The sequence below is a fragment of the Actinoplanes sichuanensis genome, from assembly GCF_033097365.1.
In the GTDB taxonomy this organism is placed as follows: domain Bacteria; phylum Actinomycetota; class Actinomycetes; order Mycobacteriales; family Micromonosporaceae; genus Actinoplanes; species Actinoplanes sichuanensis.
This window is the reverse complement of sequence record NZ_AP028461.1, coordinates 4,157,355-4,215,025: the sequence shown is the minus strand read 5'-3', so window position 1 is coordinate 4,215,025 and position 57,671 is coordinate 4,157,355. Positions and strand designations below refer to the sequence as shown.

The 57,671-nt window shown below is 68.9% G+C and carries 58 protein-coding genes (2 of these 58 cut by a window edge); 38 read left to right on the top strand and 20 right to left on the bottom strand.

Annotated features, from left to right (window positions below; all coding sequences use genetic code 11):
- The 12 genes from Q0Z83_RS19450 to Q0Z83_RS55805 form a co-directional block, all read left to right on the top strand.
- Nucleotides 1-308, top strand: the 3' end of a protein-coding gene (locus tag Q0Z83_RS19450; protein WP_317795372.1) for a hypothetical protein. Its footprint begins 817 nt before the window's first position; only the last 308 of its 1,125 coding nucleotides appear in the window; the start codon falls outside the window, past its left edge; its stop codon occupies nt 306-308.
- Nucleotides 309-1,022: 714 nt separating this feature from the next.
- Complete coding sequence (locus Q0Z83_RS19445; RefSeq protein ID WP_317795371.1) at nt 1,023-1,562, top strand: P-loop NTPase family protein; 540 nt, start codon at nt 1,023-1,025, stop codon at nt 1,560-1,562.
- 243 nt (nt 1,563-1,805) lie between these two features.
- On the top strand, nt 1,806-2,231 hold the full coding sequence (locus Q0Z83_RS19440; RefSeq protein ID WP_317795370.1) for an NUDIX hydrolase: 426 nt from the start codon (nt 1,806-1,808) through the stop codon (nt 2,229-2,231).
- A 262-nt stretch (nt 2,232-2,493) separates the two neighbouring features.
- On the top strand, nt 2,494-3,432 hold the full coding sequence (locus tag Q0Z83_RS19435; protein WP_317795369.1) for a hypothetical protein: 939 nt from the start codon (nt 2,494-2,496) through the stop codon (nt 3,430-3,432).
- Nucleotides 3,433-3,672: 240 nt separating this feature from the next.
- A complete protein-coding gene (locus tag Q0Z83_RS19430; protein ID WP_317795368.1) occupies nt 3,673-4,776 on the top strand; it encodes a protein-L-isoaspartate O-methyltransferase family protein in 1,104 nt (367 codons plus the stop codon).
- A 194-nt stretch (nt 4,777-4,970) separates the two neighbouring features.
- Entirely contained in the window at nt 4,971-5,612 is a 642-nt protein-coding gene (locus tag Q0Z83_RS19425) for a hypothetical protein (protein WP_317795367.1), read from the top strand.
- Nucleotides 5,613-5,723: 111 nt separating this feature from the next.
- Entirely contained in the window at nt 5,724-6,959 is a 1,236-nt protein-coding gene (fxlM, locus tag Q0Z83_RS19420; protein WP_317795366.1) for a methyltransferase, FxLD system, read from the top strand.
- Nucleotides 6,956-7,588 (top strand): AAA family ATPase, encoded by a 633-nt coding sequence (locus tag Q0Z83_RS19415; protein WP_317795365.1) that lies wholly within the window; start codon nt 6,956-6,958, stop codon nt 7,586-7,588. The genes fxlM and Q0Z83_RS19415 overlap by 4 nt, the downstream gene beginning before the upstream one ends.
- A gap of 37 nt (nt 7,589-7,625) precedes the next feature.
- A complete protein-coding gene (locus tag Q0Z83_RS19410; RefSeq protein WP_317795364.1) occupies nt 7,626-7,829 on the top strand; it encodes a GNAT family N-acetyltransferase in 204 nt (67 codons plus the stop codon).
- Between the two features lie 114 nt (nt 7,830-7,943).
- Nucleotides 7,944-9,155: an ISAs1 family transposase gene (locus Q0Z83_RS19405; RefSeq protein ID WP_317789516.1), complete on the top strand. Its 1,212-nt coding sequence runs from the start codon at nt 7,944-7,946 to the stop codon at nt 9,153-9,155.
- Nucleotides 9,152-9,514, top strand: coding sequence for a GNAT family N-acetyltransferase (locus tag Q0Z83_RS19400; RefSeq protein WP_317795363.1), 363 nt, complete (start codon nt 9,152-9,154; stop codon nt 9,512-9,514). Before Q0Z83_RS19405 ends, Q0Z83_RS19400 begins: the two co-directional genes overlap by 4 nt.
- 148 nt (nt 9,515-9,662) lie before the next feature.
- On the top strand, nt 9,663-10,052 hold the full coding sequence (locus Q0Z83_RS55805; protein ID WP_378079279.1) for an NUDIX domain-containing protein: 390 nt from the start codon (nt 9,663-9,665) through the stop codon (nt 10,050-10,052).
- An 18-nt stretch (nt 10,053-10,070) separates the two neighbouring features.
- Here Q0Z83_RS55805 and Q0Z83_RS19395 read toward each other — a convergent pair.
- Nucleotides 10,071-10,948, bottom strand: a protein-coding gene (locus tag Q0Z83_RS19395; RefSeq protein ID WP_378079276.1) for an IS5 family transposase whose coding sequence is annotated in 2 segments (ribosomal slippage) — nt 10,071-10,552 and nt 10,552-10,948 — 879 coding nt in all. Because the reading frame shifts where the segments join, the coding sequence is not laid out codon by codon here.
- 455 nt (nt 10,949-11,403) lie between these two features.
- On the opposite strand from Q0Z83_RS19395, the gene Q0Z83_RS55800 reads away from it, so the two are divergent.
- The 6 genes from Q0Z83_RS55800 (at nt 11,404) to Q0Z83_RS19365 (ending at nt 17,372) form a co-directional block, all read left to right on the top strand.
- Entirely contained in the window at nt 11,404-11,856 is a 453-nt protein-coding gene (locus Q0Z83_RS55800; RefSeq protein ID WP_378079278.1) for a YdcF family protein, read from the top strand.
- Between the two features lie 176 nt (nt 11,857-12,032).
- Nucleotides 12,033-12,707 (top strand): hypothetical protein, encoded by a 675-nt coding sequence (locus Q0Z83_RS19390; protein WP_317795362.1) that lies wholly within the window; start codon nt 12,033-12,035, stop codon nt 12,705-12,707.
- A gap of 13 nt (nt 12,708-12,720) precedes the next feature.
- Nucleotides 12,721-13,548 carry a metallophosphoesterase family protein gene (locus tag Q0Z83_RS19385; protein WP_317795361.1) on the top strand — a complete coding sequence of 276 codons (828 nt, stop codon included), beginning with the start codon at nt 12,721-12,723 and terminating at the stop codon, nt 13,546-13,548.
- Nucleotides 13,549-13,833: 285 nt separating this feature from the next.
- Nucleotides 13,834-15,126: a GNAT family N-acetyltransferase gene (locus tag Q0Z83_RS19375; RefSeq protein ID WP_317795360.1), complete on the top strand. Its 1,293-nt coding sequence runs from the start codon at nt 13,834-13,836 to the stop codon at nt 15,124-15,126.
- A gap of 188 nt (nt 15,127-15,314) precedes the next feature.
- Nucleotides 15,315-16,820, top strand: a complete 1,506-nt coding sequence (locus Q0Z83_RS19370) for an ISL3 family transposase (RefSeq protein WP_317795359.1) — start codon at nt 15,315-15,317, stop codon at nt 16,818-16,820.
- A 90-nt stretch (nt 16,821-16,910) separates the two neighbouring features.
- The gene (locus Q0Z83_RS19365) at nt 16,911-17,372 is read left to right on the top strand and encodes a hypothetical protein (RefSeq protein ID WP_317795358.1); all 462 of its coding nucleotides are present in this window, start codon (nt 16,911-16,913) and stop codon (nt 17,370-17,372) included.
- A gap of 160 nt (nt 17,373-17,532) precedes the next feature.
- Here the strand turns inward: Q0Z83_RS19365 and Q0Z83_RS19360 are convergent, their stop codons facing one another.
- From Q0Z83_RS19360 to Q0Z83_RS19300, 13 genes are all read right to left on the bottom strand, one after another.
- A complete protein-coding gene (locus Q0Z83_RS19360; RefSeq protein ID WP_449701866.1) occupies nt 17,533-18,471 on the bottom strand; it encodes a hypothetical protein in 939 nt (312 codons plus the stop codon).
- A 107-nt stretch (nt 18,472-18,578) separates the two neighbouring features.
- Nucleotides 18,579-19,469, bottom strand: a complete 891-nt coding sequence (locus tag Q0Z83_RS19355) for a DNA-processing protein DprA (RefSeq protein WP_317795356.1) — start codon at nt 19,467-19,469, stop codon at nt 18,579-18,581.
- A gap of 269 nt (nt 19,470-19,738) precedes the next feature.
- Nucleotides 19,739-20,467, bottom strand: a complete 729-nt coding sequence (locus Q0Z83_RS19350) for a hypothetical protein (protein WP_317795355.1) — start codon at nt 20,465-20,467, stop codon at nt 19,739-19,741.
- 85 nt (nt 20,468-20,552) lie between these two features.
- Nucleotides 20,553-21,257, bottom strand: coding sequence for a hypothetical protein (locus Q0Z83_RS19345; RefSeq protein ID WP_317795354.1), 705 nt, complete (start codon nt 21,255-21,257; stop codon nt 20,553-20,555).
- A gap of 191 nt (nt 21,258-21,448) precedes the next feature.
- On the bottom strand, nt 21,449-22,339 hold the full coding sequence (locus Q0Z83_RS19340) for a replication-relaxation family protein (RefSeq protein ID WP_317795353.1): 891 nt from the start codon (nt 22,337-22,339) through the stop codon (nt 21,449-21,451).
- A gap of 184 nt (nt 22,340-22,523) precedes the next feature.
- Complete coding sequence (locus Q0Z83_RS19335) at nt 22,524-24,935, bottom strand: type IV secretory system conjugative DNA transfer family protein (RefSeq protein ID WP_317795352.1); 2,412 nt, start codon at nt 24,933-24,935, stop codon at nt 22,524-22,526.
- Nucleotides 24,932-26,647, bottom strand: a complete 1,716-nt coding sequence (locus Q0Z83_RS19330) for a VirB4 family type IV secretion system protein (RefSeq protein WP_317795351.1) — start codon at nt 26,645-26,647, stop codon at nt 24,932-24,934. Before Q0Z83_RS19330 ends, Q0Z83_RS19335 begins: the two co-directional genes overlap by 4 nt.
- Nucleotides 26,644-27,522, bottom strand: coding sequence for a PrgI family protein (locus Q0Z83_RS19325; protein ID WP_317795350.1), 879 nt, complete (start codon nt 27,520-27,522; stop codon nt 26,644-26,646). Before Q0Z83_RS19325 ends, Q0Z83_RS19330 begins: the two co-directional genes overlap by 4 nt.
- A gap of 34 nt (nt 27,523-27,556) precedes the next feature.
- Nucleotides 27,557-28,459: a hypothetical protein gene (locus Q0Z83_RS19320; RefSeq protein ID WP_317795349.1), complete on the bottom strand. Its 903-nt coding sequence runs from the start codon at nt 28,457-28,459 to the stop codon at nt 27,557-27,559.
- A 1-nt stretch (nt 28,460) separates the two neighbouring features.
- The gene (locus tag Q0Z83_RS19315; RefSeq protein WP_317795348.1) at nt 28,461-28,745 is read right to left on the bottom strand and encodes a pilin; all 285 of its coding nucleotides are present in this window, start codon (nt 28,743-28,745) and stop codon (nt 28,461-28,463) included.
- Between the two features lie 269 nt (nt 28,746-29,014).
- Complete coding sequence (locus Q0Z83_RS19310) at nt 29,015-29,461, bottom strand: GNAT family N-acetyltransferase (RefSeq protein WP_317797099.1); 447 nt, start codon at nt 29,459-29,461, stop codon at nt 29,015-29,017.
- Between the two features lie 62 nt (nt 29,462-29,523).
- Nucleotides 29,524-30,030, bottom strand: a complete 507-nt coding sequence (locus tag Q0Z83_RS19305; RefSeq protein ID WP_317795347.1) for an NUDIX hydrolase — start codon at nt 30,028-30,030, stop codon at nt 29,524-29,526.
- 37 nt (nt 30,031-30,067) lie between these two features.
- Nucleotides 30,068-30,421, bottom strand: coding sequence for a hypothetical protein (locus Q0Z83_RS19300; protein ID WP_317795346.1), 354 nt, complete (start codon nt 30,419-30,421; stop codon nt 30,068-30,070).
- Nucleotides 30,422-30,777: 356 nt separating this feature from the next.
- On the opposite strand from Q0Z83_RS19300, the gene Q0Z83_RS19295 reads away from it, so the two are divergent.
- The gene (locus Q0Z83_RS19295) at nt 30,778-31,101 is read left to right on the top strand and encodes a hypothetical protein (protein WP_317795345.1); all 324 of its coding nucleotides are present in this window, start codon (nt 30,778-30,780) and stop codon (nt 31,099-31,101) included.
- On the opposite strand, the gene Q0Z83_RS19290 is transcribed toward Q0Z83_RS19295, so the two are convergent.
- Nucleotides 31,076-31,813 (bottom strand): hypothetical protein, encoded by a 738-nt coding sequence (locus Q0Z83_RS19290; RefSeq protein WP_317795344.1) that lies wholly within the window; start codon nt 31,811-31,813, stop codon nt 31,076-31,078. The genes Q0Z83_RS19295 and Q0Z83_RS19290 overlap by 26 nt on opposite strands.
- Nucleotides 31,814-31,960: 147 nt before the next feature.
- Here Q0Z83_RS19290 and Q0Z83_RS19285 point away from each other — a divergent pair, with 147 nt between their 5' ends.
- The 11 genes from Q0Z83_RS19285 to Q0Z83_RS19235 all read left to right on the top strand — a co-directional run bounded on the left by Q0Z83_RS19285 (nt 31,961) and on the right by Q0Z83_RS19235 (nt 42,350).
- A complete protein-coding gene (locus Q0Z83_RS19285) occupies nt 31,961-32,299 on the top strand; it encodes a hypothetical protein (RefSeq protein ID WP_317795343.1) in 339 nt (112 codons plus the stop codon).
- A 109-nt stretch (nt 32,300-32,408) separates the two neighbouring features.
- Complete coding sequence (locus tag Q0Z83_RS19280; RefSeq protein ID WP_317795342.1) at nt 32,409-32,882, top strand: hypothetical protein; 474 nt, start codon at nt 32,409-32,411, stop codon at nt 32,880-32,882.
- Between the two features lie 281 nt (nt 32,883-33,163).
- Nucleotides 33,164-33,613, top strand: coding sequence for a hypothetical protein (locus Q0Z83_RS19275; RefSeq protein WP_317795341.1), 450 nt, complete (start codon nt 33,164-33,166; stop codon nt 33,611-33,613).
- A gap of 71 nt (nt 33,614-33,684) precedes the next feature.
- Nucleotides 33,685-34,359: a GGDEF domain-containing protein gene (locus Q0Z83_RS19270; RefSeq protein WP_317795340.1), complete on the top strand. Its 675-nt coding sequence runs from the start codon at nt 33,685-33,687 to the stop codon at nt 34,357-34,359.
- Nucleotides 34,356-35,621, top strand: coding sequence for a hypothetical protein (locus Q0Z83_RS19265; protein ID WP_317795339.1), 1,266 nt, complete (start codon nt 34,356-34,358; stop codon nt 35,619-35,621). The genes Q0Z83_RS19270 and Q0Z83_RS19265 overlap by 4 nt, the downstream gene beginning before the upstream one ends.
- Before the next feature lie 98 nt (nt 35,622-35,719).
- Complete coding sequence (locus tag Q0Z83_RS19260) at nt 35,720-36,676, top strand: DUF4192 domain-containing protein (RefSeq protein ID WP_317795338.1); 957 nt, start codon at nt 35,720-35,722, stop codon at nt 36,674-36,676.
- Between the two features lie 71 nt (nt 36,677-36,747).
- Nucleotides 36,748-37,584 carry a hypothetical protein gene (locus Q0Z83_RS19255; protein ID WP_317795337.1) on the top strand — a complete coding sequence of 279 codons (837 nt, stop codon included), beginning with the start codon at nt 36,748-36,750 and terminating at the stop codon, nt 37,582-37,584.
- Between the two features lie 178 nt (nt 37,585-37,762).
- Complete coding sequence (locus Q0Z83_RS19250) at nt 37,763-38,122, top strand: hypothetical protein (RefSeq protein WP_317795336.1); 360 nt, start codon at nt 37,763-37,765, stop codon at nt 38,120-38,122.
- A 46-nt stretch (nt 38,123-38,168) separates the two neighbouring features.
- Nucleotides 38,169-40,466 carry a WD40 repeat domain-containing protein gene (locus tag Q0Z83_RS19245; RefSeq protein ID WP_317795335.1) on the top strand — a complete coding sequence of 766 codons (2,298 nt, stop codon included), beginning with the start codon at nt 38,169-38,171 and terminating at the stop codon, nt 40,464-40,466.
- Between the two features lie 22 nt (nt 40,467-40,488).
- Nucleotides 40,489-41,733 (top strand): ankyrin repeat domain-containing protein, encoded by a 1,245-nt coding sequence (locus tag Q0Z83_RS19240; protein WP_317795334.1) that lies wholly within the window; start codon nt 40,489-40,491, stop codon nt 41,731-41,733.
- A 185-nt stretch (nt 41,734-41,918) separates the two neighbouring features.
- Entirely contained in the window at nt 41,919-42,350 is a 432-nt protein-coding gene (locus Q0Z83_RS19235; RefSeq protein WP_317795333.1) for a DUF4259 domain-containing protein, read from the top strand.
- Nucleotides 42,351-42,475: 125 nt separating this feature from the next.
- On the opposite strand, the gene Q0Z83_RS19230 is transcribed toward Q0Z83_RS19235, so the two are convergent.
- Together Q0Z83_RS19230 and Q0Z83_RS19225 are read right to left on the bottom strand one after the other, a co-directional pair.
- On the bottom strand, nt 42,476-43,138 hold the full coding sequence (locus tag Q0Z83_RS19230) for a hypothetical protein (RefSeq protein ID WP_317795332.1): 663 nt from the start codon (nt 43,136-43,138) through the stop codon (nt 42,476-42,478).
- A gap of 33 nt (nt 43,139-43,171) precedes the next feature.
- Nucleotides 43,172-44,176 (bottom strand): MerR family transcriptional regulator, encoded by a 1,005-nt coding sequence (locus tag Q0Z83_RS19225; RefSeq protein ID WP_317795331.1) that lies wholly within the window; start codon nt 44,174-44,176, stop codon nt 43,172-43,174.
- A gap of 306 nt (nt 44,177-44,482) precedes the next feature.
- On the opposite strand from Q0Z83_RS19225, the gene Q0Z83_RS19220 reads away from it, so the two are divergent.
- Together Q0Z83_RS19220 and Q0Z83_RS19215 are read left to right on the top strand one after the other, a co-directional pair.
- On the top strand, nt 44,483-47,893 hold the full coding sequence (locus tag Q0Z83_RS19220) for an RCC1 domain-containing protein (protein ID WP_317795330.1): 3,411 nt from the start codon (nt 44,483-44,485) through the stop codon (nt 47,891-47,893).
- Nucleotides 47,894-48,117: 224 nt separating this feature from the next.
- On the top strand, nt 48,118-49,155 hold the full coding sequence (locus Q0Z83_RS19215) for an NAD-dependent epimerase/dehydratase family protein (RefSeq protein WP_317797098.1): 1,038 nt from the start codon (nt 48,118-48,120) through the stop codon (nt 49,153-49,155).
- Here Q0Z83_RS19215 and Q0Z83_RS19210 read toward each other — a convergent pair.
- Nucleotides 49,152-50,429 (bottom strand): hypothetical protein, encoded by a 1,278-nt coding sequence (locus tag Q0Z83_RS19210; protein ID WP_317795329.1) that lies wholly within the window; start codon nt 50,427-50,429, stop codon nt 49,152-49,154. The two genes, Q0Z83_RS19215 and Q0Z83_RS19210, sit on opposite strands and share 4 nt — an antisense overlap.
- An 885-nt stretch (nt 50,430-51,314) precedes the next feature.
- Between Q0Z83_RS19210 and Q0Z83_RS19205 the strand changes: the two genes are divergently transcribed.
- The 4 genes from Q0Z83_RS19205 (at nt 51,315) to Q0Z83_RS19190 (ending at nt 53,355) form a co-directional block, all read left to right on the top strand.
- Nucleotides 51,315-51,518, top strand: coding sequence for a hypothetical protein (locus tag Q0Z83_RS19205; protein WP_317795328.1), 204 nt, complete (start codon nt 51,315-51,317; stop codon nt 51,516-51,518).
- Nucleotides 51,519-51,698: 180 nt separating this feature from the next.
- On the top strand, nt 51,699-51,932 hold the full coding sequence (locus Q0Z83_RS19200; RefSeq protein ID WP_317795327.1) for a DUF397 domain-containing protein: 234 nt from the start codon (nt 51,699-51,701) through the stop codon (nt 51,930-51,932).
- 72 nt (nt 51,933-52,004) lie between these two features.
- A complete protein-coding gene (locus Q0Z83_RS19195; RefSeq protein WP_317795326.1) occupies nt 52,005-52,424 on the top strand; it encodes a hypothetical protein in 420 nt (139 codons plus the stop codon).
- Nucleotides 52,425-52,446: 22 nt separating this feature from the next.
- Nucleotides 52,447-53,355, top strand: coding sequence for a JmjC domain-containing protein (locus Q0Z83_RS19190; protein WP_317795325.1), 909 nt, complete (start codon nt 52,447-52,449; stop codon nt 53,353-53,355).
- Nucleotides 53,356-53,510: 155 nt separating this feature from the next.
- On the opposite strand, the gene Q0Z83_RS19185 is transcribed toward Q0Z83_RS19190, so the two are convergent.
- Nucleotides 53,511-54,302 (bottom strand): class I SAM-dependent methyltransferase, encoded by a 792-nt coding sequence (locus Q0Z83_RS19185; RefSeq protein WP_317795324.1) that lies wholly within the window; start codon nt 54,300-54,302, stop codon nt 53,511-53,513.
- 35 nt (nt 54,303-54,337) lie between these two features.
- On the bottom strand, nt 54,338-55,618 hold the full coding sequence (locus tag Q0Z83_RS19180; RefSeq protein WP_396349889.1) for an IS701 family transposase: 1,281 nt from the start codon (nt 55,616-55,618) through the stop codon (nt 54,338-54,340).
- Nucleotides 55,619-55,792: 174 nt separating this feature from the next.
- Between Q0Z83_RS19180 and Q0Z83_RS19175 the strand changes: the two genes are divergently transcribed.
- Together Q0Z83_RS19175 and Q0Z83_RS19170 are read left to right on the top strand one after the other, a co-directional pair.
- Nucleotides 55,793-56,700, top strand: a protein-coding gene (locus Q0Z83_RS19175) for an IS5 family transposase (RefSeq protein ID WP_396349885.1) whose coding sequence is annotated in 2 segments (ribosomal slippage) — nt 55,793-56,164 and nt 56,167-56,700 — 906 coding nt in all. Because the reading frame shifts where the segments join, the coding sequence is not laid out codon by codon here.
- A 253-nt stretch (nt 56,701-56,953) separates the two neighbouring features.
- Nucleotides 56,954-57,671, top strand: partial view of an NACHT domain-containing protein gene (locus Q0Z83_RS19170; RefSeq protein WP_317795323.1) — the 5' portion only. The gene runs 2,501 nt beyond the window's last position; 718 of the gene's 3,219 nt are visible here — the first part of the coding sequence; the start codon lies at nt 56,954-56,956; the stop codon falls past the right edge of the window.

Genomic DNA, 57,671 nt, shown 5'->3' with positions numbered 1-57,671 from the left:
TGCACCTCGAGCGCACCACTCTGCACGTCGGTGAAACACTCGCCTTCAGCACGGAACTGATTTCAACAGCCGTTGCCGACCTGCACGTGACATACGTGATCGCCCCGATCCCGACGGGACCAGCGCGCCGCGAAAAGGTGTACTTCCTCAGCCGCGCAACGATCCAACCCGGCGTACCGCTCACACTTACCAAAAAACACTTACTGCGCCTTACTGGAAATGCAACGGTAAAGCCCGGAGTGTTCATCCTTGAAATCCAGGTGAATGGGCGCCGATTTGCTGGAACACAATTTCGTGTCGTCGATTAAGCTCCTAACCGAGTTGAGTCAGCCGAGATGTTCAGGCGCCGTTAAAGGATTGCAGCGACATTTAGGGCGATGAGCGATCCGAGTGGCATCGCGGAGGTCTGCGGCCACGGCGAGGTCGATCGAGGGGATGTTTTCGCGGACTTGAATCTTGGAAACTGCGTTATCGGAAAACAAAATAATGTGATGGTGAATAAATTTCGTTTGGAACCGAGCATTTGTCAATACTGCATCCCAGAGGGTGCAGTTTGAGTCGATGGCATCAGGAGTCGTTCACGCGAGAGGTCATGGGAGCGGTTCCATCACGGCGACGGGTAGCGAGACGGCAGCTCCGGAGTCGAGAGCATCACCACCTCCAGCCCGTGCTGATTCTGGGCTGGCGCTCCTGCGGTCGGGCACCGACCGCACCTGTCGGCATGGTGAATCGCGAGGCGGTTCGAAGCGACACGCTCAGGTAGTTCATTCGAACGAATGTGCTACCTGATGTGCGGAATTCGTCGGCTGGCTGACACCGCTGATGTCGGCCGCTCCGGTATTCGTATTGACATGACCGCCCGCTGGCCGCTGGCCGCTGGCTTCATTGCTTGATCACCAGGCAGGAATTAGCCGATGCCCCGGGTGGGCAGAAGGGCGGATCAGGTGAGCGCAGCCCTCAACGATGGACGTCGTGGTGCCACCGTGCCAGCGCAGACATGCTCGGCCGCCCGCCCTCACCCGATGAAGGAGACCGCACCGGTACAGCGCATCGCCATCGTCGGCAACGGCGGAGCCGGGAAAACCGTCCTGGCCAACCGGCTCGGCCCGTTGCTGGGCATCCCGGTGACCTATCTGGACGCGTTGCGCTACACCGACACCTGGGCGGTGGTCCCCGAAGATGTGTACGCCGTCCGGCAGCGCGAGGTCGTCGCCCGCGACCGGTGGATCATCGACGGCAACTCGTTGCTGTCGATGCCGGTGAGGATGGCAGCGGCTGACACGGTCATCATCGTCGATCCGCCGCCGCTGGTGTGCCTGTGGGGGATCCTGCGGCGGCGGTGGCGTTACCGGGGCGGACGGCACCCCGACGGCGTGCATGACCGCATCACCGTCGACTTCCTTTGGTACGTGGCCCACCGGTTCCGGCGCACTCACCTGCCACGTGTCCGGGCCTGTATCAACGAACACTTCCGGGGCGATCAGATCGTGCATCTGACCAGCCGTGCGCAGGCCGATCGCTACGTCGACCGGCTCACCCGCAGCACCGGCGGCCCACTGTGAGCGATCTGTCCTGTGGGCCGGCCTGCCGCCACGGCCATCCACGTTCGCCGATCACAGAGTGGGCGGGTACACCGCCAGGTGTTCCTTCGTACCCGCCGAGATCGCCGGAACCACGTTCAGTAGGCCATCGCGTCGTTACGACACTAGCCCGTGATCACCCCGGGTGCCCCGATTGATGGAGGAGAGAGCACGTTGACCGTTCCACACCGTTCTGAGCCCGCCGGCTTGCCGCCGCAGCATCCGGTGGATGTTTTCCTGGTGTTCACCGACGGCGACCGGATTCTGCTGGCGCTGCGCGACGGCACCGGACACCGCGACGGCTGGTGGAACGTGCCGTCCGGCAAGCTGGAATACGGCGAGGACGGGCTCACCGGGATCCGGCGGGAGGCCTTCGAGGAAATCGGGGTACGGCTCGCAGGTGACGAACCCCGCTTCGCCGGCGTCGTGCACCACCGCAACCCGGAGGGACAGGGCCGGATCGCGCTGATCTTCGCGGCCGAGTTCGATGCGAGCCGCCACGGCGAACCGGTCAACCGCGAGCCGCACAAGTGCGCGGAGATCCGCTGGTGGCCGCTCACCGAGCTGCCATCGAACACGGTGCCGTACACCGCCGCCGGCATCGAGGTCTGGCGCAACGGCGGGGGACTGCAGATCAGCGGATGGCAGTAGCAGACAGATCGTGCTCTGCCGCGACCAGATCGTGACATCACCACGACCGCCCTTGACCGCGATGAGCCGAAGACCGGAGACACGGCGATGACGAACGACCGCACACGAGCGACCCCGGGCCGGGCACGATGATCAGCAACGCGGGACCTGCCCGGCCCGGCCGCGATGGTCCCGTCCCGCTGGACGACGTTATGCCGCCGCATCAACTTCATGTCGGTGGGATCGCGCGGGGCGGACACGGCTGGCACCGGAAGCCCGGCCGATGACAGCGGTGTTCACGACCCGTCCCTCGTGGCAGACGGTGCCCGCCGGGTTGGCTCGAGCGGTCGAAGAGTGCGTCGGCAGCCCGATCGTCGCCGTCCGCGATGTGCACGGCGGCATGACCCCCGGTCCGGCTGCCGTGGTGACGTTCGGCAACGACGATGCGGTCTTCGTGAAAGCGATCAGCAGGCCGGTCAACGCCCGCTCACACGAGCTCTACCAGCAGGAAGCCGCCGTCTTTTCGGTCCTGCCCGCCACCGTTCTCGCCGCCCGTCTCCGCGGGGTCATCAACATCGGCGACTGGATAGCGCTGGTCACGGATCCGGTTCCAGGGTCGGTCGTCGGGCCGCCCTGGACGACGACGTCGGTGGCTGCGGTGGCGAGGGCCTGCGCCGCCGTGGCGCGGGTGCCTGCCCCGGCCGGTGTGCCGCCGGTACTCGATCGGCTGCCCGATCTTGACGGCTGGACCGTGCCGGCCGTGGAGCCGGACGCGCTGATCAGCTGGGAGGCCCGTCACGTCGAGCGACTTGCCGCTGCGACGGCGGGGTGGCGGGAGTGGACGGCCGGGCAGTGGCTGACGCACCAGGGCATCCGCGCCGACAACGCGATCATCGACCCCACGCACGGCGCCGCCGTGCTCGTTGACTGGGGTTCCGGCGCCGCGGGTGCGCCGTGGCTCGATCACGCGTTGCTGGCCGCCGACGTAGTGGCGGCAGGCCATGCCGAGGGACCCGACACCGTCCGGCGGCAGGCACGGGGTCTACTGGCCGGCCAGCTCGCCGAGGCCGCCCGATTCGTGGTCGCGCAGGCCGGCATGTGGCGCCGGAACTCGACGCTGGCCGCTCACCCTGGCATGCCCACCCACCGGCGGTGGCAACGGGCCCGCGCGGACGCGTTGCAGCCGCTCATCGAGGACCTCCTGACCATGGTCGAACAATGACGCGCCCGGCGACCGAGCCGACACGCTCCCTGCCCGGCCAGGCATACCGAGCAGGGCATCCTCTTCTTCCTCCGTCTGATCGCGGTCGCACCGGTCCATTTCGGGAGACCGCGTTACCGGGCCGTGCGGACCGGCAACGGGTCGGCTCTAGGCCGCATCACCGATATCGGCGGCAGCGCCGTCCTCTGCCGCTGACCAGGCACATCAACCACTATCGCGACGCCTGTGGATGGAGGGGCCATGACAGACTTCGATGAAGCCTTCGACGCCGAACCGGCCGAGGCATTCCACCGTCACGAGCGCTGGGGCGAGACCGTGCACCGTTCGGCGCCGGAGTCGATCCGTCGTGAACTGGCCGCTCTGCAGGTGCAGCCGGGCGATCGGGTGTTGGAGGTGGGGACCGGCTCCGGCTACAGCGCCGCCCTGCTGGCCCGGTTGTGCGCGCCGGGTGGCCGGGTGACCAGTGTCGACATCAGCGATGAACTCATCCGGCGAGCCAGGGCTATCCACGCCGAGCGGGGCATCATCGGCGTCGACTTCCGGGTCGGCGACGGGCTGGCCGGTGTTCCCGCCGATGGGCCTGTCGATCGCGTGGTGGCGTGGTGTGCCCCGCCGAGGCTCTGCCGGTCGTGGACCGCGCAGGTCGTGGACGGTGGGCGGCTCGTCGCGTGCCTGCCGATCGCGGCGTTGCCATCGATCACGCTGATCGCCACCATCACCGTCACAGCCGGGCGACCTCGTATCGAGGCCGTCACCGGCGGCGGCTACGCCCAGAGCACCCCCACTGCGGTCGACGACGCCCAGACCGTCCCCGGCCGCTTCGTCGACTACTGCGACGATCAACCCGATCCGTCCTGGATCGGTATCTGCTGGCGTGCTGCTGACACCCCGCAGCACACCGGTGCCGGCAAGGCCCTCCACCAACTGCTGCACCCCGGATACACCGCCACGTACCGGCAGATGGAGCAGGACTGGCGTTCCTGGTACACCTGGACCGCCGCGCTCAGCGACCCGCAGCTGAGCGCCGTGTCGCTGCGCAACGAGATCCGCGGGCTCGGGCACACGACGCCACGCTCCGCCGCAATGATCTTGACCGATGGGGCTATCGTCGCCGATCGGGAGGACTCGCCGTCGCTGTTCGCCTTGCGGGCCTGGCTGGCGGGGTGGGAGCAGGACGGCCGCCCGGTGCCCGAGTCGTTTCCCTGCACCCTCGTGCCATACGGCGGCCCCGGCCTGCCGGGCTGGAACTTGCAGGTCAGCCAGGGCGCTGTGACGTCCCGACCGGGAAACGCCGCGGAGCAAGGATTCCCCGCGGGCCCCGGTCCCGGGCAGCCAAATCATTGAGGCGGAAGGACGCTGCCGTGACCAGTCGGTACCGCGCCATCGGCGTCGTTCACGTCGTCCTGCTGGACACATCCGGGGCACCCGCGGCGACCTCGATGATCCGTGCCGGCCAGCCCCTGCACCTGGCCGCCACGGTGCCGCGACCGCTTCTCTTCCTACCGGGTGTTCATTTTCGTGGACGGAGGGCCTTCCCCATGGCACCTGCAGTCTTCGAACCCGGTTCGACCGTCGTCCGACGCGACGTCCGCGACGGCAAGGTCTGGACCGCCGCCCCACACCGCGTCCTCGCCGACGACGGCCACCAGCTGATCCTCGTGACCTGGCCCGGCACTGCCGGCTACACCCTGGCCAACTGGATCAAGTCCTCGACCGGCGCCGGTGAACAGGCCCGCCGGCAGGCGGTCACCGAGTTGATTGACGGCGACTGGGAGCTCGGCCGCTGGGTCTGGCGCGACACCATCGTCGTCACCTGGATCGGCCTCGACCCCGATTTCAGCCTTCAGCACTACCAGCCCGTCGACGGCAGCCCCGGCCACTGGAAGATCAATTTCGAGCGGCCGGTGACCCGACGGCCAGCCTTCGTGGATACGTGCGATCTCCTGCTCGACCTGATCACCGGCCTGGGCGGCAACACCTGGCGGTGGAAGGACGAAGCCGAGTACGAGCAGATCCGCCGGGTCGGCCTCGTCCCCGACGACGAACACGAGCGGGTGCAGGCGGTCCGACAGCGGGCCTCGCCTTCGCCGAAGCCGGACGTGGACTCCTCGCCAAGGACTGGACGACCTGGCGGGTGCCCGCCGACTGGCCCCTGCCGATCTTGCCCGACGGCGTCCTGACCACCCACCCCTGACGCCGCGCCAGGCACGGCACCCACCCTCGCCCAGCAATCCAGCACCAGACGGTGCCCCATGACAACCACCGAACGTCCCCGGAAAGGACGACCAGTAGTGGACACCACGGTCGAGAGCACCCCACCAGACCGGCTGCGCGCCGACCTGGCAGCACACCTGACGGCGAAGGGCTGGACCCGCACCCCGGCAGTCGAGCGCGCCTTCCGCAGCGTGTCGCGGCACCTGTTCGTACCGGACACGGTCAGCATGGAACAGGCGTACGCGGACGAGATCGTCGCGACCAAACGCGGACTGGACGGTAAGACGACGAGTTCGGTGTCCGCTCCATGGGTGCAGGCCTTCATGCTCGCTGAGGCCGGGCTCAAGCCCGGCGCCCGGGTCCTTGAGGTCGGCTCCGGCGGTTACCAGGCGGCCCTGATCGCCGAGCTGGTCGGCCCGGACGGACTCGTCGTCACCGTTGACATCGACGCCGATATCACCAGACTCGCCCGCACCTACCTCGACCGGGCCGGCTACCCGCACGTACAGGTGGTACACGGTGACGGCGACCTCGGGCACCGACCCGGCGCCCCCTACGACGCGATCATCATCACCATGGAAGCCGGCGACGTCTCGCCGTTCTGGGTCGCACAACTCGCCCCCGACGGGCGGATCGTCCTGCCGCTGCGGATGCGGACGCTGACCCGCTGCCTCACCCTGCACCGCCGCTACGATCACCTCGCCGCGAGCAGGGCACTTCAATGTGGTTTCGTCCCCATGCAAGGTGAGCGCAGCCAGCTCGCCCGCCGGATCCCCCTGCGCGGCAACGACATCGTCCTGCTTCTCGATGACCCTGTCGATGTGGACGCCGACGCGCTCGCCAGCGCTCTCGATGGGCCGCGGCTGGAGGTGTGGTCGCCTGTCACCATCACCGGGGACGAGCCCGGCGCCTTCGAGAGCCTGCACCTCTGGCTGTCCAGCCAGCCTCGGCCGTTCGGTGCCCTTGCCGTCGACCGGCAACGCACCGAGGGCTTGGTCGACCCGCAGGACCGGTTCACCTGCCCTACCCTGCTCGGCGACGGCTTCGCCTACCTGACCATGCGCAAGATCGGCGATAACCTGTGGCAGTTCGGCGCTCACGGCTTCGGATCCGACGCGCACACGCTCACCACCGACCTGCTCGACCTCACCACCGCCTGGGACCGCGACTATCGACACGCCGTCACGCCGGAGATCACCGTCCATCCCGACGGCAACACCCCACCGGCGGCGACCGGGCAGCCGCAACTTGTTGTGGCCCGCCGGCACACCACCATCGCCGTGACCTGGCCGGCGCCGAGAGCACACCGATGACCGCCGCGCCTTGCGTCGAATGCAATTCCGCGGGGTCGGCGCTGCTGCTGGTGATCCGCGGCAACAGCGGCAGCGGAAAGACCACCACCGCCCGCGAGGTACGCCGCCGATACGGGGCTCGCGGCCTGGCCCTCGTGGAGCAGGACATGGTCAGGCGTGTCATCCTGCGCGAGCACGGCGGCGGCGGAGGAAGCGATCGGGTCGCTCCCGGTCTCATCGCCACGATGGTGCAGACCGCGCTCGACGGCGGCTACCACGTGATCTTGGAAGGGATCCTGCACACCGGCCAGTACGGCGATCCCCTCCGAGAATTGATCGCCAAGCATCCCGGCCGGACCGCCTGCTACTTCATGGACGTGTCGTTCGAGGAAACGGTGCGCCGGCACCGGCGCCGCGCTGAACCGATCCCCGTCGAGCCGGAGACGATGCGCAGCTGGTACGCGGGACAGGATCTGCTCGGCGTGCCGGGGGAACAGGTGATCCCCGAAGACATGGGCTTCGCGGACGTCGTGATGACGATCCTGCACGCCAGCGGCCTCGCTCAGGCCGCCCCGCTGGCGCCCTGCCCGACCAGATGCGCCCGGTGCACGGAAAAGGCCGCCGCCACCACCGTGCCGACAGAATCATGAGCACCTTGACGCTGCGATGGAAACCCAGGGGTGGGCGGTGACCGAATGGCTGTGGCCGCCGCTGGAAGGCGAACGGGTGCGGCTGCGCCCGCCCGCCCCCGGCGACGAGCCGGCACTGATCGAGATGGCCACCGATACGCGGGTACGCCGCTACCTCGGCGGACCTGCCGACGAGGCGACCGCAGCGGCGCGGGCCGCCCGCAAGGCAGGGCGATTGCGTAGTCTGATGGTAAGGCATTGAGCTGCGGATTCGCGGTGTGAGTGGCCTCTGTAGAGGCATAAGAAGCGGGTGAGGCCGCATCGGTGATCATGGAGTTGCGACGCTTCACGACTCCGAGGAAGACCCCACCCGCCGATGGCATCATCTCTCATCACGGCACTGACCGTCACGACACCCCACACCACCGCCGCACCGGTCCCGGTCACCGCCGGTGAACGCAACGGCCTGCTGGAAGCGTTGGCGAAGATTCCGGACCCGCGTGACCCGCGCGGAATCCGTTACCCGCTGTCCGCAGTCCTGGCTGTCGCGGTCTGCGCGGTCATGGCCGGTGCGTCCTCGTTCGCGGCGATCACCGACTGGCTCCATGACCTCGAAGGACATGCCCGGACCAGTCTCGGTTTCGGTGACGCCGTGCCGGTCGGCACGACGATGTGGCGATTGTTGATCCGTCTCGATCCGACCCTGCTGGCCACCGTTCTCGCCGGCTGGCTGCATACCCGCGCCCAGCGGCCGGGATCGCCGTCGCGCAGGTATCGCCGGGTGATCGCCCTGGACGGCAAGACGCTGCGCGGCGCCCGTCTGGGCGACGGCCGCCAGGTGCATCTGTTATCTGCTCTGGATACCTCCACCGGGCTGGTGATTGCCCAGGTCACGGTGGACACGAAGTCGAACGAGATCACGTCTTTCGTGCCGCTGCTCGACGCCGTCGAGACCGTGCTCGGCACCCTGGCCGGGGTGCTGTTCATCGCCGATGCCCTGCACACCCAGACCGGACACGCTGACGAGGTCACCGCCCGCAACGCACACCTGCTCGTCCAGGTGAAGGGCAACCAGCCGACCCTGTTCAAACAGCTCAAACGGCTTCCCTGGGCGCAGATACCGGTCGGTGACCGAACCCGCGACCGTGGTCACGGCCGCCGTGAGACCCGCACCGTCAAAGCCGTCACCGTCGCCACACCCGGCGGCATCGCCTTTCCACACGCGCAGCAGGCCGTCCGGATCACCCGAACCCGCATCATCGCAGGCCGGACCAGCCGCGAGACCGCCTACCTGACGGTATCGCTGCCCGCCGGCCACGCCACGGCCCGCGATCTGCAGACCTGGATCCGCCGGCACTGGCACATCGAAAACAAGATCCATCATGTCCGCGACGTCACGTTCCGTGAAGATCTGCACCAGGCCCGGACCGGCACCGGACCGGCTGTCATCGCGACCCTGCGTAACACCGCGATCGGCTGGCACCGGATCACCGGCGCCACCAACATCGCCCGCGCCACCCGCCAAGCAAACCGCCGATCACACGACCTAATTATCGCTGTGACCAGCAGCTACCCGAGAACGCAATGACCCTGGCCCGCAAGGTGACCGCACCAGCGTGGGGGGAGTTCGTGATCGTCGACGTTGTCACGGGTCAGGTGGTCGGAAGCGGATCCCTGGCACGCAAACGCGGCCCCTGGGAAGTCAGCTTCCAACTGCGCTGGCAGTGCTGCGGCAACGGCTTCGCGTTGGAGGCGGTGCAGTTGATCCGCGATTGGTTCTTCCGGCACACCAACGAGGACCTCCTGATTGCCACGACCCAGCAGGCCAACGCCACCTGCCGGCGGTTGCTGGTACGGGCCGGAGCGGTACTCGCCGGAACGTTCGAGCAGTACCAGGTAGTCCAAGAGCGGTACGAATTCCAACGGCCGTGCGTTCGCGTGATCTGAAGCGTCGCCGATGTGATGATCGGCGCGACACTGCAATGGAGATTGGCGGGAACTCTTGAGAGGCATTCCACGTTTCGCCGTCGCCCTCTTCAGCAAGGCCCTGCAAACGTACTGGAGAGTCGTCCGGCCCAGGACTTTCGGCGTCAAGGTGTTGATCCTGCATCCGTCCGAACCAGGGCTATGCGTGATGATCAGGCACTCCTACACCGACCAGCAGCGCTGGGGACTGCCTGGCGGCGGATACCACCCTCGCAGGGAGTCAGCCGAGAGCGCTGTTCGCCGGGAGTGCAGGGAAGAGCTGGGGATCGAATTCATCGGAGCAGTCGAGGTACTCGATGAACATTTCACGGAACTGGAGGGAAAGCGGGATTCTCTGAGAATTTTCAGAGGGGTTGCGTTGTCGCCTAAATTGAAGCCGAATCGAGAAATAGCGGAGGCCTGCTGGACGCCACTTGACTACTCCGGACTGCCCGACGGAAGACTGATTTCCCGGTGGGCGGAGAAGGCGATTGCTGCCCACCGGGGGACCTCATCCTAGGACCTGTATCAAAGTCGGTTAGAGCCATTCGTTGATCGCGGCGATGGTCACGGTGGCTTCGTAGCGGACGGCCAGCTTGTCGCAGCGGGTGGCGACTGCCCGGTTGCGTTTGAGTCGGCTGATCCCGCACTCGACAGCGTGCCGCTGCTTGTACAGCTGCGGGTCGAAGGCCGGTGGCCGACCGCCCTTCGACCCGAGTTTGCGCCGGTTGGCGTCCTGGTCGGCCTTCGACGGGATGGTCGCCTTGATCCCGCGGCGGCGCAGGTAACGGCGGGTGCCCTTACTCGTGTACGCATTGTCGGCCAGGACCCGGTCCGGACGGGTCCTCGGCCGGCCGCCACCGAGCCGGGGCACCCGGATCCCCTCGATCACCGCTATGAACTGCGGATTGTCCCCGCGCTGCCCAGCGGTCAACACGATCGACAGCGGCTTCTGCCCCTGCTCACACCCCAGATGCACCTTCGTGGTCAGCCCACCCCTCGACCGCCCCAACGCATGATCGGCCGGCTCGACACCCGTCCCGCCCGGCGGCTCGGCCTGCAGATCCCCTTTTTACGCGCACCAGCGGCATGCTGATGCGCCCGGGCAACGGTGGAGTCCACCGACACGTCCCACACGATCCTTCCGGCCGCGTCCGCCACGGCCTGCAACGCGGTCAGGATCCGAGCCCACGTCCCGTCACGCTGCCAGCGCCGGAAAACCGCATACACCGCCGACCACGACCCGTACGCCGGCGGCACGTCCCGCCACGGGGCACCCACCCGGATCCGCCACCGGATCCCATCGATGAGCTGCCGTTTCGTCCACTGCGACGGTCGGCCCGGCCTACGACCGCAGGGCAGCAGCGGCTCCAGCGCCGCCCACTGCACCTCGGTCAGGTCGAACCGCCGCGTCACCGTTAAGGTGTCCACAAGGTCTCCGGTGGTCTCCGGTTCTGCTTGGTCGCTAAACCGTCTACCGGAGACCTCGCCGTCTATCGATCAACGACGCGCGTGATCCTCTCCACCCATCACCACCGACTTCGATACACGGCCTAGGCCGGCCATTTGAAGGTCAGTCGACGGCCCGCTATACAGCCATGATGGGCGCGCTGTGCCGGTCGTATTACCACTGGCTGCTGCGATCCCGGCGACGCCGGTCCATAGCCCCCAGGTGGCGCTGGGTGGGCCGCCTTCCGACCGCGCTATCGAACAGACGCCGCGCTCCATCTTCTCCGGTGCGGCATCTGCCAGGCGGACCGAAATCCACCGCTAACTCCAGTAGCGGCCGAATAGCAAGGAGTCGACGTGTCAGTCGCTGATGACCGGGTGGCGGACTTTGTCGACGCCTCAACTCCGGGGCTAAGGCCGACCTGATCTTTGTATTCGGATCAACCCTGCCCGAAGCTGTCTCGCCAGCCGCCGAGGCCTTTCGGGCGGGGCTCGCGCCGTTGATTGTTCTCACGGGAGGCCCCAACCGCCGCAGACCTGCTCATGTTGAAAGTGAGGTGCACGCGCATCTGCTCCATGCGCAGGGGATCGAGCCGGAGCTACTGCTTGTCGAACGACGTTCGCGCACCTCGGTGGAGAACGTCCTTCTTTCACGCCCTCTCATCGAGGAACGGCTCAGATCGATACGAACGGTGATCGCTGTAGTCTTCCCTGTCAAGTGTTTCTGTTCAAGATCTCTTGTCAGCGTAGAAGTCGCTGTGGCGGTGCCGAGCCAAGTACGCAGACGAGTAAACAGCGGCCATCAACATCCGCGAGCTCCGCAGCGAGCTGGCGGATGGGCCGACGCCAGTAAACAGAGACCATCGGCTACATAAAGTGATGTTCTTCGATCGCTAGCGGCGTCCGGATCTGGCCGAGATGAGTGCATGTGATCATCGGGCAAGCTCTGATTGCTGCTTACCCTCCTTCACTCAGCCACTCGATAATATGGTCCCCACCGACGGATCGGTCACGAGAGCCGAATGTTGTACCTGCCGCGTATCGTGCCGCCATGTTCACCAACCCTGGCTACCTATACGTCATCGCTTTCGACAACGGCATTTTCAAAGGTGGCTGCACCGACGACATCATGCGCCGCTACGGCGAGCACCGCCGCGACGCCGGTCGGTTCGGCTTGACCATCGCCAACTGGTGGTTCTCCGAGTTCGTCGGTGAGCTGCAGTTCCGCGAGAACCAACTGCTGCGGATCCTGAACCGGATGGGCCGGCGCTCGGCCGCAGGCAGGGAGTATTTTCACGACATCCCGTTTTCGGCCGGGCGCGCTGCCGCCCAGCGTGCAGCATCCGAGCCCTGTCACTGCGAGTATTGGACCTCGTGCGAGACCTCGCTTCACCTGGTCGGCGTTGCCGTAGCCAAGCCCTGGTGGGATAAGTTTCCGTCCGGCTTGGACGTGGCCTACGCCAACTTCAGGCTCGGATGTGGTGGTGAGATAGTCGGCGAACTGAACGACGACCTCGTTCCCACCGGGCCCCTTCCGATCCAGATCGGCGTGCCGGCCCGGATCGACGTAGACTGGCTGACCTATCGGGGAACCTGGACCGTATACAGCGCCGATTACGACGACGGGATCCAGATCGCAGGATGGCCGACAGAAACCACGGTTACCGACTCGATTGAGATGCCGGCCACGCATGCTCTAGGGGTACGACGACCCGCGCCGCACTGACTAGCCTGATCGAATGCCCGCACCGACGTTGTTCGCGATCAGTGACCTGCACGTCGCCTACCAGGAGAATCGTGAGGTCGTCGAGAGTCTGCACCCGGAGGACGACGGTGACTGGCTGATCGTCGCCGGTGACGTGGGGGAGATGTTCGCCGACGTGGTGTGGGCGCTGCGGCTGCTCGCCGGCCGGTTCGCGAAGGTGATCTGGGCGCCCGGCAACCACGAGCTGTGGACGCCGCGGGAGGATCCGGTGCAGGAGCGCGGCGAGGCCCGTTACCGGAAGCTGGTGCAGGCGTGCCGGGAGCTCGGGGTGGTGACCCCGGAGGACGAGTATCCGGTGTGGCCCGGCGCCGACGGGCCGGCCGTGGTGGCGCCGCTGTTCCTGCTCTACGACTATTCGTTCCGGATGCCCGGGCACACCACCAAGGAGCAGGCGCTGGCGTACGCGTACGAGACCGGCGTGGTGTGCACCGACGAGATCCTGTTGCACCCGGATCCGCATCCGAGCCGGGAACAGTGGTGCTGGGACCGGGTCGCGCAGACCGGCGAACGGCTCGCGGAGATCCCCGGTGACCGGCCGACGGTGCTGATCAACCACTGGCCGATGGTCCGGGAGCCGACGCGGATCCTGCGGTTCCCGGAGTTCGCCCAGTGGTGCGGCACCGAGCTGACCGCCGACTGGCACGTCCGGTTCCGGGCGGCGGTCTCGGTCTACGGGCATCTGCACATCCCGCGGACCACGTACTACGACGGGGTGCGTTTCGAGGAGGTCTCGGTCGGCTATCCGCGGGAGTGGCGCCTTCGCGGCACCCCGCCGGGGCGCCTGCGCCGGATCCTCGGCTGAGCCGTCTATACCGGGTCCCCCGATCAGAGCGCCGAACCTGACCAGCAGGTCGGCTCGCCGGGTGACGTCGAGTTTGCGGTAGACCTTGGTCAGATGCAGCTCGGCGGTGCTGACCGTGACGTACGACTTGGTGGCGATCTGCCGGTTGGTGCTGCCCTGCGCGGCCAGGAGCGTTCGAGGTGGCGAACGGGGATGCCGTGCCAGGTGGGGTCGTCACAGAGATGTTCGGTGACAGGGGCTGAATCTTCGTTGCCGTCGCGTCGAGGGCGCTGAAGGATACCCAGAGTGAAGATCGAGATCCGCCCTGTTGAACGCTCTGAGGCAGTCGAGTACCTGAAGGTGCTGCCTTACGCGAACGGCCTGCCGAACTGGGAGCCGGCACCCGCATCGTGGCACGGCGGCCCGGAAGCGTGGCCACCGCCGAGAACGCCGGCCACCGAGCAGCAGCTGGAAGCTTGGGCCGATGAGGTGATGGCCGACGGCTTCCATCCGCAGGCCGCCTTCGTGGACGGAAAGCTGGTGGGCGGCTCGGCGATGCTTTCACTGGCCATCACCGTGCCGGGCCCGCGTGCCGTTCCCTTCGGTGGTGTCACGGCGACGGGCGTGATCGCGACCCACCGCCGGCGCGGCCTGCTGCGCGGCATGATGCAGGCGATGTTCGACGAGGCTCTGGAGCGCGGCGAGCCGTTGGCTGCTCTGAGCGCCAGTGAGGGCGGCATCTACGGACGCTTCGGTTTCTCCCCGGCGACGATGCGCGCCCGTTGGGAGTTGGACCGCAACGACGCCAGGTTCATCAACTGTGAGCCCTCGGTGGGGTCGCTGGAGTTGGTGGGCGCTGCGGTGGCACGGCAGGCATGGCCGCTGATCCATCAGCAGATCCGGCAACGCCAGATCGGCGAACTCGCGCCCGATCCGGATCGGTGGGATGGCCTGTCCGATGAGGCCGCGGGCACTGACGGGCCGATGCGGTACCTGGTGCACCGTGACGCGGACGGCAACCTTGACGGCGTCGCGAACTTCCGGCTTCCATGGTCGCCACTGCCAGAACACACCGGAGCCCTCGTCGTCGAAGGACTCCTAGCCTTGACGCAGGATGCTTACCGCGCGATGTGGATGCTTCTGACTGACTTCGACCTCACCCGGAAGATCGTTGCGCCGAATCGGCCGATAGACGAACCGCTGCGCTGGATGTTGCGGAATCCACGCGCCATGCGGATCACCCGGCAGTCCGACAACCTCTGGCTGCGCATCCTCGACCTGCCGGCCGCCTTGACCGCACGCGCCTACGACACCACCGCTGAGCTGACCTTCGCCATCGAGGACGACAGCATGTGCCCGCACAATGTCGGCGCATGGCGCTTGGCGGTATCACCGAAGGAGGCGACCTGCACTCGCATGGACGTGCGACCGGACCTGACGATGGACATCCAGTCGTTGAGTTCCCTGTATCTGGGCGGTATGTCCGCTGCCGTGCTGGCCGGAGCAGGACGCATCCGACCTCACCGGCTCGGTGCGGTGAAAGATACCGCCCGTGTCTTCCGCGTTGATCCTGAACCGTTCAACACTTTTGGCTTTTGACCTTATTCTTTGCCTGATCTGCTGCTTTCGATGAGAGAGCGCTGCCAGCGATTGCAGCAATGGTTTGTTCGCGAGTTTGGGGCTCTGGCGCAAACTGTGTGATTGATCTTGGGCGATGAGTCGTTGTTCCGCTGGGTGATGCTGTCGAGCAGCTTCTTCCTCATCTGGTCGGCATCGAGATCGAAGAGGTGCACGCCGACGCTGAACTGGTCCTCGTCGCCGCCGTGCGTCGGAACGAGGGAGTGTGTTCCGCCTGCTCGAGGACGTCGTCGCGAGTCCATTCGCGGTATCAGCGGACGTTGGCCGATACGCCGGTAGCGGGGCGGGTGGTACGGATCTTGCTGAGGGTTCGGCGGTTCTTCTGCGACAACCTGGAGTGCCGGAGCAAGACCTTCGTCGAACAGGTCGACGGGCTGACTCGTCGCTGGTCACGTATGAGTGAAGGGCTACGGCGGATGTTCACGGCGATCGGACTCGCGTTGGCGGGGCGGGCGGGTGCCCGGCTGGCTTCAACGTTGGGCATGCCGACCGGCCGAGATCGGCTGCTTCGGCTGGTCCGTGCTCTACCCGATCCACCCGTCGGTGACATCACGGTGCTCGGCGTGGACGACTTCGCGATCAAACGCGGCCACCATTACGGCACCGTGCTGATCGACTGTGAGACCCGCAAGGTCGTGGACGTGCTGGTCGGACGGGATGCCGAACCGGTGACGGCCTGGCTGCAGGAACACGCGAAGCCGGCGGTGATCTGCCGGGACCGGGCTACCGCATACGCCGAAGCGGCCCGGACCGCGGCACCGGAAGCGGTGCAGGTCGCGGACCGATTCCACCTCTGGCAGAACTTGGCCACAGCCGTTGAGAAATGCGTCGCCCGGCACAAGAACTGCCTGGCCGAGCCCGTCGACACAGTGCTCGATGAATCTGGCGAAGTGGAGGCTGCCGAGCCGACCGGGGCGATGGCCGACCGTCGCCGCGCCCATCACGCCCTGGTCCACGACCTGCTGAAGCAAGACGCCGGATTCCGGCAGATCGCCCGGCATCTCGGCTGGTCGCATCGGACGGTATCGAAGTACGCCCACGCCGCCACCTGGCAGGAACTGGTGGTCGGGCAGAAACCGCGTCCGAGCCTGGTAGACCCGTTCAAGCCCTACCTGGCCCGGCGCATCGGCGAAGGCTGCCTCAATGCCAGCGCCCTCTACCGGGAAATAGCCGCGAAGGGATTCACCGGCAGCTACCCGATCGTCCGCAAATTCGTCGAGCAGTACCGCAGCAGACCCGATCTGACCCGAGCGCCCCGGCCGCCATCGGTCCGGCAGGTGACCGGATGGATCTGCCGGCACCCGGACAACCTCGTCAGCCGCGACACCGAACAGCTCCGGAATATCCTCGGCCGCTGTCCGGAGCTGCGATCCGCTGTCGATCTTGTCCGCTCGTTCGCCGACATGATGGCGCACCTGCACGGCGAACGTCTCACCGCGTGGATCACTGCGGCCGAACAGGCCGAGCTGCCCGGAATCAGCCGGTTCGCCACCGGACTGAACGCCGACCTCGCCGCAGTCACCGCCGGGCTGAGCCTGCCCTTCAGCTCCGGGGCAGTCGAAGGTAACGTCAACCGCATCAAGATGATCAAACGCCAGATGTACGGACGCGCGAACTTCGATCTACTCCGAAAGCGGATCCTTCTGGCGCCTTGACCAGTCCAAGCGTCGCCAGTAACCCCGTTTGGAGAGGTCGGATCAGCGTCTCAAGATCGTGGAGCTGCCGACCTGCGGTACACATTGTCGGTGAGTATCGAACAGCTCGACCTGCACTGGGCACTGGGCGACACAGGCTGGGCATGGCTGACCTGGACCGCCGACGACGACGTCGTGGAGATTCGTACGTCCTATCTCGACCATGGGCTGCTAAGCCTCATGCGGGCGGCAGTCGACCTGAAGCGTGGATCGAGCGCCACCATCGCACAGCTCTCCGGTGAACCCTCCGCTCACTTCTTCCTGTTCAGGACCGCTGTCGAGCAGGTTTCCGTCGATGTTGTTTACGTGCCCGACCTATACGCCGCGGATCGGTGGACAGGAGCAGAACTCCGCTGGACAGGCGAAACACATGTGGACGTGGTGACCCAGGCGGTGTTGAGCATGGCTCAAGCCGTATGGGATGAGCATGGCGCAGCCGGCTACCAGCGACTGTGGGACGGCAAGGCGTTCCCGGAGGAAGAACTCCGCGTCCTGAGTGGCGAACACCCCTAACACGCCGACTTCCGACACCGGCGGTCATCTTCGCTGGAGTCCCGCCACCTCGGCGTTGGCGAACTTCACCATTCCAGCGCCAGAGCCCCAAAGTCGCGAACGAAGCCACAGCAACGTTGGTACCGTGCGTCAGCAGCGTCAGATGGAACTTTCAACGGTTTTACTGCACGCTGATGTGGACGTGGTTGGTGTGCCATCCGGACGGGTCGTCGCCGCCCCACGGGTTGTTGTAGGTGTGCCAGCCTTCCGATGGGGTCCAGATCCGGCGGAACCAGATGACGTATCGGATGGCGAGGCGGTCGGCGTTGGTGACCGCCCATGCGGCCATCGCGTCGCCGAGTGCCTTGCGGGTTCCGGAGGCTTCGCCGCCGGAGGTCATCATCCAGTCGCAGGCGCGGCCTTTCGGGTGTTCGCCGTGGTCGTCGACCCGGTAACAGTCCGGCTCCGGGAAGCCGACGGCGGTCGCCTGCTGGACGAGGTGCAGCAGGCGGGGTGTCACGCAGCCGGTGTTCGTGGTCGGGTCGGGACGGATCGAGCAGCTTTCTTCGGGCCAGGAGCCGTCGGCGTTGCGGGGCGCCGGTTGCGCGGTACCCGGTGCCACGGGACAGCCGAGCCCGGCGTCGCCGTCCGGCGTGGTCTGCTGCTGTACGAGTGAGGTCGCGTCGCCTTCCCATTTCGCGTAGGCGTCGGGGTAGGCGGAGCGTTGGACGGCTTGGGCGGCGTCGGTGAGTGGCATGCGCTGCCAGTCGGCGACGGTGATCAGTCGGGTGTAGAACCGGTCGGCCTGGTGGGCGGGGTCGGTGAGTTGTGCCGGTGTGCCCCAGCCCTGGCTGGGGCGTTGCTGGAACAGGCCGATGGAGTCGCGGTCGCCGCCGGGCAGGTTGCGCAGCCCGGACTCCTGGAGGGCGGTGGCGACCGCGATCACCCAGCCTCGGGCGGGGATCTGTCGGTCGCGGCCGACCCGGACGATGATCCGCGCGTTGGTGACCTGTTCGGCACTCCACTGCCCGCCTTGTTCCGGCGTGGTGGGGCCGCAGGTGGAGTACCGGCCGGTGAGGGCGGTCACGGCGATGGTGGGGATCGCCGCCAGCGCGGCCACGACGACGATGACCAGTTTGCGGACCACGACGGGGTTCCTTTCCGGTGCCGTAAACGAAAAAAGGGCCTACCGGCCACCCGGAAGGGGTGGTCGGTAGAACCCCGGGGCTATCGCTGGTTCAGGTGGGTGAGAACGTCGTCGGCGTCGGTGACCAGGTGCACACGCGGGTCGCGGAGCATCTGGTGGCAGCCGGCGGATTGGGCGGAGGTGACGGGGCCGGGGACGGCCATGGCGGTTCGGCCGAGGGCGGTGGCGACGGTGACGGCGGTGAACGGGTCGGTGGTACGGGCGGCGGCCTCGACCAGGACGGTGCCGGCGGTCAGTGCGGGCAGCAGACGCTGGCGGGCCGGGAACCGGCGGCGGACGACGTCGGTGCCGGGCGGGGCTTCGCTGATCAGCAGGCCGGTGCTGCGGATGTAGCCGAACAGATGCTGATGACCGGCGGGGTGGGGCCGGTCGAGACCTGCGGGCAGCACCACGACGGTGGGGTGGTCGGCGGCGAGGGCGGCGCGGTGGGCGGCGGCGTCGATGCCGAAGTTGCCGGCGGCCACGACGGTCCAGCCCGCTCGGGCGCAGCCGGCGGCGATGTCACCGGCGACGTGGAGGCCGTAGGCGGTGGCGGCACGGGAGCCGGTGATCGTGACCGCGTTCGTCAACACGGTGGTCGGGTCGGCGGCGCCGCTGACCCACAGGGCGAGCGGCGGGGCGTAGCCGCTGATCGCGGTATCGGGTGTGGGCTCGATGTCGGCGAGCCGGTCGAGGCCGGTGGGCCAGTCGGCCTCGCCGGGCACGAGCAGCCGCCACCGGGCGGTGCGCAGTGCGGCGACGGCGCGGCGGACGTGGGCGGTGCGCTGCCAGCCGGCACCGGTCTGCACCAGGTGTCGGTAGACGGCGACGGGGCCGTCGGCGGTGACCTGGGCGTGGATGTGCGGGTCGCCGGGGCTGGTGAGGTAGGTGATGGCGATGCGGGCCAGCCGGTCGTGATCGTCGGATGCCACGGGAACTCCTCAAGGGAAGGGACGGTTCCCGGGCACGGCTGGTCGGCCGTGCCCGGGAGTTGCGCGTGGGTGCGCGGGGTCGGCCGGGCAACGGCCTGTGGATCGCGGAGAGATTCAGTGAGTGGGCCGGTAGCGTTCGGCGGCGCGGGTGGCGGCCAGCCGGCGGAGTACGACCAGGAAGGTCGCAGGCCGGTGCACGCCGAGACGGGCGAGCGCAGCCGCCGCGGGTGAGGCTCCGGCAGGTGCGGCGTGGAGTCAGGTCATCGGGTTCAGGCGATGAGCGCGGCCCGCTGGTCGGGGGTCAGGTCGGCCGGTGTGCGGCCGGCGCCGTTGGGGGTCTGCTGGAAGGCCCACCAGCGCAGCAGGGCGCGGCAGGCGGCGTGTTCGTCGGCGGCGGGCGGCAGCTGATGGGCCTGGGGGGTGTTGCGGTGGGTCGGGTCGGTGAACGCGGTGGCCTGCCAGCCGTCGCGGCTGGACCAGATGCTGCCGATCACACCGCCGAGGGTGGTCAGCCCGTACGCGGCGGTGGCGGTGGGGTCGGCGACGACGAACCAGGCGAGGCCGGTTTCGTCGGTGGCGAGGGTGACCATGCCGTGGTCGGGGTCGTAGGGCTGCACGAGCAGGTGGTGGCGGCGCAGGTCGCGGCTGGTCGGCCGGTGGCGGCGCCACAGCCCGTACAGGGTGAGCAGGGTTTCGCGGTGGTGATCGAACCGTTCGATCAGCTGGTTGAGGCCGGTGGCGTCGGAGCGCAGGGTGCCGGGGTAGACGGTGGCGTGGCCGGTGACGGTGACCAGGTTGCGTCGGCAGAGGTCGGCGACCTGGGTCAGAGCGCGGGTGAGCATGTCGGCGGCGGTGATGAACTCGGAGGCGGCGCGGGTCAGGCCGGCGGCGATGTCGGTGACGGGGTCGCCGTCGGTGGTGTCGTAGTTCCAGACGTGTTCGGTCAGGGCTTCGTTGGTGGCCGTGGCGATGGCGGCCAGGACGGGGTCGTACGGCATCGTCGGTTGCTCCTGTCGGTGAGGGGAGACGGCGAGCAGCCGGCCGCGGAGGTTCGCGACCGGCTGCTCGTACCCGGGGAAGGGTTCAGGGGTTGGTGATCCGGACGGCCAGCAATCTGCCGCGGGCCGGGAACCGGTGCAGGTAGGCGGAGGCCTCCCGCAGGTAGTGCAGTCGGTCGGCGACCGTCGGGGACGTCGGCTGCAGCAGCCGTCCGTCGGCGGTGACGAGCATGTCGCCGGTGATGGCCCGCTGCCAGTGCAGGACCGTGTAGGTGTCCTCACCGGCCTGGTAGGCGTCGAGCTCGTTCGGGTCGAGGGTGATCGGCCGGGCCGGGTGGGCGTTGTAGGCGAGCATGGCCAGGACTCGGGGTTGGGCCTCGAACCGGGCGACCGCCTCGTCGTAGGACACCTCGTCGGGGTCGGTGCGGTGCTGCTCGAGGAAGTGGGTCCACGGCCGGGCGGCCGGGGTGCCTTTGACGGCCCGATGCCACTGCCGCCACCGGATGAGGGCGGCGCGATGGGCCTGGCGGGCGGCCAGGTGCAGGTCGAGGCGGTTCCTACGGCCGCCGGCGGTCCGGGTGACCGCGCCGTTGCGGCGGACGGCGGCGATCAGGTGGTGCGCCGACCAGCGGCTGAACCAGCCGATGAGCCGGCGTCGGCGGACGGGGTAGTGGGGGCACGGGGTGCCGGACGGCAGGTCGTGGGCGTCCATGAGTTCCGACGCGGTGAACCAGTCGAGCGGTCGATCGGCGGCCGCGCAGACGACGACGGTGAAAGCAGGGGTGGACAAGGCGGAGTGCTCCCTTCGCAGGAACGCGGATCGGGAAACCGCACCGAAGGCCGGCGACCGCCACCGGGGCCATGGCCGACCGACAAGGGTGGGCCACGGGGGGTGAAGCGGGTCGCAGCGGGCGACGAACGAGGCGGTGAGAAACAGAAAGAGGTGCCCCGGACGATAGCGTCGCCACCTGACAGCGCCCGCTAGTCGAGATCGCTGTGACCTGCGGTGTCAGGTTCTGACAGGTCCCACTGGCCGTCGATCCAGTTGGGATTTCCGGCCACCGGCCGCCCGTGGTCGCTGGACAGGTCCGCCAGCGGTGTCCGGCGTCGGCCGTCGACGCTCAGCCACACCGGTCCGGCCGGGTCGGTGTCATGGGTGGCCGTGGCGACCGGCACCGGCGGCGAGTGGCGGCGCAGCAGCCGGTGGAGGTTCGCTTCGCGGATGTCGCCGGGCAGCCAGAACAGCACGGGGTAGGCGGGACCGTCGGAGCGGGCGAGGTTCTCGTAGGCGGCGAGTTTCGCGACCAGCCGCGGCAGTGACTCGGTGCCCATGTCGCATTCGAGGAACCAGCCCACCAGCCGTCCGGAGACCTCCCACAGGCCGTGGGCGTCGGGATGGACACCGCGGAACCGCGCCGTCGCGGTGCGTTCCGACCACCACCGCACCATCCGTATCTGCGGGTCGGCGCGGGCCCGCTGCGCTAGGCGTACGCCGAATTCGTTGGCCTCCCGGAGATGGCGCAGGTTGACGTGGTTGCTGAGCCGCAGCAGTTGTTCGCGGTGGGCGCGTTCGGTGGGGATCGGCCGGTCGTGGGTGCCGGCCATGAACCGGGCTCCGTAGATGCCCAGTGTCCAGTGCCAGGGGTCGCCGCCGCCTCCGGTGCGGGCGTAGCGGAATCGTTCGAGCAGGCCGAGGTGCTGCAGTTGGCGTAGTCGGTCCTGGCAGGTGCGGGTGGCGGTGAAGTGTAAGCGGGTGATCTGGTCGGTGGTCAGGACCCGGTGTTCGTCAAGTAGGGCGAGGATGTTGAGGTCGCGTTCGGTCAGGTGGGAGTAGAAGGCCAGCATCTGCTGGATCCACGTGATGGCAGGCACGGCTGCCCCCTCTCAGAGAAAAGAGCACTCCCGGTATGGGAGTCCGGATTGTCAGCACCCACCGATGAAGGTCATAACGGCAGGTCACCGACACATTGAGGGTGCGTTCGGGTAGGCGTTTCGCCGTCGGGCGGGGCGCGGGGCCAAGCGCGGGGCCGAACGCGGACCCGAACGCACTCGTGGTTCAGGTGTTCTTGCGGCGACGCATGGCCTGCCGGGCGACCTGCTGCATCGGCGTGTCGCCGCCGGCACGGGCGTGCAGCTGCGCGTGCCGTTCCCGGATCTGTGCGGTGTGCCCGAGCGGTGGGCTGGGTCGGTTGGTGGTGAACGTGAACGCCGGTAGTTCCCGGTTGCCGACCAGCAGGCGGCCGGCGGCCGTGTAGACGTCCAGGTGCGCGAGGTCGTGGGCGGCCAACTCGGGCTCGGTGTGCTTGCCCAGTTCGCGCGCGTCGGCGGGGTCGACGTTGAACACGATCTTGGTGCGGGCGTTCGCCGACACGGCGTCGGCGGTCTCCCGCGGTAGTTGCGCCAGGTTCTGATGGGCCAGGACCAGGCCGAGCCGGAAGCCACGGGCCTCGGCCAGCATGTCCTCCACCGACCCCGGCAAATTCAGGAAGTTGTGCGCCTCGTCGATGTACAGCGTCGCGTCGCGGCGCTGCTGTTCCGGTTGGGCGGCGCGGCCGATGGCGGCCTGCCAGGTCCGGGCGACGATCAGCGACCCGAGGATCCGGGTGGTCTCCTCACCGAGCATGCCCTTCGGTAGCCGGCACAGCAGGATGCCGCCGTCGAGGATCTGCGGCATCCGCAGCGAGGTGTGGGCCGTACCGATGACGTCTTTGACGAAGTCGCGCAGCAGGAACTGCCGCAACCGGGCCAGCACCGGGCCGATCACGACCGAGCGTTGGGCCTCGTTCATGGAGTCATACCAGCTCCAGAACCCGCCGAGACCCTCCGGATCCGACAGGTCGTGGGTGAACCGGCCCCGCCACGTCCGGTCGTTGAGCAGCGGCGGCACCAGCGCCAACGTGGGTTGCGGGTGACGCATCAGGGTCAGGCACGACACCCGCAACGTGTCGTCCATCCGCGGTCCCCAGTGCCGTTGGAAGATCTTGGCGAACACGCCGACGAGGTTGTCGACGGCCAGGTGCGGGTCACCGTCGTGATCGAGGGGGTTGAAGTGCGCCGGGTTCGGCTGGTCCGGGTCGATGATCGCCACCCGATCGGCGCAACTGACGGGTAGCCGGTCGAGGACGTCGAGGACCAGGTCGCCGCGCGGGTCGATGACCACGACCCCGCGACCGGCGTGCACGTCCGACATGATCATGTTCAGCAGTAGCGTCGACTTGCCCACCCCGGTCTTACCGATCAGGTGCACGTGCTGGCGGGAGTCGACCACCGGCAGCCCGACCGCATGCCCGCCGAGTTGGGCGCGGCCGAGGACCTTCACGCTGCGGCCGCCGGCCGGCACCGACGCCGGTGCCGGCATCGCCTTGGCCCGTGCCCGGTCCAGCCCGGGGACCGCCAGATCCTGGGGGAGCCCGGCGAGCACACCGAGTTCCTCCACGGTGGCCAGGAACCCGCGCCGCAACCGCCGCCCGGCGAGCACCGCCACCGGACGCCGGACCCGAACATGATGCAGCCGGTTCGGGCGCGTGTAGGTCGCCGCCGCTGCCGCGAACCCGTGCGCCAGCCCGACCAGCCGCGCCTGCGTCCTCTCCCCGGGGTGGGTGCTCGCGACGGCGTAGCGGACGGCGATCTCGAAGTGCGGCACCCGCACCGCCTTCTCGACCACGTGGCGCTGCCGAGCGTCGGCCACCGGATCCCGCACCACCGGCCGCGCCGACGACACCTTCCGGGGCGGTCCCGGAACCAGCACCTCCACCAGCCACAACAACGGTTCGATCAGAACCCGCACCACTCCGCCGACCAGCCGATCGGACTGCCCGTTCGGTGCCGCGGCGAGCCGGCGCGCCCGGCGGATGCGTCGCGCCGTGGCCGGGCGGGCCAGGACCTGCACACACGCGCACTCGCGGTGCCGGATCCCCGACCCGGCTGCCAGCAGCGCCCGCAGCGGATCGGCGTCGTGGTCGGTGCGCAGCGGCAGCGCTTCCGGATGCTGCAGCCACAGCCCGCCACCGGCTTGCGCCACCACGTCGTTCGGGATCGGCGGCCCCGGCTCCGGGGCGACGGTGATGGTGCATGACGGCCACGCCGCCCGGACCGCGTTCTCCACCACACCGTCGGGCACGGTGCCGGACACCCACAGCCGGATCGTCAACGTCCGACCCACCCACAGGTACTCCCACACCACATGCCCGACCCCGTACACCAGCCGCCGCCAACCGCCCGACGCGAGGACACCGGCCATCGACGTCCACAACGCGGCCGCACCGCTCGGCTCCACTTCCGGCGGCGCCGCGATGATCACCCACCGCGCCCCGACCTGCAGGCGGCGATGCCGCCACAACCGCAGACGAGCGACCCCGATCTGGTACGCCGTGAGCACGCCGACGGCGACTGCGGCCAGCCACGGCCGGTCCACCACCCACGCCAGGAACCGTGGGATGCCGTCGAACTGCCACCCCACGCTGTTCACTGGTCCGCCCCGATCCCCGTCACGGCCAGCCGATGCTCACTCGGCGACGCCAACGACCGGAACGGCACCCGGGATCGGCCCGCGACCAGCAGCCCTTCCCCGCGTGGGGCGGACAGCAGGAGGCGGGCTTCGCCGTCGGTGAGCGCGAACGCGTCCTGTACCGCGTCGATGGCCTGCGACGACTGGCGCATCAACACCTGCGTCGCCGCGTTACCGACCACCGCCAGGCCGAGTTCGGAGTTCAGCACGTCGGCGGCATCCTGGGTGACCACGGTCAGTCCGGCCCGGCGTTTGCGGGCGGCTTTCGCCATCCGGGCCAGGAACCGGGCGCCCACACCGTCGCGCATGATCAGCCACGCCTCGTCCACCACGACGAGTCGCCGTGTCCCGTCGTCGGTGGTGGGCTGGTCGATGTCACCCCAGATGCGGTTCAGAGCGAGCATCGTGGCGATCGTGCGCAACTCGTCCGGCAGATGCCGCAGACTCCACACCACCAGGTGCCCGGCCGGGACGGTGCTGGTCGGCCCGTCGAACAGATCCTTGTAGGCACCCGTCACCCAGGGCTGCAACCGCGCCACCAGCTGCTGCGCCACCGGGTCCTTGTCTGTTCGCAAGACACCGGCCAGGTCCGTGAGCAGCGGTGCCGACCGGTCCCAGGTGGACGGGTCATGGGAGATCCCGGCCGCGGTGTAGGCGCCGGCGATCGCCCGGTCCAGGGCGGCCCGCTCAGCCGCCGACAGGCCGCCGAGCATCACCTGCACCACGGTGTGCACGGTCAGCTGGTGGTCGCGCAGCGCGGTCTGCGGCCGGTGGGCGGGCAGGTCGAACGGATTGAGCCGCACACCCGGGGCGCCGAGCCGGATGGTCGCGCCGCCGACGTGCTCGGCCAGCACGGCGTACTCGTCCTCAGGGTCGATGACCGCGACCTCGACACCCTGGTAGAGGTTGCGCAGGATTTCGAGTTTGACGAGGTAGGACTTGCCGGCGCCGGAGCGGGCCAGGACGACCTGGTTGTGGTTGTCCTGTTCCCACCGGTTCCACATCAGCACCCCCGACGTGCTCGGGTTCACCCCGTACAGCACCCCGTCCGCGGTCGCGACCGTGCCCGGCGGTGGGGCGGGCAGGTCGCCGGAACCGATCGGGAACGCCGCCGCCAGCGACCGGGTGTCGAACATCCGGCGCATGCCGAGCCCGTCGACACCCAACGGCAGCGTGCTCGTATACCCGAGGTGGTGCCGGAACGTCGCCGGTTGCAGGTCCAGCAGCATCGACGCCGCCGCGGCCCGGACCCCGGCCGCGGTCTGGTGGAGTTCGTCGAGGGTGCGGCCGTGCACGGTGATGTAGAAGCCGGCCTCGTGCAACTTCGACGCACCCCGCGCCACCTGCTCCGCCAGGCCCGACACGTCCGCGGCCGCCGCCTCCACCAGGGGGTCGGTGATCCGGCCGCGGACGGCGTCGATCCGGCGTGTCGACTCCAACCGGGCCCGTTGGCGGGCCAGCATCGGCGCCGCCACCTGCGCGGGCACCGGCCGGGTGTGCACGGCGACCGTGACCCGGCCGGGGTAGGACAGCAGCGGGTTGAGCCACGCGGCACCGACCTCGGCCGGGAACCCCACGACGCAATAGGTCGCGCTGTAGCCGTCGTCGACCCGTACCCAATGAGGGTTGATCTGCAATGCGGCCGCCGAAGGCGCCGATCTGCGTGCTTTCATGTCGTCTCCTTGAAGGTGATCGGGACGTCGGGGACCGCCCGCGGCCCCGGCGCGGGAGGGTGGAACGGGTCGACCGCACCGGCGAGGGCCGCGGTGACCTGGCCGCCGTCCAGTGGTGTCGCGGTGACGCCGAGGGCACCGAACGCGCGCACGGTGGCGTCGCCGGTCGGGCCGTGGGCGACGACGGCCAGGACCTGACGGCGCAGCGGATCCCGGTCGGCGTCCAGATCGAGCAGGAAACCGGCATGCTCGTCGGCGGCCTTTCGCAGGGCCGGGTGCGGGAGCCGGTCCAGGCCGTCGCGCAGGTTCTCGGCGCACGGGGTCAGGTCGTGCCGGTGTGCGGCGACCACGATCTGCGCCGGGCCGGTCAGCGCGTTGAGCCACCCGCCGAAACCGTCCAAGAGCGCCTGCTGTTCGGTGCCGGTGCGCAGCGCGATGTCGGTGGTGCCGCACGCGATCATCTGCCGGGCGGTGCCGTCGACCGTGAGTGTCCCGTCGGCGCCGATCGTCGTCGTCGGGCTGCGCAGTGGTGCCGGTGGTCTCGGCGCGCCCGTCAGTAGGACAGTGGGGTCGGGGGTGCCGGGGACCTGGCGCCGTGGGGTGCGGGCCATGGTCAGTCCGTGGCGTAGCCACACGTCCAGGGGCAGGCCGTCACGGCGGCCCAACACGACGACCACCGTCACACCGGCTGTCGGCACCAGCAGCGACAGCCACACCATCCCGGGCAGAAGCGACCCGAACCGGCTGTAGGCCAGCCAACCGACCCCGGCGACGGTACCGAGGATGGACAGTTGGCGGAACGTCAGGCCCCAGGCGATGGTGTCCGGAGCACCGACGTCGGCGGGCACCTGCGCCCGCGGAAGATCATCATCCATCACAGAACCCGTTTCTTTACGCAATAGGAAAGATTCATTTGCCGAGCAGCTTCAGCCGCCGGGTCAGGGTCTGCAGCAGCACCGCCCGCACCAACACCCCGGCCGAGTTCGGCGGCCTCTGGGTGATGTACCGGCCGACCAGTTTCGGGATCTTGACGGCGACGATCAGCACGCACAGCGCCACCAGCAGGTTCGCGACCTGCATCCCGGAGCCGTCGGCAAAGCCCAGCAACTGCGGGATCACCGGCGCCGGACCGGTCAACAGGCCCGCGCCGACGGTCAGGAAGACGGCCTGCAACCCCGGCACCGTCAGGCACCCGGCCAGGCTGCGCCACCACAACACCGCCGCCGGCTGGGTCTGCGGCAGGCCGTGACAGGCCAAAGCCAGCGGCGCCAGACCGGCCAGCACCACCAGCACCGCGATCCGGACCAGCCAGCCGACCAGCAGCTGGACGAACAGGATCACCACCAACAGGCCGATCACCGCGACCAGCAGCAACGCCGCCTCCTGGCCCTCCGCAGGTGCCATCTGATCGCGGGCGTGTTCGACCACCTGTCTCCCGGCGGCCGCCTCACCGGCCAGCGAGGCGGTGACGGCGTTGGCCAGCTCGATCAGCAGCCGGCACACCTCGACACCGACGTTCGCCGCCACGAACCCGAACGCCAGGCGCGGCAGCAGATCCTTGACCTGATACCGCGCCTCGACACCGCCGGCGGTGAACTGCATGACCCCGGCCGCGGTGATCGCCAGGACGTAGACCGCGTCGACGACCGCCAGCGACCAACCGGACAACTGCTGCACCTGCGGCAACACCGTCACGTCCGGCGAGACGAAGAACCTGGCGGTCATCAACGCCAACAACTCGCCGAACATCGCCAGGATCCTCTCGACCAGCCACTGCAGGAACCAGTCGTACAACCAACCCGGATCCGGCACCTCAGCCGCCGACGATGCCCTGCAACACCTGCAGGATCACCGGCGCCAACACGGCCAGGGCATACCCGACCAACGCCGACCGGAAGTTCGCCTTCGCCTGCTCCACCTGCGCCGGATCACCACCGGCCGCGGTGTAGCGCAGCCCGGCGATCACCAGGAACAGCGTCGCCACCGCCACCAGCAGGCCCATGATCCACAGCCGGATCCCGTCGATGACCTCTTTGATCGGCTTCGCCGCCAACACCTCCGCCGGCAGGGCAGCCAACACCTCGTACACGTCGTGCATGAGCGATCTCCACAAATGTGTGTCGAGACCGCCCCGACAGCACACAAGGACCGGCCGGACCGGGGGCGTTCCTCCCTACAGGAATCGAAGGTTGGTAGTCAGTACGCCCGAACCCGAAGAACCCGACCGACCCCCACGACACGCTGTCGGGGCGGACACACCCACACCGGGCATGCACCACCCAGAACCGCCCTGTCAGCTCCCACGAACCCACACCCGACCTGACACGACCTGACAACGGCCCCGCCGTGGGTTCATCGTGCTTGCTGCTACATCGGCCGGCGCTGGAGGAGCTGTCGGGAGGACTCGAAGCCCAGCCGCTCGTAAATCGGAACCGCCCTGCGACCGGAACAGACCGTCACTCGCTGGGATCCCAGGAGCATCGCGTGATCCGAGGCGGCCTCCACCAGTGCCGATCCGATTCCCTGGCCCCGGTGCTCCGGTCTGACGAAGACACTCTGGATGTCGGCTGACAGACGGCTGGTCGCTCCAGGTCTCGGGACCCGAGCAACGAGCGCGACCCACGCCATGCCGACGATCTTCGCATCGACTCGAGCGACGAATGCCAGATGCGAATCCTGATGAGCGACCCACCACTGCGCGAGTGTCGCCTCGAATGCGTCAGCGGACTCCTGCGCCGGCTCGTCACCGTGGGTGTCGAGCCACAACAGCCGGGCCACGTCTGCGACATCCCGCGCGTCTGCCAGGCTGATCATCACCCGCTCAGTCTTCCACGACCCTCGTCGGGATCGCCCTGGCCGGTCGGGGCAACCTGCCCTTAAAGGCCGAGTCGCACCGGCCGGTCCGGAACCCCCACTGTGAGCAGCGATGTCAGGGGATTGACGAGGTCGCGGGGCGAGAACAGCTCGGGTCCCGTGTGGTCGGCGATCTCCGAGAGCCGCCACCAGCGGAACGCACCGAGATTCTCCTCGGTGGCGAGTTGCTCGTCTGTCAGTTCGCCGTGGGGCTGGAAGTTGTTCACGCGGACGAGGTAGTAGTCGTTGATGATGCCGCCGGCGGCCCGCGGATGTTCGGCGGCCGAGATCTCCTGGTGCCAGATGTGCGGCGGATCGGCGGTGATCACCAGACCGGTCTCCTCACGCAGTTCGCGACGCAGAGCCGTCAGAGGGTCCTCGCCGGGTTCGATGCCGCCGCCCGGCGCCGCCCAGACGGCCCGCGCTGTCCCGGGTACCGCCGGGTGAGGAAAGTCGAACCGGCAGAGCAGGACGCGGTCGTGCTCATCGAGGATGATCGCGCGGACGGCGCGGCGAAGTCTCGGCGTCATGGCGCATCGAATGCGGTAGCGCGGCAGCAGCCGACCATCACGAAGCCGGCGGTGACGGATGGCGGTGAACGACGGCGGCGTCGGGAACGCGACCGGCGGTCAGCAGAGCGTCCAGTTCGCCGAACAGCACCTCGAGGTCGGCCCGCCCGGCCAGGTCGTAGTGCTTACTGACCGCGTGATCATCGCAGACACGGACGGCGTCGAGCTCCGCCTCGCCGCTGATCCAGATCAGCAGGCCGCCCAGCCAGACCGCCGACTCGAACTCACCGACGACCACCGGCTTGCCATGGTTCGGCGCGACCGGGCCGATCCGCCATTCGAGCCCCAGCCGTTCCCAGGTCTCGGCCCGAGCCGACACGGCGGACCCGAGCTCGTCCAGAGGGAAGTTCACGATCGGCACTATCGCACGGGCGTGCACTGCCCGACGGCATCGCATCGGTCGAACCAGTGGAACAACCGATCTTTCGAGCCGAGACGGCCATGAGCCCGACACGGGCCGCTGCGACAACAGTCGTTGTCGCACCCGATGATCTTCCCGCGCGCGCAGATCGGCCGGACAACGACTGTTGTCGCACGCAAAACGGCCCGACAACGACTGTTGTCGCACGCAGATCGGCCCGACAACGACTGTTGTCGCACGCAGATCGGCCCGACAACGACTGTTGTCGCACGGAAATCCGGCTGACAACGACTGTTGTCACGGCCGATACTCATCGACAACTGTCGTTGTCACGATGTGGGGGTCCGATGACCGAGACGACACCACCGTTGAACCCGGCCGAGCGAAGCCGCATCACCGACGCCGTCGACGAGCTGACCGTGCAGATCGCCCGCCGGCTGTGCGCCGACAACCCGCACGCCGGCGAACGCGAGGTACGCCTGGCCGTGCTGACCGCAGCCCGGCTGCTCAGTGCCGAACTCGACACCCACCTCGACCGGGCCGCTCGCGGAGCGGCCCGGGCCGGCGCCGACTACGTCGAGATCGGCGCCGCCGTCGGGATGAGCCGCCAAGGTGCCCGACGCCGCTGGCCGGGACTGGCCGACCTCAGCCGGGATGCCCGACAGCCCTGACCGTGGGCAGCGCCAGGTCACCGCGGCGCAGCGCGGCCACCAGTTTGAGTTCGGCCCGGCGCCGGCGCATCCGTACCACCGACCCGGTCTCGCCGCCCGCGACGGCGATCTGCTCCACCAGCACGTCACCGAGCCGCGTCGCGCCGATCAGATCCGCCTGTTCGGCGGTGAGGACACCGGCGTGCACGGCCCGGCCGAGCACGATGTCCGGATGCCCGTACGGCCGGTGCGGCGACCGCGACCCGACCGGCACGTCGGGCGGCAGTTCCAGCAGGTCATCGGTCGTGCGGGCCCGTTTCCCGGCCCGCCAGGCCGCCCAGCACAGCCGCAACCACACCCGCGGCGGCTGCAGATCCGCGCCCCGCAACGCGGTCAGGAACCCGGCCAGCAACTCCGCGTCGATGTCGTCGGCCAGGCCGGGAACCCCCGCGCTCAGGCGCCCGGCCATCCGGGTCAGGCCGGGCAGGGCGACACCGACCGCACCGACCACCCACCCCGGACCGTCGTTTCGGGCGCGTCCGGCCAGGTGCCGCCATACCGCATCGGACACCTCCGCCGGGGTGCCGGCGACCAGCAGGGTACCCAGTTCGTCCAACGGCAACAGTCGATCGGGCAGCCCGGGGACCGGACGGCCGTCGAACACCAACGGGCCGGGTTCACCGACGAGCAACCGGAAGGCGTCCTCGGCGACGTGCAGAGCGGTACGCGACATGGCTCGTACTCCAGGAATCGAAGGAGATCAGCGCGCCCATTGCGGCACACCCGCCTGTCGAGACCTGACCGCAGCAGGCCTGACCGGTGCTGTCAGCCAGAATGAGGACGGCTGTCAGAAGCGAACCCGAGAGGCGCGAGTGGTCGTATGAGCGTGGTCATGCGCCGGATCGACAGGTTCGGGTTCGGCGAGTTCGACGACATGGACCTGTTGGCGCAGACCGCCGACACCACGGAGATCGAGCGGATCCTGCGGGCCCTCGTCCGAGCGATCCTGCACGACGAACAGGTGCGGGACTCCCTGTCCGATGAGGCCCAGGCGGACCTGCTGGTGCCCCTCGGCATGGCCACCCGGGTGCTCGACGCCGGGAACCGCTCGGCCGTCGAGCTGGTGTCGGCCGCCTGCACGGTGCGGTACTGCGCGCAACCACACCGCGCCGAACTTCCCGCCGACATCGCAGAGCTGCTGGCTCGGCTGCCACGCTGACAGGCCGCTGTCAGTTCGTGTCAGGAGCGGGCATCGTGCGTACGAGCTGACCGGACGGTACTGGGAGACGTCAGTACGTCCACCCACCGTCCGGGGGCCCATCCGGCCCATGACCGATACCCCTGAACTCGCCCAGGTGCCGATCACCGTGTGGCACCTGCCTCCGGCCCGGCCGGGGGAGACCCTGTCCCTACCGGTCGCGCAGCGGCTGATCGTCGGCTACACCCGCGGCCACCGGCTGATCCTCGACCTGACCATCGGCGAACAACTCGCCCGCTGCGCCCAGGCGTTGCACCGCACCCACGCACGCCATTCGACGGTGAAAGGCCCGCGCCGGGCGGCGCTGATCGTCATCGCCTGGCCCCTGGCCGACACCCGTCCAGGCCCGGTGATGGCCGGCTGTCACGCCCGGCTGGCGTCCGGCAGCTGCCTGGCCGTGATCCAGGACGGCGTGGACTACGGCGTCAACCGGACACTCATCGGCGCCGCCCACGACGCGGGTCTCGTCTACCGGGAACACATCGTCGGCGTCCACACGGATCTGTCCGTACACACCGACATCCTGGTCTTCGCCAAGCCCTGACCAGGTCTGTCAGGTCGGCACGCTACCGTCGGCCCACATTTTTCCGCACCATCCCCGTTTCTGCTGAGCTCCGGCAGCCGCGGGCGTCGTACCCGCCCACCCGATCCGGTCGGCACCTCGACGCCCCCACGCCGGACGCCGGTAACCCACACCGTCTGCGAGGACGGCCACCCGAGGTGGCCGTCCTCATCGGCATGCCCACGAAAGGAGCACCACCCAGTGGCGCATCAGATCGAACAGTTCACCGACGCGACCACGATCGACCGACGGGGGAGATGACCATGGATCCGGTACGCGCGATCCTGCTCGCCCTGGCCCGCCGAGCGAACGACACCCACCTGTACTGGCAGGCCGGGCTCGCCGCCGTCCGTGCCCGTCGACAGGTCCCGCAGCGGGGTGAGGCGTTCGCCCACGCGATACAGGCCGAACTGTGCCTGGCCGACGCCTTGCGCGCCGCCGACCTGCCGGCCGGGTTCCGCATCGACGGGATCACCCTGCGCCCCGATCCGGTGGACGCGATGAGGCAGCTGCGCGCCCACGTGCCCCGCTTGAACCCGAGCGGGCCGATCGAAGCCGAACACGAGCAGGCCCGCCAGACCTACCAGCAGCTCGCCGTCGATCCATTGACCGATCAGGAGCAGGCGTTCGCCGTACAACTCGCTGATCTGCCTGTGGCCCGCCGCGACAAGGTCGTCGACGCCGCCGAACGCATCGCCTGCCACTTGCCGTAACCGCATGCCCCGCGACGGCCCGCCCTGTTTGGGCGGGCCGTCGCTGTTTCCCGACTCCGAAGGAGCACTTCGTGTTGTTCATCGCTGTCCTGTTGGCCGGCATCCTGCTCGGCCACCTGACCGTCCGGCCCCGGCTGCGCACTCTGAACGCCTTGCGGACCGCGCTCGCCGACGCCCGGCGGCTGGCCGACCACGACCGGCTCACCGGCCTGTTGAATCGGTGGGCCGCCGCCCGGCTCGTCTTTCACACCGTTGAAGTCGGCCGCCGGCCGACCACCTTCGCCCTGGTCGATCTGGACCACTTCAAGACCATCAACGACGGGTACGGCTACCAGGCCGGCGATCAGTTGCTGCGGATCACGGCCGCCCGCCTCACCCGGGCCGTGCTGCCGCGTCAGGGGTTCGCGGCGCGGCTCGGTGGTGACGAGTTTCTGATCGTGTTGCCCGGTACCGACGGCGATCCCATCGGTGACGTGCTCGCCCGGCTGGCGGTGCCGGCGGTGCTGCACACCGGCGACGGCCCGATCAGTGTCGTCCCGGGCGGCAGTGCCGGTGTCACCGTCTACACCGGCGCCGAGCCGACCACGTTCGTCGACCTGCTGCACGAGGCCGACATCGCCCTGCACCACGCCAAACACGACCGCGGCGGCCACCGCCTCTACGCGCCGGGGATGGGCATGCCCCGCAACGCCGGCCGCCACGGACCCCGCCGCCGCGACCGGCACCCCGGAGGTGGTCGGGCGTGATCGACCACGACATGGCCTGCGGCGCCTGCGGCTACGCCCTGGTCGCCATCCACCGCGACGGCGGTGTCGTCTACGAGCATCCGGTCACTCCGGCCGCCGACCATCCGACCGTCCCGGTCCCCGCCGACCGGTTCGACAGCGTGTTCCGGCGGTGCCATCTGTGCAGCGTCCACCAGCCGTGGTGGGAATACCGCACCGAGGCCGCGACCGTCGAAACCATCGACGACCCCGTGACGATCATCGAGCGGTACAGCAGCCGCTGGCACGTCTGCGGCGAATGCGCCCACCTGATCGACACCGACGACCGACCGGCCCTGACCCGCCGCTGCACCGACGTCATGAACTGGGCTCCCGACAGCCCCGCCGCCCTCCTGCTCGCCGGACTGCACGAGGCGATCATCCTCAGCCGCGAACCCGGCCGCACCCTGATCACCACCGGCACCTGGCCGGCCCTTCCCCTGAAACCACCCGCACTGCCACGCATCCGCGACCGGCTCGCCGCCCTGCTGCGCGGACCCACCGGGCTGCCACACCCGCTGGCCGACCCCGCCGTCCGCCACGAGATCGCCGACGGCCTCGACCAGGGACAGTTCACCTGGATCGACGGCGAGTTCACCGACCTGATCGAGCAGGTCCACACCGACCTACCCGCCACCCCGGTCACCGAACGGATCGTGCCCAGCCGGGTCAGCCTGCTCACCTGGGCGAACCCGGTCGGCCCGCACCGGCTCGCCGCCGCCTCCTGGACCCGCCACCAGCACGGCTGGCGGATCGTCGCCTACCGCACCATCCACGCCGACCTGCCCGAACACGTCCTCACCGCCCTACGCCACGAGGTCGGCAGGCTCATCCCCGTCCACGTCCGCGACATCCCCGACGACCACACCGTCACCGCCGACGATCCGCTCGCCCCGCTCGCCGCGACGTGGCTGGTGATCGCCCAACAGTTGACCCGCGACGAACCCACCCCACCCGAACCCGGGCTCGGCCGCTCCTACCGCCGCGCCCGGCGCCCGCCGCCGGACATCCGCATCGTGCGGATCAAACCCGCCGCTCGCCGCACCACCACCGTCAACACGGCCGGCGGCCGTCGACCGCCGGAGCACCGGTTCTGGGTCAGCGGCCACACCCGCCACCAGCCCTACGGGCCCGGCCGCACCCTACGCCGCGACATCCCCATCGATCCCTACCTGAAGGGACCGGACGGCGCACCCATCAAAGCGAGCACCACCGTGCGCATTCTCGGCGACCACCACCACTGACCCATCCGCTCGTGCCCGGGGCTCCAGCACCACCGCCCCCGGCACCAGCCGAGGGGAACCACCGCGCGCCCCGGGCCTTTCCAAGGAAGGCCACCGCCGTGACCGTCAACGACCCCATCAACCTGACCGACCCCGCCGACGCCGCCGCACTCGTGCCCTACCTACTCGGCTACCACCCGTACGACCGGCTCGTGATCCTCGCCCTCCGACAGTGTCGGATCCACTTCATCGCCGCCGCACCCCTGACCCGCGACCTCGCCTCCAGTTGCGCCCTGATCGCCGACAAGGGCCCCGACCAGATCCTGCTGCTCGGCTACGGCGACGACCAGCCCGTCACCACCGCCGTCGACCACACCACCGCCGCGTTCACCGACTTCGGGATCCCGGTGCTCGCCGCGTTCCGCGTCCACGCCGACCGGATCTGGCATCTGCACTGCGGCGAACCCGACTGCCACCACGACGGCACGCCGTTCCAGCCCGACAGTACGGTCGCCGCCGCCTACGCCACCTACCACGGCCTCACCGCCGCCACCGACGTCGACGCGCTGGCCGCCCGACTCGACCCGGTCACCGGCCCCGAACGCGCCGCCCTCACCGACGCCTACCACCGCGCCGCCCGACACCTGCACCAGCTACTCGACGACTGCACCGACCAGCAGATCACCGACACCTTCCACACCCTGCTCGACGAACTACTCACCGAAACCGCACACGCCTACCAGTCCGGCCGGCTGACCGACGACCGCGCCGCACTCCTCAACATCCTGCTCGGCCTCGGCCCGCTACGCGACCGCGCAGCACGACACGTCCACGGCGACGACCTGCACCTACGCACCTGGACCGACCTCACCCGCCGCGCCACCCCCGACTGCGTCGCCGGCCCCGCCACCATGCTCGCCGTCGCCGCCCTGCAAGCCGGCCAAGGCGCCCTCGCCCGACTGGCCGTCCAACGCGCCCACCACGCCGACCCCGGCGACCCGTTCCTCCACACCGTCGCCGGATGGGTCCGCAGCGGCGTGCACCCCGACACCGTCCACCACCTGCTCCACGACTGACCACACCACCCGAGAAGAAGGCCGCCGGCCCGCAGCCGGCGGCCTTTTCATGCCCAAACAAGGGGTACGACATGAGCACCGACCTGATCCCCGTGACCGTCCGCGAATGGACCGACATCCTCGCCCGCATCCGATTCGGCACGGTCACCATCGCCGGCAAGACCTACAGCGCCGCCCGCATCAAACTCGTCGCCCACCGCCTGGCCACCTACGCCGACCACGACGGCACCCGCATCCACCCCGGCATCGCCCGCCTCGCCGTCGACCTCGAGATCGAATACCGCACCGTCCGCGACACCCTCACCCTGCTACGCCGCCTCGGACTACTCCAACTCGTCCGGCCCGCCGCCGGGCACCGCCGCGCCGACGAATACCGCCTCACCCTCCCCACCGATCTCCTCGACCGCGACGACCTCGAAGTCTGGACCCCCACCCACCACACCCAGCAGGCCCAGGCCGTCCGCGACACCCACCGCGGCACACCCCGAACCCGCCCCACCACCACCTGCACGCGAGGTCCCCAGGACCCCACACCCGACCCCACACCCGCCACCGCGCCGGGTCCGCAGGACCCCACACCGAACCCCGAAACGCAGCACCGCGCAGAGTCCTCAAGGACCACGAAACCAAGCCGCGCGGGGTCCTCAAGGACCGTCACGTGGGGTCCACAGGCCCCCACCACCTACCAGGACCACCACACAACCCCGACCGACCAGAACCAAGACGTAACCGTGACCCTCACCCCCACACCCCGCTGCGCCCACGGACTCACCACCGCCCGCCGACCCGACGGTCAACCCGCCTGCGCCCTCTGCCGCGTCGACGCCAGACGCCGGCGTGCGACCACCGGGATCGATCAGACACCGATGGGGTACACCTCGACCGGGATGAGCATTTCTTCGGCATAGCCGACGAACCGGCGACCATCGCGATCCTGGTCGGCAGGGCCGATGGCGTCGACCAGCAGGTGCATGACCGCGCGGCCGGTCTGCCGCCCATCGTGGACCTGGACGGACCCGCCGCCTGCGCGGTGAACTCCCGCAGCACCGGGCGGGCCACCGTGCACCTACCGGATAGATTCGGCGGATGTTCGAACTGCGCCCCACCGACCTGGGCAGGTTCCTGTTGGTCGTCCACGTCGACGGGGACGAGGTCATCGTCGGCAGGCCGCTGGTCGGAGGCGAGAGCGGCGTCGGCACCGATGACGTCTACGACAACGGCATCGTGGTCGCCGTCTTCGACGACGCGGGACAGCTCGGGCTGCGAGTGCGGTGGGCCGTGTCCAGTCGCTACGCGAGCCGCCCGGACTGCACCGGGCAGTGGCGGTATGTCTCCGGCGACGGCGGACGTACCTGGCGAGAAGTGGCCGATGAGGACACCGCCCCGTTCGACACCGAACCGGTCACCAGCCTGCGGGTTCACGGGGCCAACGGCTGGAACGGCTGACCGGTTTCTTGATCGGCGTGATGTCGATCGATAAGGTCCCCGACTCATGGGGCAGCGGGCGTGGCGGGGTTCGAGCGGTCCGGCGGTCCGGGCGTACCGGCGGGCGCTGGACCGGCTACGAGCGGCGGAACCCGCCGATCCGAGTGCGCGCGCGAGCATCCTGCAGGCGATGGCACTGACCGAGGAACCGGCGGCGCTGCCCGCGCTGGACCTGGCAGCTGTGGCGGGGTGGACTCCGCTGTGGTCCCGGGGCGAACGGTCCGGGTTCCATACCCGGCTGGTCGGGCACGCCGGGCCGGTGCTGTCGGTCGCGTTCGGGCAGGTGACCGGCCGGGCGATACTGGCGACCGGCGGGGCGGACCACACCGTGCGGTTGTGGGATCCCCACGCCGGCGCGGTCACGGCAACGCTGACCGGGCACACCGGTGCCGTGACACGGCTCGCCTTCGGCACGGTCGCCCGCCGCCCGGTCCTGGCCAGCGTCGCGGCCGACCGAACCGCCCGGCTGTGGGATGCGCGGACTGGACAACTGCGGGACACCATCATGCTCGGCCGCGGCGACGTGGTCGGCCTGGCGATCGTCGCCGCCGCCGGCCGCGACCGGCTGATCGTCGCGACCGACCGCGGGCAGCAGTACCGGCGGCGCGGCGCGATGGACGTGTGGGACGCCGAAACCGCCGACCGCCTCGACCGGATCCGCGACCACCGCTGGTTCGGCGCGCGTGCGTCGGGCGGGCTGGCGGCCGTCCCCGCCGACCAGGGTGACCTGCTGGCGGCGTTCGCCGAGGACGGCGACGAGGTGTCGCTGCTGGATCCGGGCACCGGCGTCCAGACCGCGGCCCTGGCATGGGCGTACGACGGGCACGACGACGACATGTTCGGCGCTTCCCCGGTGCCGCCGCTGGTGGTGTGCCGTCACGACGGCCGGCTGCTGCTCGGAGCGACCGTCGAAGCGGAGATCCCCCACCAGGGGCCCAACACGGTGGCCGCGGTGGTGTGGTGGGACGTTCGCACCGGCGAGGTCGTCGACTCCCGAGAGCTGGACCTGAACGAGTCGCTGCTCGCCGCGACCACGGCAGAAGGCTCCGGCCGATTCGTCACGATCAAGGCACACGACCGGCGGATCGGTTCCGACGACGCCCGGACCGGCCTCGACGTGTTCGTGTATCCCGTGGCGGGTCGGCAGACCGGGGTGCTACGTGGCCACACGGGCCACGTCCACGCCGCCGCCTTCGGCACGATCGACGGTGCGGCGGTCGTCGCCACCGCGGGAGCCGACGGCACGGTGCGACTGTGGGACACCGACACCCCACCACCCGGCGACCGGCACCTCGCCGGATCGGCCGGCGGGCTCGCGATCGTCGCCGACCCGGCACAGCCGATGCTGGTCGTCGGCACCGGTCGACCGTCAGTGGACCTGCTCGATCCGATCACCGGTAGCCGGATCGGCCGCCTCCGGTGTCAGGTCTACCCCGGCGAGCCCGGACACCGATGTCCCGACCTGACCCGTGAGGCCGGATGGTATGTCAGCAACGACCACTGCCGACACGGCGTGACGGCCGGCATGGTCGACGGCCGCTGGCTGATCGCCACCCACGGCAACGGCCACGGGGTGCCGTTGTGGGACCCGCAGACCCGCGACGTCGTCCGGGTCCTCGACGACTTCCCGCACGGCCCGATCCGGTTCGGGCCGGCCGGCGACCGAACGGTCCTGGTCACCGGCGGCCGCAGAGCTCGCGTGTGGGACCCCACTACCGGTGCCCTGCTCGCCGAACTGGGTGACGGGCGTTTCGAGACGTACGGCCCCGCCTCGATGGCGTTCGGCTCGGCCCTCGGACGTCCCGTCGTCGCGGCCACCGGGACCGCCATCGACGGTCGAGCCGGGATCAGCATCTGGGATCCGCTGACCGGCGAGCACCTGCGCCGGGTGCCGTTGCCCGGCACGGCCTGGGACGGCGGGCCACCGGGCACCTCCCCGGGCGCTCGCCTCGCCGCCGGAACCGACCTGCTCGCCCACGCCGTCGGCGACCAGGTGCGGCTGTGGGATCCCGGCACGGGGACACCCCTGTCCACGGCGACCGGCGCGGACGGCCGGATCACCTGCCTCGACCTGGCCACCACGCACGACCGTGTCCTGCTGGCCTGCGGAACCGAACACGGCACCGTCCAGCTCTGGACCGGTCCCCGGGAGGCGATGACGGCCCGCCCGGTCACCACGCTCGCCACCTTCGCCCGGCCGGTCCACACGGTCCACATCAGCCTGATCGGCGGCCGGACCGTCGTGTTCGCCCAGGCCACCACCGGGCGACTCACCGCCAGCCGGATCGATACACCGCTACGGTGACCGGCGACGGTAGGGTGCCGGCGTGAAGGACGTCGACTGGTTCAGCGGGTTCGTGCTCCGCGAGGACTGCCAGGGAGTCGAGGGCGCTCGGGACCACGTCACCGCCGAGGTGCTGCCAGACCTGATGTGGCTCTACGACCGGCTCACCACCTGGCTTCAGCGGTCGTTGTTGGTCCAACTCGTGCAGGACCGATGGGAGCCGGACCTGTTCGCCCCGGTGATGCTCGACATGCTCCGCGCGCCGAGCGACTGGCACGACCCGGGTACGGCCGACAACATCCAGCTGGGGCAGGCCATCGCGCTGGGGTTTCTGGACGAACGCCACGACACCTTCGACCACTTCCTGTGCGACCGCGACGCGCTCCGCGCAGCCGTCACGGCCATGCGCCGGGAGCATGGCCTCACCGCCGACGAGGTCGCCGACGAACCCCCACCACCGGTCCCGTACGCCGACGACCCGGCCACCCGCCTCGAACAGGCTTGCGCGCGCGGCGACACCGGCACGGTCCTCGCCACCCTGGACACCGGCCTGCCCACCGACACGCCACTGAGCAACGGCACGCCACTGCTGCACGCGCTCGTGGAGGGCCATCCCGACACCGCCCTCGCCCTGCTGGAACGCGGCGCGTCGGTCGAGACGAGGCGGAAGTACACCGGCGCCACCGCCCTGACGCTGGCAGGCGACCTCGGCGACATCCCGCTGATCGACGCACTGTTGGCCCGAGGCGTCCCGCCGGACGAGACCGACGGCAACGGCCTGACCGCGTTGCACAACGCCGCCGGGTGTGGGCATCTCGACGCGGTCCGCCGGCTGCTGCGAGCCGGCGCCGACCCCCGCGCCTCGGCCCGCTCACCTCTGGGAGCCGCGGCCCGCTGCGGCCACGTCGAGGTAGCCGCGCTGCTGCTCGCGGCCGGCTGCGAACTCGAAGCCGTCACCTGGGGACGCACCAGCCTGACCGACGCGGCCATGCTCAACCAGGCACCGATGCTGGACTTCCTGATCGCGGCCGGCGCGAACGTCAACGCTGCCGACGACAACGGACTCACCCCGCTCATGCACGCCGCTCACCACGGCTACCCCCGCATCGTCGAGCGCCTGCTGCGCGCCGGCGCTGATCCGCAGACCGTCGTGGCAACCGGCGCCCACGCCGGCAAGACCGCCCGCGACCTGGTCCGGCAACGCCGCCGCGACACGGTGCTCGCGTTACTGACCGGCCCGCCACCCCCGGAAAGAGGCGCACCGGTCGGCACACCCCCGCCCAACTGACGGTGCCACCGCCCGCCGGTCAGGCCCTGCCCGGCGACCGGCAGACGCGAATCCGTTCAGCACTCCGGCGTTTCGAAGGCCATCACGTCGAGACGATCGGTCTGTGAGTTCCCGATCGGCCTTCTACGAACACCAACTCATGATGCGAAGATCACCCCGACACGATCGGGGAGATCGAAGTAATCATGGGGACCTGGGACGCCAGCCCGTTCGGCAACGACGATGCCGCCGACTTCGCCATCGAACTGGACGACGCGCCGGCACACACCCGCATCGAAATGATCGGCGCCGTCCTCGAACGCGTCGCGAATCCAGCCGACGATGACCCCCGGCTCTCCGACGCCCCACGAGCTATCGCCGCCGCTGCCTTGGTCGCCGCGCAATACCCAGACGGCGCACCCATCACCTCGGCCCCCGGCCCGACCACCCCGATGCCCGAGTTCCCGGCCTACCTCCGGAACCTAGCCATCGACGCGCTCGACCGCGTGGTCACGACTCCCACCTGGCTCGCTGAGGACTGGGACGCGACACCCGACGGCCCAGCCTGGCGCCAAACCATCTCTGAGCTGCGCAGAATCCTCGACCCGCCGCAACGCGAATCGCTCTTCGACCTCTAAACCACCCCTCAGCAGACCCCAGTTCGCTGACAAAAGCCACGCTTCGGACAGCCTTCATTGGCACGAGACTCAGTTAGTGGCAGAGGAAAGGTACCCCGACGATCGCGGAGCGGAGTCGTACGAGATCAGTCGAACCAGGCGACGAGCCGTACGCCTTCGTCGCCGAAGCGATCCGCCAGCGTCTGCATGACGGCGAAGACGTGTTCCCATCCGGTTCCGGGGCCGAGCACGTCGTGCCGGGAGATGGCGGGCTTGTACTGGAACATGGTCTTGCGTTTCCCCAAGATGCCTTCTTGCCGACCAGTGGCTTCTTGCCACCACGTGCCGTAAGGAGTGTCGGCCGGTAATCCGCTGATCGGGGGTAGGCCGTACTCGGCGATGAACTCGTTCGGCCATCGGTCGTCGATGCGGCATTGCACCCAGATTCCGTCGCCGGGGTTGTCGCCGAAGCCGAGGATGCCGCGAGCAGGGAGTCGGACCGTCATGTCGAGGTCGCGCAGTTCCGGCCAGGAGATCCAGGTGCTGCCGTGGACTGCGCGGTCGACTCGGGCGAAGTGCTCGTAGTCCTTGCGAACGGTTTCGGAGGCGTCGGTGGGCAGGCCGCGGCCTTCAGCGACTGGTTGCCAGCCGGCCCAGTTGCGTTCGCCGAACAGGCATCCGTAGCCGTCGTAGCCGTCGCGTAGGACGGGGTAGAGATTCACGCATTCGAGCCACGGGCGCTCCTGGTCCGGCCAGAAGGTGTTGAAGGGTTCGCGGACCTCGATCACGCCGTAGATATCGGTTCCCACGCGGAGAGATCATAGGTTTTCTTGATCTTGTGACTACTGGCTGGACTCGGATCTGTTGCCGAGTTTGAGCGCCACTGGAACGGATCCCGATCGGGAAGCCGGATGCGTGTGCAGCCAGTCGAGGACCTGCTGGGCGTGGGTGTTCGGCGGGAAGATCGGATAGAACACGTGCTCGATCACGCCGTCACGGACCACGAGGGTCAGACGTGAGTAGAGCCGTTCGTGGCCCGGCGCGGCGAAGGCCGGCAGCCGCAGAGCATCCGCGAGGCCGAAGTCCGGATCCGAGAGCATCGCGAACGGCAGCCGCAACCGTTCCACCAGCTCAGCCTGGTAGTCGGGGTGTTGGCTGGACATGCCGAAGACCCGGTCCGCGCCCGCCTCGTGCAGCTCCTGGTGGTGGTCACGGAAGTCGCATGCCTCGGTGGAGCAGCCCCGGGCGCCGGGAATCGCGTCCCAGCCCTCCGGCAGATCAACGCCGGGCCGACCCGACAGCGGGTAAAGGTAGATGATCGTTCGCCCCTGGCCCAGCTTGCCGAGGTTGACCTGCTGCCCATCGCTGGTGGCCAGTGTCAGGTCGGGCATGGCGGTGCCGGGCAGGTGGTCGGCTGCACCATCGTCGCTGGGCACCGGCAAGTCGTCCGGCAGCGTGGTGAAGTCGGTCATTGGAATGCTCTTTCCCTCGAACGATCGGACCGCGCCTGCCTCCAGCTTGCGGACGAGCAGGTCACGGCGGGCGGACAAGGAGGTGATGATGCGGTCGAGTTCGGTAATGCTGTGACGCAGCGTTGCCAGCGAGGCCGGGCACTCGTCGCTGTGCTCATGGCCGGTCTCGAGGCACTCGATGAACGGGCCCGCTTTACCCGGGCTGATACCGCTATCCGTCAGCTCACGGATCTCCATGACCGCCCGTAAGTGACTGTCGTCGTAATCGCGGTACCCGTTCTGCCGACGCTGCGGCATGATCAACCCAAGCTGCTCGTAGTAGCGCACCGCCTTGATCGACACCCCGGCACGCCGCGCGAGCTCACCGATTCGCATCCTGACCTCCGACTCGACCGTAAACCCTGCCCCCAGGGGCAAGGTCAAGTCAGCGGATAGCCGCAACAGTCCATCGACCGTCCAGAGGTGGTCCACGACTCGCGACCACGAAGACCAGCGGCAGCCAGACGGTCCCCGAACTCGCGTACGGAATCACCCGTCGATCCTGATCGCGGCGCCCTGCCCGCCCTCCGCATGGGAAGCCGGTTACCACAGTCCTCCGCGCGAAGCAGGGATTTCCTCCCGATTCAGGGATTCGCCGTAAATCGGTGATGGGAGGTGCCGGACCGTGATGGTGTCTGTTACGTGCTGCGAAAGACCTTGTCGATGGTCGGGGCGCTGGCGACGCTGGCGACGGTGATGCTGACAACGGCCGGTGTGGCGCCGGCCCTGGCTCAACCTCCAGGCGGCCCGGGAACCCAGGTCACCGCCGGGACCTACCACACCTGTGCGCGCGATGGTGACGGCCGGGCCTACTGCTGGGGCGACGCGGGTGCGGGCCAGACCGGCAGCGAAAGCGACTCCGGCCTGCAGTTGACGCCGGCGATCGTGGCCACCGGGGTGCCCTTCACCCAGCTTGCCGCCGGCGGCTACCACACGTGTGGGCTGGCCGGCGACGGCACGGCCTACTGCTGGGGCGCCGGTGCCGGGGTCAGCCCGGTGGCGGTGACCGCCGCCGTGCCCTTCACCCAGCTTGCCGCCGGCAGCAGCCACACATGCGGGTTGGGCAGCGACGGCAAGGCCTACTGCTGGGGCGCCAATGGCCAGGGGCAGCTCGGGGACGGCAGCACGTCGAACCGGTCGACTCCGGTGGCGGTGGACACGGCGACGACCTTCACCCAACTCACCGCCGGTGGTTTCCACACGTGTGGGCTGGCCGGCGACGGCACGGCCCACTGCTGGGGACAGAACGTCGACGGCCGGCTGGGGGATGGCAGCACCACCAACCGGCCGGCTCCGGTGGCGGTCGATGCCGCGGTGACGTTCACCCGACTCACCGCCGGCGGCTACCACACGTGCGGGCTGGGCAGCGACGCCAAGGCCTACTGCTGGGGTAACGATGACCAGAGCCAGCTCGGCGACGATGACACCACCAGCCGGCCCACTCCGGTGGAGGTGGCTGGCGGGGCCGTACCCGGTGGCGTGACCTTCACCCAGCTCGCCGCCGGTGCCACCTTCACGTGCGGGCTCGGCAGTGACGCCCAGGCGTACTGCTGGGGCTTCAGCCACGCCGGTCAGGTGGGCGACGGCGGCACCACGGACCAGCCGCGATCCGTGTCGACTCCGGTGGCGGTGGTCGCCGGGGCGATACCGATCGGGGTCACCCTCACCCAGCTCAGCGCCGGCAGCGGTCATGTCTGCGCGGTGGGCAGCGACGCCGGCATCTACTGCTGGGGCTACGGCACGGCCGGTCAGTTGGGCGACGGCGGCGGCATCAACCAGTCCAGCCCCGTGGCGGTGTCCACGCTCGCACTGCCGCCGACCGGCGTGACGGCCGTACCCGGTGGTGGTCAGGTCGTGGTGTCGTGGTCCGCCCCGGCGAACCTCGGTAGCGGGACGTTGACGGGTTACACGGCGACCGCGTCACCCGGCGGACAGACTTGCGTGACCGCCGGCGCGACCACCTGCACGATCACCGGGTTGACCAACGGCAGCGCCTACACGGTCACCGTGACCGCCACGACGACCGTCGGTACGTCTGCTGCGAGCAGCCCGTCGTCGCCGGTGACTCCCAGTGTGGGCCCGCAGCCGCCGATCGGTGTGACGGCCGTACCCGGTGGTGGTCAGGTCGTGGTGTCGTGGTCCGCACCGGCGGACCTGGGCAGTGGGACGTTGACGGGCTACACCGCGACGGCCTCCCCGGGTGGACGGACGTGCCTGACTGCCGGCGCGACGATGTGCACGATCGCCGGGTTGACCAACGGCACCGCCTACACGGTCACCGTGACCGCCACTACCACGGTCGGCACGTCTGCTGCGAGTAGTCCGTCGTCGCCGGTGACTCCGAGTGTGGGGCCGCAGTCGCCGACCGGTGTGACGGCCGTACCCGGTGGCGGTCAGGTCGTGGTGTCGTGGTCCGCACCGACGAACCTGGGCAGCGGGACGTTGACGGGCTACACGGCCACCGCCTCGCCCGGCGGGCGGACATGTCAGGCCGCCGGCGCGACCACCTGCACGATCACCGGGCTGACCAACGGCACCGCCTACACCGTGGCGGTGACCGCCACCACCACTGTCGGCACGTCTGCTCCGAGCAGCCCGTCGTCGCCGGTGACTCCGAGTGTGGGTCCACAGCCGCCGACCGGCGTCACCGCAGACCCCGGCGACCGGCAGGTCGTGGCGTCGTGGACGGCACCGGCGGACACCGGCAGCGGGACGTTGACGGGTTACACCGCGACCGCGTCGCCCGGCGGACAGACCTGCGTGACCGTCGGCGCGACCACCTGCACGATCGCCGGGTTGACCAACGGCACCGCCTACACCGTCACCGCGATCGCCACGACGACCGTAGGAACGTCTGCTGCGAGCAGCCCATCGGCACCGGTGACCCCCAGCGCCGGCCCGAAGACCCCGATAGGCGTAACCGTCACAGCAGGCGACCGATCGATCACCGTCGCCTGGGACCCCGCCGAACCGGGCACCGACACACCGATCAAGTACACCGCAACGGCCACCCCGAGCGGGAAGACCTGCACGATCAGCAGTAGCAGCATCCACGGCGGCATCTGCACCATCCACGGGCTGATCAACGGAACCGCCTACACCGTCACCCTGACCGCCACGAACAAGGCCGGAACATCACCGCCCACCGAGCCGTCCAAACCGGTCACCCCGGTCGACAGCCCACCGACGGGCCGTCCGCAACCACCTGTCGTCACCGCCACTCAACCCCAGAACGAGACCATCGCCGTGTCCTGGAACCCCGGATCGCCGGGCACCGGAACCCTGCTCGGCTACACCGCCACAGCGACCGCGACCAGGGACCCGTGCACGTCCACCACCACGCCGTGCATCTCCACCGCGACCCGGCCACAGACCGCCACCGACCACACCACGGCGTCGGCGGAGCCGACCGCCTGCACCACCACCGACTCCCAGACCTGCACCATCACCGGCCTGATCAACGGCACCAGCTACCAGATCACCGTCACCACCCACACCACCACGGGCGACTCCGAAGCGGACAGCACCGGGCCCGAGGTCATCACCACACCCGACAACGGCATTCTGGTACGGGGAACGCACTTCACCACGACCGTCGAGGCCACTGATCCGGCCGGTATCGGTCGCTCCTACCTCACCGGCCCGGACGGGCAGGGCCGCCCCGACTCCTACACCACAGCCGACGTGCCGACCGGCAAGGACGGCAACCGAACCGTCACCTGGATCGTGCTCGACAAACTCGGCAACCAGACCACCGCCCGACGCACCGTGACCGTCGACAACACCGCGCCCACCGTCGCGTTCCGCAAAGCCCCCGCGAACGGCGCCAGAGTAGCCAAACCCACCAAGATCACCGCAACGGCGAACGACCGCAACGGCATCGCCCGAGTCGAACTGATGGTCAACGGCCGACGGATCGCCGCCGACACCCGGCCCGGCTACACCTTCACCCTCAACCCGACCAGGTACGGCAAGAAGTTCTCCGTGACGATCCGCGCCTACGACCGCGCCGGCAACGTCCGGCAAACCAGCCGGCGCAATTACCACCGCTGACCGGCCTCCACCGCTGGATGCAGGTGAATCGACGTCGTGCCTGTGCGCGTCAGCACACAGTTGCCAGGTCTATGCAACGCCTCGCCGCTCAGGCGGTGATGCCGCCGTCGGCGGGCAGTGTGCTGCCGGTCATGAACGCCGACAGGTCCGAGGCGCAGAACAACACGTATGACGACGCGACTGCCGCGCTGGCCCCGCGGTCGGTGATCGTGCACGATCTGAGCGTGGACCTTTTGATTCTGGGCGGCTCTTGGTTCGTCGGGCGCGTCATCGCTGACGACGCCGTGGCGCGCGGCTGGAACGTCACGGTGTTCAACCGAGGTCGCTCGGCGAGCTCGCCGGAAGGCGTCCACACGATCCACGGAGACCGCGAGAGCGCGCACGACCTTGCCCGCCTGGCCGAGGCAGGCCCGTGGGACGCCGTGATCGATGTGGCCGGCACCGTCCCCACGATGGTCCGCGACGCCGCCCGCGCACTTCGGCCCGCCACGAACCGATACGCACTCGTCTCCAGCGTGAGTGTGTACACCGGATGGCCGGCAGAGCCGGTTACCGAGGCCTCTCCGCTCCACGACGGCGATCCGGACCGGAGCGACGAGGAGGGTCCGACCCACACCTACGGAGCCATGAAGGTCGGTTGTGAAGCTGCCGTCCGTCGCGAGTTCGCCTCGGACCGGGTTCTGATCGTCCGGCCCGGCGTAGTCCTGGGGCCGCATGAGTACGTGGGCCGTTTGAAGTGGTGGCTCAACCGGGCACTCCGCGGCGGTCGAATCCTTGCTCCGGGCCGTCCTGATCGACCTATCCAGCCGATCGACGTGCGTGATCTGGCGGCCTTCGTACTGGACCGGATCGCGGATGGTGGCTCCGGTACGTTCAACCTAGCGCCTCCCGCTGACAGCAGCACCTACCGCGACCTGCTTGTCGCCTGCTTGGAAGCGACCGGAGGCCGGGGAGAATTGCTGTGGATCGATGAGGAGTGGCTTGCGGCTCAGGACGTCCGGCAGTGGACCGAGCTGCCGCTGTGGCGGGTGCCGCCGGGCACGTGGGCGATGGACACCAAACGCGCCACGGCGGCCGGCCTGACGTGTCGACCTCTCGCGGAGACAGTGCACGACACGTGGGGGTGGCTATCGGCAGGTGGACGAGCGGTCGACCACGAGCGCGACGCCGAGCACGGCATCGACCCGCAGAAGGAACGTGCGCTGCTCGAAAGCGCTGAGACGGAAGAAGCCGTGCGGTTGCGGGAGGCGTTCCCCGGTTAGTCGGTCGTTGCCGGCAGCGCGTGGGGCTGGCTGCCGGCGATGAAGTACTCGATCGCTCCCGCGAGACTTCGGGCGTCCGGGCTCCCGTGAAAGTGGCGCGCGGCGAGCTCAGGCCGGACCTGCAACAACCGCTGCACAACGGGAAAGGTTCGTAGACCTTCTTCCAACTCAAGGATCGGTTGGAGGGCTACTTGGGCTTCCTCCAGTTCCTGGGCAAGCACGTGGGCGGTGACCAGATCTGCTCGGGCGCCGTTGACACCGCCGTACCACCGGCTCTCGGCCGGCGCCTCCTCGTACAGCTCGATTGCCCGCCTTGCGTGAACGGCTGCCTTGGTGCCGTTCTTGAGTGCGATGTATGTCGAGCCCGCGCTGAAGGCGAGCCGAGCCGGATCGAAGCCGAACTCGCCGACCGCGATCTCATCGCCGGGCCCGGCATAGGCATCGAGTGCGCGCTGGAGTTCGTCGTCAGCCTCGTCGGTGAACCCTTGCATGCCGAGGCAGCGAGCATGGACAGCATGGAGCCGGGCCGCAAGCGGACCCCGGCTTATCAGGTCGAGGCCCCGCTTCGCGTGAACGGCACCGCGAGCGGGCTGACCTGTCCAGATCGCCGCAGTGCACTGGATGGCGTACGCGTACGCCTGGGCCATCGGATGACCGATGAGGCGCCCGTAGGTCGCGCCTGACCGCGCCTGCTCCGCAGCGGCCTCCGGTACCCCGAGGTCAAGTCCGATGCTGCCCAACAGCGAGCACGCCAGGCTCGCCACCTGATACAGGTCGGTTTCTTGCGCGGGTTGGCTCGTACGGTCAAGGAGCTGGTAAGTCATGTTGCGGATGCGAACCAGATTTCCGTGTAGTTCCAACGGGGGCGTCGTCGCATACTGCTTCGCGGCGGCGATAACTCGATCCCGCAGGCCTTCAATGGATTCTTCGTCGGCGTAAATCCCAGCGGTGGTCGCATGGTCGCTCGACTCGTGAGCGGCGTTCATTAACAGCGTCCTAATATCTGAGCCGGCGTCTGCCGGTAGCTCGATCGGCGCCGCAACGGTCGGGACGGGAGCTCCGGGCGGAGGGCCGAGCAGCTCTGCGATGGGTCTGCCCCAGAAGCTTTCCGCGACGCGACACGCCGCAGCGTACGGCAGCTCGCGCAAGTCGCCGCGGAGCCACCGCGCGAGCTGACGCACCGTGAGAGTGGCGTCCTCACGCAACCATGCTGCGTGATCGATCCACGCCTTGACGATCTCGTCCTGAGAGCGGGTGTCGTTGTCGACGATCACCGCCAAGAGCGTGTTCCGTGGTCTCTTGCCGGCCATCCCCTTCACCACCCAGCCCGTCCGTTACAGCATTTCCTGCCCAACGGTAAGTGTCTCGTCCGTGAACGCCCACTTTGAAGCCCGGGAGACACGAAGAAGTCCGTTCGGAAGCTTTGCGTCCGTCTGACGTCATTGCCACGTCATAGACCGGCTGACTAACCGGAAACGATGCTGGTCGTGACCAATGGTGACCGCGGCCCTACGGGCTGGTGGCCGTAGGAGGGGTAATGCGACAGCAGCATCTCAGGGCGAAGCGCCGGTGGCGGCGAGTACTCGGGCGACGGCGGTGCACCTGCGGTTTGCCGTGGCCGTGCATCGAGGCGTACGTGCAAGAGTGCCGGCGGCGGGAGGAGGGCCGGGTTCGCACGGCGGTGAGCGACCCTGCGCCGGTGGGTGACCGCACCGTCAATCAGGCTCCGCTGAGTTGGGACGCACCGACGATGCCGTTGTTCCAGGTTGCGCGGGCGGGTGCGTTGACACCGGCTCAGGAACACCGCGCGGGGCAGTGACCGTCGTGCTGGTGCCTCGTACAGAACACCAAGGCGTGCGTCCCGATCGGGATTGCCGGGTCTGCGGCGAGCCGTGGCCGTGTGCCACCGCGAAGGTCGAGCTCGGCGAGCAGTACCGGAGATTCCCGCACGGGTTGGCGCTGTTTCTCGGGTCCTGCCTGGCCGAGGCGATCGACGACTGGGCCGCCGGTGTAGGCGGGACACCACCCGACCTCTACGAGCGGTTCCTCGGTTGGCCGGTGGTGCCAGGGGATCGCGGCATGACAGCGGCGGTGGGGGCCGTATCGACATCCAGTCCGACCGAGTCCACCCCCGGCCTCGGTCTCGGTAGGAGGCAACAGTGAATCGTGACGCTCTCGTTCAGAAACTCTTGCAGGTCGGCGACGCCGACAGGGCGATGGTCGTCGACCTCGAGGGTTCCGTCGTCGACGTCGAGGACGTGCGCTTCGACCCGAAGGGCAACTGCGTCGTCATCGTCCTCGACCGGTTCGACCTCGGCGGCGCTGTTCGGGAACTGCTGGAACGCGCGGACTCATTGCCCTGAAGCCCCGGCGCGACCCGATACGGGAGTCGCACTGCACATCGTGTCCCGCCGTGCGAGTTCGCCTCCGAAGAAGACGCCCGGCTCGGCCGCCTTCCCTAGACAAGATCGACGGCCGAACCGGGACTGGTGCACCACCCGCGAGGACGGACCTCGCGGCGACACACGTAAGGAGATCATGCCATGGCCAACGATGACCTGTACTCGGTCGAGGTCGAGGACGAGGCGTTCCGCAAGCTGTGTGGCGGCAACGGTCTGACCCTGGAGGGCTGCGTCTCGATCGCGGAGATCCCCGAACACGAGGGCGCCTTCGCCATCCGCGACAGCAAGCTCGGCGCGTCCAGCCCGACCCTGCGCTTCAGCAAGGCGGAGATGGACGACTTCTTCGCCGCCTTCTCCGGCGACGGCGCCGCCTAACCCGTTCAGCCAGTTCAACGGGTGGGCTGTCGAACAGCGGCCCACCCGCCTGACGAGAGGTGGATAGACCGCATGACCGCAGCGCGGCACTGGCACGGCTATCTCTGGACGGGATCAACCGAGTCGCTCAAAGGCCGACCCAGCCTGCTCGCCGAGGATCGCACTCACCGACCCGACCGGCCGCCGCTGCAGATGGGTTACTACCTCAACGTTCGCCCCGAACCCGACCGGACCTGGACCGAAGTCGACGACGTCATCGCCTGGATAATCGCCAACCATGAGCGGCATCGTCCCACCGCCCGGGAGGACGGCAGACAGGCATGGCCAGACCTCGATCAGCGTACGGCGACAACACTCGACGGCCTGGTCAACGGGGCCGACGGCTGGTGGCAGTACAACACCAGCCCCGGATCAGAGATCGTGATCGCCGCCATCTGCTGCCCGCACTCCCACCTGCGGACCCTCACCTGCCCGATGCCTCCTCGCAACTGAACACTCTGAGCGGAGGACCGCAATGTCCCTCACCATGTTGTTCGACGAAGCGACGATCACCCGGATGATGACCGACTGGCCGACCACACCGGCGGTCCACGAAGTCCCTCCCGGCAGCGCCCTCCCGAAGATCGCCAACGCGAACCTCCTCAACACATACCTCACCACCGGATGCGCGCCGGCCGACGAGATCAACGTCCTCAAAGACGGTGCCGTCCGGCATCCCCGGGGATACACCACGGCCGGGAAACTCGATCCCTCCAAGGTCAGGATGTGGCTGGAACGCGGATACAGCTTCCAGATGCGCAACCTCGACCGCTGGTATCCGCCGTTACATGCCATGTGCCGCGCGATCCAGCAGGAGACCGGATTCGGCTGCTACGTCACCGCCTTCCTGACACCGGGCGGCACGCAAGGGCTGGACTACCACTGGGACCAGGCCATGGCCATCATCTACCAGGCAGCGGGCCGCAAGACCTGGGAACTCTGGCGCCCCGCGGTGGACCAACCACACCACACCCACCTCGCCTCCAACCGGACCCCTATCGGCGACCAGATCCAGCAGTGGAAAGCCGACGGCCCGGACGAGACGATCACACTGCAAGCCGGCCAAATCCTCGTCCTCCCACGCGGATGGGTACACAACCCGCACGCCTTCGACGAACCCGAACAGAGCGTCCACCTCACGTTCACGGTCCGCGAACGCAGCGGCATCTGGATCGGCGAGAGACTGACCCGGGCCGCCATCGCGTCAACTCCGTTGCGAAACGTGATCACACCGAGCCGCGTCATCGACCAAGAAGCCCTCGCAGAAGAAGTCCAAACGGCCCGGAACCACCTGATCGCCTGGCTCAGCGAAGTCGACACAAAAGCACTGGCCCCCGAACTGCTCGCCGTCGCCAGAACCGAACTGGAGCCGGACTACCTCTGAATCTGAACCCGGCCGACGCCTCCCGGACTGCCTGCCAGACCGGGCCGGCTCCGGCCCGTCGTTCCGAGACGGCGGATTCTGGGGTGCCTGAGTCGCGCCGGATAGGTGCTGGTGTGCGCCGCGCCGAACTCGCGCCCGCCGGACAGCCGAACACCTCAGACCCGGCCGGCTGCCGCCCATGCCACGGCGGTGACATCGAACGGCTCCCGCCCGCCGAACGCCGAAGCGCACCGGTCACGCAACGCCTCCCGGCGCTCCGGATCGAGCCCGCGCACATAGTCACCGGCCGGCCCGACGCCGAACGTGTACGGCTCCCACCACTCGTCGAAGCCGGCGAACCGGGTGGTGACCGTCAACTCGGCGCAGGCCACGTCACCGAGGCCCGCGACGGTCAACAGCTCACCCAACTCGCCTTGGCGGGCGCCGGCCAGTTGCGACTCGTCGCGGGCGCCCGGGTCGAGGTCGCGGACCGCCCGCCAGAACGGCGACAACGGTCCCCGACCGCCGGCGTGATCCCACACGCAGGCGGCCACCGTCCCGCCGGGCCGGGTGACCCTGGCCATCTCCCGGAGCCCGGCCACCGGGTCGGCCATGAAATGCACCACCAGTTGTGCCAGTGCACAGTCGAACGAGTCGCTGCCGTACGGCAGATCCTCCGCCGAACCGAGCCGGATGTCGACGCCGGGGAACCGCACCCGGCTCGCTGCGACGAACGCCTCCGACGGATCGATCCCGGCCACGGCCCACCGCCCGCCGGGCCTGTCGCCACGTTCGGTGGCACCGAGTCGCCGGATCAGTTCCGCAGTCAGCGCACCCGGTCCACAGCCGACATCGAGCACCCGCCGCCCCGATCCGATACCGGCGAAATCGACAAACGTCGCGGCCAGCGGTTCGGAGAACCGGCCCATGAACCTTCCGTACGCCTCAGCGGCGACCTCGAAACCCACACCCGTCAGACTAGTACGGCAGCCGCCATTCGTGATCATGGTTGGAGTTCGAGGGTGAGGCGGCGGGCGTAGTGGGCTCGTCTGGCTCGTGCCTGGTGGCGGCGTCGCCAGTTTGACCAGCGCAGACGGTAGGCGATGCTGCGGGTTGGCCGGATCAGCAGGACGTTGATCAGACGGCGGATTTCGTTGACGGTCAGGTCGATCATGTCGGGCTGACCGCGACGATCTGCGGTGCGGGCGTCGGCGGCGCAGATCGCGAGGACGGCGAGGGCGGCCAGGGCGAGGGTGGTGAACCGGTGCCAGGACGTCCAGCGTCGGACTTGGTGCTGGTCAAGGCCGACTTGGCCTTTTCCGGCCTGAAAGCTTTCCTCCACGATCCAGCGAACTCCCGCGACCCGCACGAACTGGGCGAGGGTGGCCGGCCCCGGTGCCCAGCAGCGGTAGAAAGCCAGCTCACCGGTCGTGGTGTTACGTCGGATGAGCAGGCTGTGCCGGCCATCGTCGTCGGGGTCACCGTCGGCGCCGACGTCGGCCAGCCAGGCCCAGTCGTAGAACCGTGGTCCTTTCGAGCCGTCACCAGCGCTGCGCCGGGTCCAGGCGGTGGCGGGCAGGTTCTCGGCGAGGCGGTCGACGCGGCAGCGGGTCTTGCCTGCGTCGATCGGCACGAGGTGATCGCAGGAGACTGCCAGCACGTAGCCGAGGCGGAGTTTGCGCAGTTCACTGCGGAGCCGGGTGTTATTGCCGTAGGCCTCGTCCGCGGCGACCCACCGGGCTGGGACCAGGGCATTCACCGCGGCGTTGATCATGTCGTCGGCCAACTCCGAGCGGGTGGCGAACGTGACGTCCTGCGGAATGCCGGCCCGCTCGCACCGGTCACGGTCATCGGTCCAGGACTTCGGCAGGTAAACCCTGCGGTCGATCAGAGTGTGACCGTGCCTGCTCGCATAGGCGAGGAACACTCCGACCTGGGCGTTCTCGATCCGCCCGGCGGTTCCGGTGTATTGACGCTGGACACCGACCGAGTGCACGCCCTTCTTCAGATCGCCGGTCTCGTCGACCACGAGGACACCGTCAGGGTCACCGAGTCGGTCAGCGACGACCTTGCGAACGTCGTCACGCACCGCGTCAGCGTCCCACTTGGCCCGGTAGAGCAGCCGTTGCATCGCATCCGGTCGGGCATGTCCGGCCTGCTCAGCCACCTGCCAACACGTCTTGACCTCCAGGTCGGCAAGCAGCCCGGTGACGAACCCGGCCGCCGCCCGGCGGGGCTCAACCCGGCAGAACCGGCCCGCGAACGAGTCGATCACCAGGTCGATGGTTCGTCGCCACCGAGCAGGCTCTACGCTGTGGCTCTCGGCCACCGCAAGGTCTGATGTTGTGTCCACAACGCACAGACGATCATGCGGTGGCCGTCCTTGTTCCCGCAGGATCCGAGGTCACCTCACGAACGGCGGCTGCCGTACTAGAGCGCATCTGACGGATCATCACGGATGACTGTGGTCGATCGTTGGCGTGTTGTGGCTGGTGATTTGACTGATCAGGACTGGGAGCGGCTGGAGCCGTTGTTGCCGTCCATGGCGCCGCAGCGTGGTGGTCGGTGGCGTGATCATCGGCAGGTGATCAACGGGATCCTGTGGCGCGTCGAGAACGGCGCGAAGTGGGAGGAGATCCCGGATCGGTACGGTCCGGCGAAGACTTGTTACGACCGGTTCGCCCGGTGGGAGCAGGACGGCACTTGGGCACGTATCGAGAAGTATCTGCAGGCGGAGGCCGACGCGGCCGGTGATCTCGACTGGCGTGCGCAGGTCGACTCCACCATCGTGCGGGCGCACCAGCATGCCGCCGGGGCCCGTAAAGGGGGTTGAGCAGGGCGGATTCGCGGGCAGCCCAAGGGATGGGTCGCTCGCGAGGAGGACTGCCCACCAAACTGCATCTGCTTGCTGATGGACGCGGCCGCAGTCTGGTCAGACGGCTCACACCCGGGCAGGCCTCCGACACCCGGGAACTGGTGCCGTTGCTCGACAACGTCGCGGTGGCCCGGCCCGGAGGTGTCGGCCGCCCCCGCAAGCGTCTTGATCATCTGACCGCTGACAAGGCGTACGGGTCGAAGGCCAACCGGCGTTCGCTGAAGGCCCGGCGGATCCCGCACACCATCCCGGAACGCGATGATGTGCGCAGAAGCCGCGCCGGGAAGGGTTCCCGCGGCGGGCGGCCGCCGAACTTCAACGCACAGCGGTACAAGGACCGTAACCAGGTCGAACGGGCATTCAATCGGCTCAAGCAGTTCCGGGCCGTCGCGACCAGGTACGACAAGCTCAAAGAGCGTTACGAGGCAACGGTAACCGTCGCCTCGATCATGATCTGGCTCCGCGCCAAACCGGACCGGAGCCGACCATGATCTGTCAGATGCTCTCTAACCCCGGTCATCCGCTCGGCCGGACATCGAAACCCGCGTCGGAGCTTGGCGTACATCTGGACCGGAACGCGGTCGAAGCGCACCTGCGCGAGAGACTCCCTCCGAGGCGAATCGCCTTCCGGGTCACATCCCAGCATTTCTTGCGTTTCACGAATGCCGCCGAAGCGGGTGGCGTGCAGCGCCGTGTCCAGCGACCATGCTCGGCAGAGTGACGGGCGCACTACCATCACGTCTCGTGGGCTCCGATCCGTACACACTCGACGGTGCGCGTCGCATCCTCGTCGGTACCCCGAAGATCGTGGAGCGCCTGGATCGGCTGCTCGGGCTCGCCATCCTGGGCAGCGGCGCCGGCTACCTGATGACCGGCACCTCCCAGCTGATGGCCCTCTTCGACTGGGTGGACCAGAAGAACGAGCTGATGCGCCTCCTCGACGGCCTGGTCTCGGCCGGCTGGGAACGACTGCGCAAAGGTGAGCGCCAGGACCGTTTCGAGGTGCTCGCCGCGACACACACCGCGCTGGTGCACGGCTGCTTCTTCACCGCGCTCCGCGAACTGCTCGGCCCGGTCTACGACGAGCTCGATCTGACCGACGAGGACATGGCCCACCTCACCACCGCAGCCGGTGAATGGGCGATCGGCCTGGTCGCCTCCGGCCGGATCCCGCTGCCCGACGCGACGGCCGGGCTGCACCGCACCATCACCGAGCGCATCGAACCGTTCTACCGCGACCTGGCCCGTACCAGCCTGGAGTTCTTCGCCGGCTTGGCCGGCTGGCCTCGCGAACAGGACACCCGCAGCACCGACCCGCTGGTCGGACAGATCACCGAACGGGCCACCAGCCGCTACCGCGCCGAGTACGCCCGTCTCGCCGCCGACGTCCGCGAGTTCGAGATCTGGGCGATGCTCGGCGAACACGCGGCCACCCAGCAGCAGACCGGCGCCTCACTGGCCC

Bases quoted from the DNA above. Each gene is read 5' to 3' on its own strand.
- Q0Z83_RS19285 (WP_317795343.1), top strand. From the start codon at position 31,961: ATGAGCGTGGTCATGCGCCGGATCGACAGGTTCGGGTTCGGCGAGTTC.
- Q0Z83_RS19405 (WP_317789516.1), top strand. From the start codon at position 7,944: ATGGCATCATCTCTCATCACGGCACTGACCGTCACGACACCCCACACC.
- Q0Z83_RS19255 (WP_317795337.1), top strand. From the start codon at position 36,748: ATGAGCACCGACCTGATCCCCGTGACCGTCCGCGAATGGACCGACATC.
- Q0Z83_RS19310 (WP_317797099.1), bottom strand. From the start codon at position 29,461: ATGATCAGCCTGGCAGACGCGCGGGATGTCGCAGACGTGGCCCGGCTG.
- Q0Z83_RS19295 (WP_317795345.1), top strand. From the start codon at position 30,778: ATGACCGAGACGACACCACCGTTGAACCCGGCCGAGCGAAGCCGCATC.
- Q0Z83_RS19225 (WP_317795331.1), bottom strand. From the start codon at position 44,176: ATGCGAATCGGTGAGCTCGCGCGGCGTGCCGGGGTGTCGATCAAGGCG.
- Q0Z83_RS19350 (WP_317795355.1), bottom strand. From the start codon at position 20,467: ATGCCGTACGACCCCGTCCTGGCCGCCATCGCCACGGCCACCAACGAA.
- Q0Z83_RS19245 (WP_317795335.1), top strand. From the start codon at position 38,169: ATGGGGCAGCGGGCGTGGCGGGGTTCGAGCGGTCCGGCGGTCCGGGCG.
- Q0Z83_RS19330 (WP_317795351.1), bottom strand. From the start codon at position 26,647: ATGAAAGCACGCAGATCGGCGCCTTCGGCGGCCGCATTGCAGATCAAC.
- Q0Z83_RS19400 (WP_317795363.1), top strand. From the start codon at position 9,152: ATGACCCTGGCCCGCAAGGTGACCGCACCAGCGTGGGGGGAGTTCGTG.
- Q0Z83_RS19305 (WP_317795347.1), bottom strand. From the start codon at position 30,030: ATGACGCCGAGACTTCGCCGCGCCGTCCGCGCGATCATCCTCGATGAG.
- Q0Z83_RS19425 (WP_317795367.1), top strand. From the start codon at position 4,971: ATGGCACCTGCAGTCTTCGAACCCGGTTCGACCGTCGTCCGACGCGAC.
- Q0Z83_RS19235 (WP_317795333.1), top strand. From the start codon at position 41,919: ATGGGGACCTGGGACGCCAGCCCGTTCGGCAACGACGATGCCGCCGAC.
- Q0Z83_RS19280 (WP_317795342.1), top strand. From the start codon at position 32,409: ATGACCGATACCCCTGAACTCGCCCAGGTGCCGATCACCGTGTGGCAC.
- Q0Z83_RS19250 (WP_317795336.1), top strand. From the start codon at position 37,763: ATGTTCGAACTGCGCCCCACCGACCTGGGCAGGTTCCTGTTGGTCGTC.
- Q0Z83_RS19435 (WP_317795369.1), top strand. From the start codon at position 2,494: ATGACAGCGGTGTTCACGACCCGTCCCTCGTGGCAGACGGTGCCCGCC.
- Q0Z83_RS19195 (WP_317795326.1), top strand. From the start codon at position 52,005: ATGACCGCAGCGCGGCACTGGCACGGCTATCTCTGGACGGGATCAACC.
- Q0Z83_RS19390 (WP_317795362.1), top strand. From the start codon at position 12,033: ATGTTCACCAACCCTGGCTACCTATACGTCATCGCTTTCGACAACGGC.
- Q0Z83_RS19275 (WP_317795341.1), top strand. From the start codon at position 33,164: ATGGATCCGGTACGCGCGATCCTGCTCGCCCTGGCCCGCCGAGCGAAC.
- Q0Z83_RS19290 (WP_317795344.1), bottom strand. From the start codon at position 31,813: ATGTCGCGTACCGCTCTGCACGTCGCCGAGGACGCCTTCCGGTTGCTC.
- Q0Z83_RS19190 (WP_317795325.1), top strand. From the start codon at position 52,447: ATGTCCCTCACCATGTTGTTCGACGAAGCGACGATCACCCGGATGATG.
- Q0Z83_RS19415 (WP_317795365.1), top strand. From the start codon at position 6,956: ATGACCGCCGCGCCTTGCGTCGAATGCAATTCCGCGGGGTCGGCGCTG.
- Q0Z83_RS19315 (WP_317795348.1), bottom strand. From the start codon at position 28,745: ATGCACGACGTGTACGAGGTGTTGGCTGCCCTGCCGGCGGAGGTGTTG.
- Q0Z83_RS19385 (WP_317795361.1), top strand. From the start codon at position 12,721: ATGCCCGCACCGACGTTGTTCGCGATCAGTGACCTGCACGTCGCCTAC.
- Q0Z83_RS19200 (WP_317795327.1), top strand. From the start codon at position 51,699: ATGGCCAACGATGACCTGTACTCGGTCGAGGTCGAGGACGAGGCGTTC.
- Q0Z83_RS19445 (WP_317795371.1), top strand. From the start codon at position 1,023: ATGAAGGAGACCGCACCGGTACAGCGCATCGCCATCGTCGGCAACGGC.
- Q0Z83_RS19430 (WP_317795368.1), top strand. From the start codon at position 3,673: ATGACAGACTTCGATGAAGCCTTCGACGCCGAACCGGCCGAGGCATTC.
- Q0Z83_RS19325 (WP_317795350.1), bottom strand. From the start codon at position 27,522: ATGGATGATGATCTTCCGCGGGCGCAGGTGCCCGCCGACGTCGGTGCT.